General features: G+C 35.0%; 41 protein-coding genes, 16 tRNA genes, 2 rRNA genes and 5 pseudogenes (2 of these 64 running past the window's edge). 7 read left to right on the top strand and 57 right to left on the bottom strand.

Features of this window, described 5'->3' with window-relative positions; all coding sequences use genetic code 11:
- Positions 1-206, top strand: partial view of a HAMP domain-containing sensor histidine kinase gene (locus ACW0JX_RS03090; protein WP_095691434.1) — the final stretch only. It extends 1,240 nt beyond the left edge of the window; 206 of the gene's 1,446 nt are visible here — the last part of the coding sequence; its start codon lies beyond the left edge, outside the window; its stop codon occupies positions 204-206.
- A gap of 145 nt (positions 207-351) precedes the next feature.
- Complete coding sequence (locus ACW0JX_RS03085; RefSeq protein ID WP_000351212.1) at positions 352-864, top strand: GNAT family N-acetyltransferase; 513 nt, start codon at positions 352-354, stop codon at positions 862-864.
- A gap of 32 nt (positions 865-896) precedes the next feature.
- Here the strand turns inward: ACW0JX_RS03085 and pdxR are convergent, their stop codons facing one another.
- Positions 897-2,297, bottom strand: a complete 1,401-nt coding sequence (pdxR, locus tag ACW0JX_RS03080; RefSeq protein ID WP_459245340.1) for a MocR-like pyridoxine biosynthesis transcription factor PdxR — start codon at positions 2,295-2,297, stop codon at positions 897-899.
- A 120-nt stretch (positions 2,298-2,417) separates the two neighbouring features.
- On the opposite strand from pdxR, the gene ACW0JX_RS03075 reads away from it, so the two are divergent.
- Positions 2,418-3,344, top strand: coding sequence for a DMT family transporter (locus ACW0JX_RS03075; protein ID WP_001059057.1), 927 nt, complete (start codon positions 2,418-2,420; stop codon positions 3,342-3,344).
- A gap of 187 nt (positions 3,345-3,531) precedes the next feature.
- Entirely contained in the window at positions 3,532-4,056 is a 525-nt protein-coding gene (locus ACW0JX_RS03070) for a DUF4871 domain-containing protein (protein ID WP_089170390.1), read from the top strand.
- Between the two features lie 285 nt (positions 4,057-4,341).
- Here ACW0JX_RS03070 and ACW0JX_RS03065 read toward each other — a convergent pair whose 3' ends face one another.
- The 20 genes and pseudogenes from ACW0JX_RS03065 to ACW0JX_RS02970 all read right to left on the bottom strand — a co-directional run bounded on the left by ACW0JX_RS03065 (position 4,342) and on the right by ACW0JX_RS02970 (position 24,807).
- Positions 4,342-5,541: an NAD(P)-dependent malic enzyme gene (locus tag ACW0JX_RS03065; RefSeq protein ID WP_459245339.1), complete on the bottom strand. Its 1,200-nt coding sequence runs from the start codon at positions 5,539-5,541 to the stop codon at positions 4,342-4,344.
- Between the two features lie 59 nt (positions 5,542-5,600).
- Complete coding sequence (locus ACW0JX_RS03060; protein ID WP_000512722.1) at positions 5,601-6,947, bottom strand: 2-hydroxycarboxylate transporter family protein; 1,347 nt, start codon at positions 6,945-6,947, stop codon at positions 5,601-5,603.
- A gap of 122 nt (positions 6,948-7,069) precedes the next feature.
- Complete coding sequence (locus tag ACW0JX_RS03055; protein WP_000598666.1) at positions 7,070-7,777, bottom strand: response regulator; 708 nt, start codon at positions 7,775-7,777, stop codon at positions 7,070-7,072.
- Positions 7,774-9,378 carry a sensor histidine kinase gene (locus ACW0JX_RS03050; RefSeq protein ID WP_098127427.1) on the bottom strand — a complete coding sequence of 535 codons (1,605 nt, stop codon included), beginning with the start codon at positions 9,376-9,378 and terminating at the stop codon, positions 7,774-7,776. The genes ACW0JX_RS03055 and ACW0JX_RS03050 overlap by 4 nt, the downstream gene beginning before the upstream one ends.
- Positions 9,379-9,456: 78 nt before the next feature.
- A complete protein-coding gene (locus ACW0JX_RS03045) occupies positions 9,457-10,275 on the bottom strand; it encodes a methyl-accepting chemotaxis protein (RefSeq protein ID WP_438285312.1) in 819 nt (272 codons plus the stop codon).
- Between the two features lie 120 nt (positions 10,276-10,395).
- Positions 10,396-11,298, bottom strand: a pseudogene (locus tag ACW0JX_RS03040) (cache domain-containing protein); the annotation flags it as partial.
- 422 nt (positions 11,299-11,720) lie between these two features.
- Positions 11,721-12,470, bottom strand: coding sequence for a C39 family peptidase (locus ACW0JX_RS03035; protein ID WP_372587753.1), 750 nt, complete (start codon positions 12,468-12,470; stop codon positions 11,721-11,723).
- A 13-nt stretch (positions 12,471-12,483) separates the two neighbouring features.
- A complete protein-coding gene (locus tag ACW0JX_RS03030) occupies positions 12,484-13,305 on the bottom strand; it encodes a transporter (protein ID WP_089170389.1) in 822 nt (273 codons plus the stop codon).
- A gap of 231 nt (positions 13,306-13,536) precedes the next feature.
- The gene (locus tag ACW0JX_RS03025; RefSeq protein ID WP_095691439.1) at positions 13,537-14,787 is read right to left on the bottom strand and encodes a sensor histidine kinase; all 1,251 of its coding nucleotides are present in this window, start codon (positions 14,785-14,787) and stop codon (positions 13,537-13,539) included.
- Complete coding sequence (locus ACW0JX_RS03020) at positions 14,784-15,455, bottom strand: response regulator transcription factor (RefSeq protein ID WP_064532092.1); 672 nt, start codon at positions 15,453-15,455, stop codon at positions 14,784-14,786. Before ACW0JX_RS03020 ends, ACW0JX_RS03025 begins: the two co-directional genes overlap by 4 nt.
- Positions 15,456-15,650: 195 nt before the next feature.
- Positions 15,651-16,355: pseudogene (locus ACW0JX_RS03015) on the bottom strand (metallophosphoesterase family protein).
- Positions 16,356-16,808: 453 nt separating this feature from the next.
- Positions 16,809-18,185 carry an ABC transporter substrate-binding protein gene (locus tag ACW0JX_RS03010; RefSeq protein ID WP_000060602.1) on the bottom strand — a complete coding sequence of 459 codons (1,377 nt, stop codon included), beginning with the start codon at positions 18,183-18,185 and terminating at the stop codon, positions 16,809-16,811.
- A 21-nt stretch (positions 18,186-18,206) separates the two neighbouring features.
- Positions 18,207-19,028 (bottom strand): carbohydrate ABC transporter permease, encoded by an 822-nt coding sequence (locus ACW0JX_RS03005; protein WP_000635948.1) that lies wholly within the window; start codon positions 19,026-19,028, stop codon positions 18,207-18,209.
- A complete protein-coding gene (locus ACW0JX_RS03000; RefSeq protein WP_459245338.1) occupies positions 19,025-19,957 on the bottom strand; it encodes a carbohydrate ABC transporter permease in 933 nt (310 codons plus the stop codon). The genes ACW0JX_RS03005 and ACW0JX_RS03000 overlap by 4 nt, the downstream gene beginning before the upstream one ends.
- A complete protein-coding gene (locus ACW0JX_RS02995; protein WP_459245337.1) occupies positions 19,957-21,054 on the bottom strand; it encodes an ABC transporter ATP-binding protein in 1,098 nt (365 codons plus the stop codon). Before ACW0JX_RS02995 ends, ACW0JX_RS03000 begins: the two co-directional genes overlap by 1 nt.
- Entirely contained in the window at positions 21,051-21,617 is a 567-nt protein-coding gene (locus ACW0JX_RS02990) for a glycerol-3-phosphate responsive antiterminator (RefSeq protein ID WP_064531964.1), read from the bottom strand. Before ACW0JX_RS02990 ends, ACW0JX_RS02995 begins: the two co-directional genes overlap by 4 nt.
- A gap of 308 nt (positions 21,618-21,925) precedes the next feature.
- Positions 21,926-22,606, bottom strand: coding sequence for a GNAT family N-acetyltransferase (locus tag ACW0JX_RS02985; RefSeq protein WP_459245336.1), 681 nt, complete (start codon positions 22,604-22,606; stop codon positions 21,926-21,928).
- A gap of 151 nt (positions 22,607-22,757) precedes the next feature.
- Positions 22,758-23,627 (bottom strand): ankyrin repeat domain-containing protein, encoded by an 870-nt coding sequence (locus ACW0JX_RS02980; protein WP_000287336.1) that lies wholly within the window; start codon positions 23,625-23,627, stop codon positions 22,758-22,760.
- A 286-nt stretch (positions 23,628-23,913) separates the two neighbouring features.
- The gene (locus ACW0JX_RS02975; RefSeq protein ID WP_000865665.1) at positions 23,914-24,417 is read right to left on the bottom strand and encodes a nitrous oxide reductase accessory protein NosL; all 504 of its coding nucleotides are present in this window, start codon (positions 24,415-24,417) and stop codon (positions 23,914-23,916) included.
- Between the two features lie 135 nt (positions 24,418-24,552).
- A complete protein-coding gene (locus ACW0JX_RS02970; protein ID WP_000857376.1) occupies positions 24,553-24,807 on the bottom strand; it encodes a hypothetical protein in 255 nt (84 codons plus the stop codon).
- A gap of 254 nt (positions 24,808-25,061) precedes the next feature.
- On the opposite strand from ACW0JX_RS02970, the gene ACW0JX_RS02965 reads away from it, so the two are divergent.
- On the top strand, positions 25,062-26,366 hold the full coding sequence (locus ACW0JX_RS02965; protein ID WP_459245335.1) for a CitMHS family transporter: 1,305 nt from the start codon (positions 25,062-25,064) through the stop codon (positions 26,364-26,366).
- Positions 26,367-26,412: 46 nt separating this feature from the next.
- Here ACW0JX_RS02965 and ACW0JX_RS02960 read toward each other — a convergent pair whose 3' ends face one another.
- From ACW0JX_RS02960 to colA, 7 genes and pseudogenes are all read right to left on the bottom strand, one after another.
- Positions 26,413-27,105, bottom strand: coding sequence for a response regulator (locus ACW0JX_RS02960; RefSeq protein ID WP_000503468.1), 693 nt, complete (start codon positions 27,103-27,105; stop codon positions 26,413-26,415).
- Between the two features lie 2 nt (positions 27,106-27,107).
- Entirely contained in the window at positions 27,108-28,715 is a 1,608-nt protein-coding gene (locus ACW0JX_RS02955) for an ATP-binding protein (RefSeq protein WP_003269387.1), read from the bottom strand.
- 145 nt (positions 28,716-28,860) lie between these two features.
- Positions 28,861-29,721, bottom strand: coding sequence for a methyl-accepting chemotaxis protein (locus tag ACW0JX_RS02950; RefSeq protein WP_420883562.1), 861 nt, complete (start codon positions 29,719-29,721; stop codon positions 28,861-28,863).
- An 81-nt stretch (positions 29,722-29,802) separates the two neighbouring features.
- A pseudogene (locus tag ACW0JX_RS02945) lies at positions 29,803-30,837 on the bottom strand (HAMP domain-containing protein); the annotation flags it as partial.
- 249 nt (positions 30,838-31,086) lie between these two features.
- A complete protein-coding gene (locus tag ACW0JX_RS02940; RefSeq protein ID WP_000154999.1) occupies positions 31,087-32,661 on the bottom strand; it encodes a flotillin family protein in 1,575 nt (524 codons plus the stop codon).
- Positions 32,662-32,673: 12 nt separating this feature from the next.
- Positions 32,674-33,222 carry an NfeD family protein gene (locus ACW0JX_RS02935; RefSeq protein ID WP_001173146.1) on the bottom strand — a complete coding sequence of 183 codons (549 nt, stop codon included), beginning with the start codon at positions 33,220-33,222 and terminating at the stop codon, positions 32,674-32,676.
- A 248-nt stretch (positions 33,223-33,470) separates the two neighbouring features.
- Complete coding sequence (gene colA, locus ACW0JX_RS02930) at positions 33,471-36,368, bottom strand: collagenase ColA (protein ID WP_459245334.1); 2,898 nt, start codon at positions 36,366-36,368, stop codon at positions 33,471-33,473.
- 246 nt (positions 36,369-36,614) lie between these two features.
- Here colA and opuD point away from each other — a divergent pair, with 246 nt between their 5' ends.
- Positions 36,615-38,165, top strand: coding sequence for a glycine betaine transporter OpuD (gene opuD / locus ACW0JX_RS02925; protein WP_459245333.1), 1,551 nt, complete (start codon positions 36,615-36,617; stop codon positions 38,163-38,165).
- A gap of 223 nt (positions 38,166-38,388) precedes the next feature.
- Here opuD and ACW0JX_RS02920 read toward each other — a convergent pair whose 3' ends face one another.
- From ACW0JX_RS02920 to ACW0JX_RS02865, 12 genes and pseudogenes are all read right to left on the bottom strand, one after another.
- Positions 38,389-41,328 carry a leucine-rich repeat domain-containing protein gene (locus ACW0JX_RS02920; RefSeq protein WP_459245332.1) on the bottom strand — a complete coding sequence of 980 codons (2,940 nt, stop codon included), beginning with the start codon at positions 41,326-41,328 and terminating at the stop codon, positions 38,389-38,391.
- Between the two features lie 128 nt (positions 41,329-41,456).
- On the bottom strand, positions 41,457-42,632 hold the full coding sequence (gene yhbH, locus ACW0JX_RS02915) for a sporulation protein YhbH (protein ID WP_000503516.1): 1,176 nt from the start codon (positions 42,630-42,632) through the stop codon (positions 41,457-41,459).
- Between the two features lie 452 nt (positions 42,633-43,084).
- Positions 43,085-44,980 (bottom strand): PrkA family serine protein kinase, encoded by a 1,896-nt coding sequence (locus tag ACW0JX_RS02910; protein WP_000353273.1) that lies wholly within the window; start codon positions 44,978-44,980, stop codon positions 43,085-43,087.
- Positions 44,981-45,371: 391 nt separating this feature from the next.
- On the bottom strand, positions 45,372-47,441 hold the full coding sequence (locus ACW0JX_RS02905; protein WP_098126484.1) for a sensor domain-containing protein: 2,070 nt from the start codon (positions 47,439-47,441) through the stop codon (positions 45,372-45,374).
- 127 nt (positions 47,442-47,568) lie between these two features.
- A complete protein-coding gene (gene trmL, locus ACW0JX_RS02900) occupies positions 47,569-48,057 on the bottom strand; it encodes a tRNA (uridine(34)/cytosine(34)/5-carboxymethylaminomethyluridine(34)-2'-O)-methyltransferase TrmL (protein ID WP_000538147.1) in 489 nt (162 codons plus the stop codon).
- A gap of 58 nt (positions 48,058-48,115) precedes the next feature.
- Positions 48,116-49,003 (bottom strand): amidase domain-containing protein, encoded by an 888-nt coding sequence (locus ACW0JX_RS02895; RefSeq protein ID WP_000279323.1) that lies wholly within the window; start codon positions 49,001-49,003, stop codon positions 48,116-48,118.
- A gap of 44 nt (positions 49,004-49,047) precedes the next feature.
- Positions 49,048-50,190, bottom strand: coding sequence for a tRNA epoxyqueuosine(34) reductase QueG (gene queG, locus ACW0JX_RS02890; RefSeq protein WP_075716886.1), 1,143 nt, complete (start codon positions 50,188-50,190; stop codon positions 49,048-49,050).
- A gap of 202 nt (positions 50,191-50,392) precedes the next feature.
- A tRNA-Gly gene (locus ACW0JX_RS02885) sits at positions 50,393-50,466 on the bottom strand.
- Positions 50,467-50,581: 115 nt separating this feature from the next.
- Positions 50,582-51,232 carry a DsbA family protein gene (locus ACW0JX_RS02880; RefSeq protein WP_000841308.1) on the bottom strand — a complete coding sequence of 217 codons (651 nt, stop codon included), beginning with the start codon at positions 51,230-51,232 and terminating at the stop codon, positions 50,582-50,584.
- A gap of 187 nt (positions 51,233-51,419) precedes the next feature.
- Positions 51,420-52,196 (bottom strand): transglycosylase domain-containing protein, encoded by a 777-nt coding sequence (locus ACW0JX_RS02875; protein WP_000664716.1) that lies wholly within the window; start codon positions 52,194-52,196, stop codon positions 51,420-51,422.
- Between the two features lie 490 nt (positions 52,197-52,686).
- Positions 52,687-53,147, bottom strand: a pseudogene (locus tag ACW0JX_RS02870) (NUDIX hydrolase).
- A gap of 147 nt (positions 53,148-53,294) precedes the next feature.
- Positions 53,295-54,014: a YebC/PmpR family DNA-binding transcriptional regulator gene (locus ACW0JX_RS02865; RefSeq protein WP_000532949.1), complete on the bottom strand. Its 720-nt coding sequence runs from the start codon at positions 54,012-54,014 to the stop codon at positions 53,295-53,297.
- Between the two features lie 352 nt (positions 54,015-54,366).
- Between ACW0JX_RS02865 and ACW0JX_RS02860 the strand changes: the two are divergent.
- Positions 54,367-54,686: pseudogene (locus tag ACW0JX_RS02860) on the top strand (DUF3884 family protein).
- Positions 54,687-54,847: 161 nt separating this feature from the next.
- Here ACW0JX_RS02860 and ACW0JX_RS02855 read toward each other — a convergent pair.
- From ACW0JX_RS02855 to ACW0JX_RS02775, 17 genes are all read right to left on the bottom strand, one after another.
- A tRNA-Leu gene (locus ACW0JX_RS02855) sits at positions 54,848-54,929 on the bottom strand.
- A gap of 10 nt (positions 54,930-54,939) precedes the next feature.
- Positions 54,940-55,010 (bottom strand) — tRNA-Cys (locus ACW0JX_RS02850).
- A 14-nt stretch (positions 55,011-55,024) separates the two neighbouring features.
- Positions 55,025-55,099, bottom strand: a tRNA-Gly gene (locus ACW0JX_RS02845).
- 5 nt (positions 55,100-55,104) lie between these two features.
- Positions 55,105-55,179: transfer RNA gene (locus ACW0JX_RS02840), tRNA-Gln, on the bottom strand.
- Positions 55,180-55,242: 63 nt separating this feature from the next.
- A tRNA-His gene (locus ACW0JX_RS02835) sits at positions 55,243-55,318 on the bottom strand.
- A 19-nt stretch (positions 55,319-55,337) separates the two neighbouring features.
- Positions 55,338-55,411 (bottom strand) — tRNA-Trp (locus ACW0JX_RS02830).
- Between the two features lie 7 nt (positions 55,412-55,418).
- Positions 55,419-55,502 (bottom strand) — tRNA-Tyr (locus tag ACW0JX_RS02825).
- Between the two features lie 10 nt (positions 55,503-55,512).
- Positions 55,513-55,588 (bottom strand) — tRNA-Thr (locus ACW0JX_RS02820).
- Between the two features lie 18 nt (positions 55,589-55,606).
- Positions 55,607-55,682, bottom strand: a tRNA-Phe gene (locus ACW0JX_RS02815).
- Between the two features lie 9 nt (positions 55,683-55,691).
- Positions 55,692-55,767 (bottom strand) — tRNA-Asp (locus tag ACW0JX_RS02810).
- Between the two features lie 3 nt (positions 55,768-55,770).
- Positions 55,771-55,847 (bottom strand) — tRNA-Met (locus ACW0JX_RS02805).
- Positions 55,848-55,873: 26 nt separating this feature from the next.
- Positions 55,874-55,949 (bottom strand) — tRNA-Val (locus ACW0JX_RS02800).
- Positions 55,950-55,953: 4 nt separating this feature from the next.
- A tRNA-Glu gene (locus ACW0JX_RS02795) sits at positions 55,954-56,028 on the bottom strand.
- Between the two features lie 17 nt (positions 56,029-56,045).
- A tRNA-Ser gene (locus ACW0JX_RS02790) sits at positions 56,046-56,137 on the bottom strand.
- A gap of 2 nt (positions 56,138-56,139) precedes the next feature.
- Positions 56,140-56,214: transfer RNA gene (locus tag ACW0JX_RS02785), tRNA-Asn, on the bottom strand.
- An 8-nt stretch (positions 56,215-56,222) separates the two neighbouring features.
- Positions 56,223-56,338, bottom strand: a 5S ribosomal RNA gene (gene rrf / locus ACW0JX_RS02780).
- 100 nt (positions 56,339-56,438) lie between these two features.
- Positions 56,439-57,671 (bottom strand): 23S ribosomal RNA (locus ACW0JX_RS02775); it runs 1,689 nt beyond the window's last position.

Raw genomic sequence — 57,671 nt, 5'->3', positions numbered from 1 at the left:
AAGGTGAAGGTATCCCTGAAGAAGATATCCCGCATATATTTGACCGTTTTTATCGTGTCGATAAATCTAGAACACGAGCTACAGGCGGAAAAGGTATCGGGCTAGCTGTTGCAAAGGAAATTGTAGAATTGCATAATGGTTCTATTCTAGTAACAAGCCAATTAGGTGCGGGAACAAACTTTATAATCGAGCTACCTTTTGAATAATATGCGTGTGAAAACACCAGTAGTAGTAAACACTACTGGTGTTATTTTGTTCATAAAAACAGCTCATATAAGCTAAGCTTTTGAAATTATTCTTATTTCAATATAAAATAAAGGTACATTTGCAAAGATTTGGAGGGTGATATAATTGGATATCCATGTATTAACAAAAGACGAAGCAGAAATTTACTTAGAACTTCGCGTAGAAGGATTAAAGCAAAACCCTGAAGCATTCAGCTCTTCTTATGAAGATATTATTAATAAAGAGTGTGCGATTGAATATAAAGCACAAAAATTAGCACAAGATGAAAACTATACGCTAGGTGCATTTAAAGATGGAAAATTAATCGGGGTTGCAACACTGGAAACGAAACCATATGTAAAACAAGAACATAAAGCTAAAATCGGTTCTGTATATGTATCTCCAAAAGCGCGCGGACTTGGAGCAGGAAAAGCACTTATTAAAGAATGTCTTGAGCTTGCTAAATCTTTAGAAGTAGAACAAGTTATGCTTGATGTTGTTGTTGGCAACGATGGAGCGAAAAAACTTTATGAATCATTAGGTTTTAAAACATTCGGTGTACAAGAACGTTCATTAAAATATAACGGACAATATTGGGACGAAGAGCATATGGTCTTATTCTTAGATGAAAATAAATAATAAAAAACATCCTCATGTTTGGAGGATGTTTTTTACTTTCTTGTAAACCATGCCGTGTGTAATAATTGAATCGCTTTCGCAATTTCTTCCTCTGATAATATCGCAAACCCAAGTAAAACTACATTCTCAGGCGCCGTACCGTCTTTATAGTACGTAGACACAGGATATATTTTGATACTATGTTTCGCAGCTTCTTGAATTAATTCTTCTTCCCGCATTCCATTATACACTTTTAATAAAATGTGTAATCCCGAATCTTCTCCTATCACTTCAACACGATTAGAGAAATACTTCTCTATTTCAAAAACAAGTCGATCTCTCTTCTTTCGGTAGACAACACGCATTTTATGAATATGTTTTTCCCAATATCCTTCATTTAAAAATCTTCTAATCACTTCTTGATCTATTCTTGAAACACTTTGTGTATAAAATAAATATTGCTGTTGATACTTTTTAATTAATTTCTTCGGCAACACCATATAGCTCATCCGTAGCGATGGCAATAATGCTTTAGATAGCGTCCCCATATAAATAACTTTCCCCTCTGTATCTAACCCTTGCAGCGCCGGTATAGGCTTTCCAGAATAGCGAAATTCACTATCATAATCATCTTCAATAATATACCTGCTCTCTTCTTTCTTCGCCCATTGTAAAAGCTGCGTCCTTCTCGTAATAGGCATAATCATTCCATATGGGAATTGATGAGAGGGAGTTACAAATACAACATTTGCATCGCTATTTTCTAAATCTGCAATACAAATTCCATCTCTATCTAAAGATAACATTTTGACTCTTGCTTCTCCCTGTTCAAAAACAACCATCTTCCTATGATACCCTGGGTTTTCAACTGCATAATTGCTTCCCTTTAACAACTGAAACAATAGTTTCACTAATATTTGTGTTCCCGCTCCTAATACAATTTGACTAGCTGAACAACGTACACCTCTAGATTCATACAAATAATTCGTAATCTCTTCTCTTAAGCTCGCTTCCCCTTGAGGGTGTCCTAGAAAGAGAAGTTCGTTATTATGTGGCTGCCATACTTCATTTACAATTTTCCGATACATATTGAATGGAAAAGCATTCGTATCAATTCCTGTTTGTGTAAAGTCAAATTTATAACTCTTCTCCTGAAACAGTACTTCTTCTATTCTCTCTCCACTAGCCTCTACATGAACCATTTGCTCAATCTTGCATACAAAATAACCTTTTCTCGATATCGACTCAATATAACCTTCTGCAAGTAATTGTTCGTACGCTGCCTCTACTGTATTTTTACTTACTTGTAAATGTATCGCTAACTTTCGCTTAGCCGGTAATTTCGTAAAAGGGACAATCGATCCATCTTTAATCTCTTTTTTTATATACTCATACAATTGCACATACAATGCCTTTTTACTATTCATATTTAAATTAGGCGTTAATTCTAACATAATATCTGACCCCTTAATAAAACTAAAATCTGATACTTTTTGCAGTACCAGATTTTATATATAATTCCTTTTATCATGTCACACATAAAAAATCAAATACCGGAGAGGAGAAACATAATAATGAACAATGGTAGACGTATCGGACTCATTATGATTATTACAGGGGCTACATTATGGGGATTATCTGGTCCAATGATTCAGTGGCTATTTCAACATACTAATGTATCCTCAATTGATTTTTTAACAATTCGATTGTTGCTTGCAGGAATATTTATTTTGTCTTTCTTACTTATAAAGAAACAAAACATATTTCAAATTTGGAAACACCCTAGATATTCTATACAACTTATTATTTTTTCTATTCTCGGCATGCTTGGTGCGCAATACGCCTTTATCGAAACAGTTCATATTAGTAACGCGGTCACAGCAACACTATTTCAATTTCTAGGTCCTGTTCTTATAACCATGTATGTTGCATTTGAACAAAGAAAATTCCCTGCTTCCATGCAACTATTCGCAATTATAGCCGCGCTAATAGGAACATACTTTATTATTACAAATGGCTCAATTGAAAATGTTGTTTTATCTAAAGAAGCTATTATTTTTGGACTATTAACAGCAATTGGATTTGCATTTTATACCCTTCATCCGGCTTCTCTCATTAAAGAATGCGGGACAACTGTAGTAATTGGTTGGGGGATGTTAATCGGAGGAATTGCACTACTTATTTATAATCGTTCATTCGGGTGGAATCACTTTTCACAAACCCTTACACTAAAAACTTTTTCTATGCTTATTCTTATCATTATTAGTGGTACCCTTTCTTTCCTTCTATATATCGGTAGTCTTAAATATTTAGCAGCAACAGAAACAAGCATTTTATCTAGCATTGAACCCCTTGTAGCTGCCATCGTTTCAATTACTTGGCTAAATGAATCTTTTGGAACATATCAATTATTAGGCGGCGTATGTATCGTTCTGTCCGTTATTTTTTTGACGATGCCTCAAAAAGAAACCGAACCAACCTATACAACTGAACAAGTATAAAGTGAAACTTTAATTAGTGGGGCTATCTCCCACTGATTATTAACCTACACCAATCGGGATTTTACGGGATAAAAAATGTCAAAAGAGGTCGTACAAAACTTACGACCTCTTTTTATACTTTAAAGGAATTGTCCCGCCTTCTAGCAAATACAATTACACTAACAATAAAAACTAGGAGTGTGGCACCATGAAAAAAATCGGAACTATGCTACTTCTCTCCTTCCTCATCACTGGATGCACACCAGCACAACCTGATTCAAAAGCATCTAAAACTGAAGCTGTCGCAACGTCATCCAATCAAGTGAACGCACCTTCCTTCTTTCATCTTAGTGTTTTAAAAGATGTAAATTGGGAAGAAACACCTTCTTTCGTAGAAGGAAAAATGCCTTTAAAAGGCATCGAAGGTAAAGTCGCAATGGCTGATAGTCCCATTATCGCAAATGAACAAAATGAAATAATGTGGCACTTTCTAGATTCTAAGATGCCAACTGGAAAATTGTCTATTATTGCGCTAAAACAAGGATCTGTAACTCCAACACCAGTACTCTTTCAAAAAGAAACTTCCAAACAAACTTGGACTACTTCAAATACAATCGATTCTACTACAAACGAACTCCCTCTCGCTATGTCACTACCTTCATCTGGATTATGGTTATTAAATATATATGTGAATGAAAAATATTATGATCAGTTTATAATCACTGCTGAGTAAAGTGACAAAAATAAACCACTTTCTTACAACAATGTAATTTCTACGTCATGTACTTCGATAGTTGAATTATCTCTCTTCTCTTATACTTAAAGTAAGAAATGAAAAGAGGAGAGATGAAAAAAATGATAGAAGTGATCGTAGCAGTAACTGAGGTTTTAGTGAATGGTAAACAAGTTGCAATGGAATTAAATAAATAGTGAAGAAACATAAATAATTCTACACTTCTTCATTATTTTGATTTCTTATCTCAAAAAAGCAGTGCCTTTTAGGCACTGCTTTTAGCTATTAATAACTTGGTATTTTCGTAATTTGCGCCACGCCTGAATCAATAGCTGCTTTCGCTACTGCTTCTGCAACACTTGGAACAACTCTTTTATCTAATGGATTCGGGATTACATAATTCGCATTACGTTCTTCGTCAGTAATGATGTTAGCGATCCCATATGCTGCCGCTAATTTCATCTCTTCTGTAATATCAGTTGCGCGCACATCTAACGCACCGCGGAATATTCCGGGAAACACCAATACATTATTTACTTGATTCGCATAATCCGAGCGCCCAGTTCCTACTACAGCTGCCCCAGCCTCTAATGCATCCTCAGGGAAGATTTCTGGAATTGGATTCGCCATTGCAAACACAATTGCTTTCTCATTCATCGTCTGTACAAGTTCTTTCGTTAATACGTTAGGAGCAGATACGCCAATAAAAATATCAGCTTGGTGAATCGCTTCTTTTAACGTTCCACGCACATGTTCACGATTTGTCTTTTTTGAAACTTCAATTTGTGCTTCGTTCATCCATGTTTCACCTTCACAAACAATACCTTCTAGGCTAACTAGCGTAATGTGCTTTGCACCAGCCTTTAATAATAATTTTCCAATTGCAATTCCTGCCGAACCCGCACCGTTAATAACGATTTTCACATTATCCATTTGTTTGCTAACAACTTTTAATGCATTAATAACAGCTGCTAAAACGACAATAGCTGTTCCATGTTGATCATCATGGAATACAGGAATATTCGTTTCTTCTTTTAATCGTTTTTCAATTTCAAAACAACGCGGTGCTGCAATATCTTCTAAATTAATCCCTGCAAATGTAGGCTCTAAATTTTTTACAAGGGTAACGATTTCATCTACATCCGTTGTGCCTAAACATAATGGGAAAGCATCTACATTCGCAAACTTCTTAAACAAAATACTTTTTCCTTCCATAACAGGCATAGCCGCTTTCGGTCCAATGTTTCCTAAACCGAGTACCGCTGTTCCATCTGAAACAACTGCCACCATATTGCCACGTGCTGTATAGTCATACACTGTTTCTTCATCTGCCGCAATTGCCTTACAAGACTCCGCTACACCTGGTGTATACGTCAGGCTTAAATCATCCGCTGAATTTACCTCCACTTTACTTGTAATTTCAATTTTCCCTACTAATTCTTTATGCAATAACAATGATCTTTCATTAATTTGATTTGCTAACATACTTATAATCTCCCCTTAATTTGACAAGCTAGCTATATGAATATAGCTAGCTTGTTTGATCATGAAAACATTTTTAATAATATTGTCGCCGTTACAACCATTGCCGCCCCGCCTAAACGAGTTGAAATTTGCGCGAACGGCATTAATTCCATACGATTTGAAGCCGATAAAATAGCAACATCTCCAGTTCCGCCTAAACCGCTATGACATCCAGTTACAATCGCCGATTCTACTGGATACATTTTCATCACTTTCCCTACAAGAAAACCTGATGCTACCATTGTAAGAACAACCGATGCGCACACAACAACATATCCTACTGAAAGAACTGCTGCTACGTCTTTTAACGGAATATATAGCAATCCTAATCCAACCATTAAAGGCCAAGTTAAATTCTTCGAAATAAATTTATATAAATGGAATGCTCCTTGCTCCATTTTTGCTGGCATTAATTTAAAGTATTTCACAAGTGCTGCTGAGAAAATCATAATGATTGCCCCAGGAATACCGATGAACTTAGAAGCAAATCCTCCGAAGATGAAGAACGTACACGCAATTAATAAACCTGCTCCCATTAATGAGAAGTCAATTGGCTTCTCTGTATTTTGTTCTTTTAATAATTCTGCTTGATTGTCTGTTTTCACTAATACACCGTTACCACTAAGCTCCGGTTTCTTCTCACCTAAACGCTTCATATACCCTGCACTTACAATTGCGAACATATTTCCAATAATAGCTGCTGGAATAAGCTGTGATACAAACGTTGCTGACGATTCATTTAAAATATCACTATAAGCTAGCGACAATGGTAAAATCCCTTCCCCGATACCACCACTCACAATTGGTACGATGATAAAGAAGAATGTGTGCTTCATTTCAAATCCAAATAATGAACCGACCAATAACCCTACTGCTACAGAAGCTAACGTCCCTACTACTAAAGGAATAAACATGCGAACGAAACCTTGTACTAACACTTTACGGTTCATTCCTAAAATACTTCCGACTACTAAACAAGAAATATATAAATATAAAAAGTTCGATTTTTTCATTAACATAGTCGCAGCTTCCATTGAAGCTGGATTCATCCAGTTAAAAAATACAAGTAATGATGGAATAAATAACGAAAGTATTGCTGGACCGCCGATATTTTTTAAAATTGGAATTCTCATCCCAATATCGCCTAAGAAAATCCCCATGATCATAATAACTGCAAATCCACCAATCATATCTGCTGGCAATTTATTATATACAGATGCCCCATAAATAATAGCAGCCAATACTACATATAACGGTAAAGGTATAACACCGATTTTTACATTCATAATTTTAGAAGCGAAAGATTCTCTTTGTACTTCATTTCCTTCAGAAAATGATACCGCTTCCACATTCTTTTGAATTCCCATATGGCACCCCCTCGTTTTCTTAATAACAATATTAAAACGCTTTCAATAGTAAAAATAGTTTTTGTAAGTTTTGTAATTGATTTTGTAATTAAAAAAAGTATAAGCGACTTATACTAAGTCGCTTATACGTAAAACTCTATTTTCTTTTGATCAACACATCTTAATTTACTTACAGGTCTTCCCACATGTTGGTACATCATTTCGTTTTCTAACACCCCAATGTCAGTCAAAAACATTACATATTTTCGAATAGAAACTCTTGAAATTCCAACTAATTGTGCCATTTCATCTGTTGTAAACACCCTTCCATTCAACGACTCGATCTTCTGCCAAATTAATTGCAATGTTTGCTTCGTTAACCCTTTCGGAAGCTCTTTCGTGACAGTAGGCTCCCTTTTTTCTTTTTGTAAAATTAACGAATCTAATTCCGATTGACTAATTTTTTGTTGTTCTTTCATGAAAGTAAGTTTTTCTCGATATATAGTTAATGCCTCTTTAAATCGTTCAAATGTAAATGGTTTAATTAAATAATCTACTACGCCATATTGTAATGCTTTTTTAATACTTCCCATATCATGTACAGCTGAAATCATTATAATATCGATTTCTTTTTCTTGGTTCCGGATATACATTAAAAGCTCAAAACCAGTCTCTTCAGGCATAAAAATATCAAGTAATACTAAATCTACTCGTGATTTCTCTAATATTTCTATCGCCGACTTTACTGAATTAACTGCTTGAACAAGCTCAAACCCTCCTACTTGCTCTAAATAATGCGTATTTAACATTGCTACCATCGGGTCATCTTCTACAATTAAAACTTTAATCATATTTGCCTCTCATCCCTACCTTTAGGTATTTCAATTGTTATCGTTGTTCCCTTTCCTACTAATGAATGAATATGAATTTCCCCATTTATTCGCTGTATACTTTCTCTTACAAGATACAAACCATAACCGCGGTTATCTCCCTTTGTGGAATAACCTTTCGTAAATAATTCCTCTATTTCTTTTTCTTGTATACCTTTTCCCGTATCTTGTACTGTAATAGTTAATATATCCCCATGTTGTATCTTAACTTCAACTTGCTTCTTTTCACAATTCGTAACTGCCTCTAATGCATTATTAATTAAATTTCCGACAATCGTAATAAGTTCATGAGCAATACTTTCATCATCTATTTCCGGCATATAAGAATCTTCACTTATAATTAATTTTATATTTTTCTCTCTAGCATAACTGAGCTTACCTAGTAAAAAACCAGCAAATACTGGACTTTTTATTCTTTTCATAACTCCACCAATTTCATATTGATGCTCTGATACCATGCCGCTTATATACTTCTGTAATTCTTCATACTGTTTCATATGTGTAAGCCCTAATACGACATGCATCTTATTCATAAACTCATGAGATTGTGCCCGTAATGCTTCTGCATATAGTCTAATACCAGTTAGTTCCTCTGCTAGTTTTCTAATCTCTGTTTTATCACGAAATGTTGCAATTGCACCAACTATTTCTCCTTTTACATATAAAGGAACTCGATTCGTCACAATCGTAATTCCGTAAATATTTTGTTCTTCGTTTAATTGTACTTCTCCCGTTTGCAATACTTCTTTTATACGTGAATTTGGCATATACAACTCAACATCTTTACCGATAAAATCTTCTTCAAGTCCGCTCTTTTTAAATAGACGTTTCGCTTCATTATTAATTAACGTTACTCTAGCCTCTTTATCTACAGCAATAATACCTTCCTTTACAGATTGTAGCATCGTATTTCTTTCTTCAAGAATTTTTGCTATCCTGTGCGGCTCAAGACCGAATAAACTTTTCTTTATATGTCTAGCTAGCAATATTGCTCCTATAATTCCGACTAATACACCAACTCCGACACCAATATAAATGATATGTCTACTTTCCTTAACTCTCTCTTTTACATTATCTGCTGAAATACCAACAGCCACCGCTCCAAGTTGTTCACCCGTTTCAGAAAATATTGGTACAAACACTCGCATGGAAATACCTAAAGTTCCTTCTGCTAACGATACATGTTCCTTTCCTTTCAATACAGGCCCTTCATCCCCGCCAATAAAATGATGACCTATTTTTTGAGGATCTGGATGAGATTTTCTTATTCCATCCATGTCCATAACTACAATAAATTGAACACCTGTGTTTTTTAATATCCTATTTGTATACGTTTGGATTGCAGAGGTATCTGCTTTCCCAACCAAACCATCAATTACAATCGAATCATTCGCCACAATGTGTGCAATTGTTTTTGCCTTCTCTGCTTGGCTATCCTCCGTCGTCCGTTCTACATTATGACTAATTAATATATCTGTCACAAGTAAAGAGAAAATTACAACTGTACAAACTAACAATGTAATCGTTTTCCATAAATTCCATAGTCTTTTTCTTTTTTTCATCCCGTTAATGACTCCCCTAATTGCTGAATAGAAAAATAAGTAAGGTGATATTATTTTCACCTTACTTATCTGCTGTTATTATACTTTAAATTTACTAGTCATCGCTTGTAGTTCTTCGGCCATCTCAGCTAAGTTTTGCGAAGCTGAACTAATTTCCTCCATGGAATTAACCTGTTCTTCTGTTGAAGCTGCAACACTTTGCATACTAGCTGTATTTTCTTCTGCTGCAGCTGCAATTTCATCAATAGCATTTGTCACTTCATTTGCATCTCCAGCAATTCTCTTCGTTGTTTCTACCATTTGATTAACTTGAGAAACAATGTGTGTAGTAGAACTTAAAATTTCCGTAAAACTTACTTTCGTTTTTGTTACAACATCAAGGCCTTGTTGAACTTCTCCATTCACATTATCCATTGCCTTAACAGTATGTTCAATATCCGCCTTAATTTCTGCGATTAAATTTGCAATCTCTCCAGATGACTCTCCTGATTGCTCTGCTAATTTTCTAACCTCATCTGCTACAATAGCAAATCCTCGTCCCTGTTCACCTGCTCTTGCTGCTTCAATAGCCGCATTCAAAGCTAATAAGTTCGTTTGAGTAGCGATGTTTTGAATTGCTTCAGAAATAGCTCCTACCTGCTTTGATTTCTCATCAAGAAGTTTAATAATAGCATCTGACTCGGATACTGATTTAGAAATAGACTGCATTTGTTTTGCGGTTTGTTCAACTAAATCTTCTCCCTCTTCAGCTCTTTCTCGCGCATGTAATGAGGAAATAGAAATTGACTCTGCACTTCCAGTTACATCTTGAATTGCTGTATTTACTTGTTGCAATGTAGCCGCACCTTCTTCAACACCTTGACTTTGTGATTCGGCCCCACCTGATACTTGTTCCATTGCAATTGTAATTTGGTCTGTCGCATCATTTGCTTGCTGTACGCTTGCTGTTAACTCTTCTGCCGATGCTGCAACATGTTCTGCTGAAAAGCTAATTTGGGTAATAACATCTTGTAAAGACGTAGACATTTCATTAAATGAATTCCCTAATTTTCCTATGTCATCCTTGGAATGGATTGTAATTTTCTCTGTTAAATCTCCGTTACTAATTTTATATGCCGATTCAGCTATTTTTCGTAATGGCCTTGTAATAGACTTTGTAATGAAATAAATTAATACACTACCAAATGCAATAGCAATAGCAATGACAATCAAAGTCTTATAAAACACTGGACTGGCAGCTTGGGTAATTTCTTCATCGAACATAACGCCAACTACTTTCCAGCCCGTTTTCTCATTTGTTGCAAAGATTAAATTCTTTTTATCATCTCGTTCTGTATAAGACACATTTCCTTGTTTATCTTCATAAATTGGTTTAATCCAAGGATCAGTAACTTTTGCACCTGGTTTTCTAGATGGATGACTAACAATTTGCTTATTTTGATCTAAAATAACTGCATAACCTTTTTCACCAATGTTAATCATTTTGGAAATTTTTAAGATGTTATCTAAGTTTAAATTAATTCCTATAACACCTTTACCATCTTTTACTTCTTTCGCAATTGTCACTACCATATTTTTTGTAGATGCTGACTGATATGGCGCAGTAACAATTACTTTCCCTTTATTTTCATGTGCTTCTTTATACCAAGATCTATCTGTTGGATTATACCCATCAGCCATTTGGATAAATGGTTCTCTTATAAACTTTCCCGTCTCTGTTCCAATATAAATACCTTCTACTTCTGGATGAAGCTTTATATATTGTGCTAACTTAGTTCTTACTATTTCTTCTTGTCCATTTGGATATGTATCCTCTGTTAAGATGTCTGCAAAGTACGTCGCATCAACAAATTTCTCTTCTATATTTTGAGAAATAACAGTATTTAAAATCGAAATATTCTCCTTTGCTTTATCTGTCATTTGATGTTCAAAATTTGTTTTGGCAGTTTGATATGAAACACCACCGATAATAATTCCTGGTATAGTTAAAATAATAAAAAATGAAATGATTAATTTTTTATTGATACTCATACATTTAACCCAGTTAAATATTTTTTGCATAATAAGCCTCCTTTATGTAATGTGGATACTTGTGTCATTTTATACAATTAACATGTATAAAACAATATATAATGATAAAATGTAATTTTTTCTTCAATTATGCATTTTTGCATATTCATTCCTTATACGTATTTTAATCATAAAAATAAGAGAACTTTAGCATTATATATGCTAAAGTTCTCTTATTTCTTAACAGCGTCTACTCTATAGAACTTCTCTTATAATCCTCAAATGTTTATCCTTCACCTTATAGTCATATTACTAAAAATCTTCGTCCTAATTTATTTAGCGCTCTTTACATAACTAATCGCCTGACTTCCCATTTGTACCCATGCCTGTTCAAAGGTTTCTCTCGGTACTTTTACATCTAAGCTATCCTCAAGTGGATCTCGAATATATACAGATTCCTGATCATACCCAATAAGTACAACACAATGTTCATTATACGTAATAGAAACATCTCCACTATTTGTTTCCCATGTAGTAAATTCATCTTCATCTAATGGTGCAAATGTTGCATTTGTGATCATGACTACAGGTTGCCCTGCTTTTACACTCTTATAAATTTCTTCTATATTCTTCCCTGTTAAGTCTACAGCTTTATTAGGTAAATATTTTTCCGCTAACTGAAAAAGTGGCCCATGATATACACCGTATCCTGATTCAGAGAATGTATAAATATTACCTACAAATCCTTCATTCGGATTCCCGCGCACACCATCTTCTATAAAATTAACTTTTTTTATTTCATTTGCTAACGTCATCTTATCTACTGAAACACCAGCGTATTGTAACATCATCGCTAAGCTTGTCACTTCACAGCCTCTATCTAGCTCTGGTAGTTGCTGAATTAATGGTACACCTGATAAAATGGCCTTTTCATCATTATTACTAAATTCCGGTTCTTTTCCATTTTGTATATTGAAGAATGTCAACTTCTCCACATACTTTGTAATTCCATTTGTATATACACTCCATACAGCTATAGCTAGTAATGCTATACATATATACCACTTAAACCTCCGTATCACTCTCACGCCCTTTTTAGTTCGTTAAATAAGAATAAAATGCGTCAGCATCCGTTCGAATCACTGGTACAAAATTTAGTTCTTTTTCTCTCTCAGGTTGATTTTTTTTTATTTTTTCTGTTAGCTCTTGAATATTCATGTTCGCTTTGTCCATATTAAGCTCATCTGCCAATTGTAGCACCTTTTGTTCATTAATTTCTCTTAACACTTGATATATATCTTTACCATACAAATCAATATGATATTTTTTTGCTTCTTCCTGTACTTTTTGTTCGTACACTTCTTGTGCTAACTCTTCGATTTCCTTCCCTTTTTGCGAAATGTCTAACTTCCCTGCTTCTTCTCTTACTTTCGTTCCGTAGATTTCTTCCGCAATGTCTTCGATTTCTTTTCCATTTGTTGAAATACCTAATTTATCCGCTTCATTTTTAATTTTAATCGTATTAATTTGATTAATTAAATCTACAATTGATGTATTCTCTATCGATATGCCTAGCTTTAAGGCTTCTTGCTTCACTTTTGTTTCATAGATTTCTTCAGACAGAGTTCCAACATCTTTTCCTTCAATCGAGATGCCTAACTGCTCTGCTTCTCTTCCTACTTCTGTTTCATGAATTTCTTTTTCTAGCGTAATTTGTTCTTTTCCTTCCGTTTCAATACCTAGTTTCTCCGCTTTTTCTTCTGTATTCACCGCATGTATCTTTCCATTGTTTAATTGTTCTTTACTGCGCTGTGTGTAATCTGTCTTTCCTTTTGATGTTTCAGAAGGAGAGGCACCCCCTAATATGCTTAAACTCATTACTCCAATAGTGAATACCGTCATCATTTTCTTTTTCAAAATTAATTCCTCCCTCTTACACTTTCTTTTCCATCATTCCCATAATTTTTTTAATACTATACATACATCTCATCGCTGCTTGAGATAACATTATGATTGATAAAACTCACTCACATACACCTAGTCTCTTCTTCATGTAACGAACTTTCTTTATGCCATACATAATATAAATAGTTTCTTAACTTTATCTTAAAAAAAGACGACCTTGTAAAAACAAGATCGTCTTCTTACTTATATTCTTTGATTTTTAGGGAATATCACTTCAAAGCAAGTTCCATCTCCCCATTTGCTCTCTACTGATATTTTTCCATAATGCTTTTCTACAATCCAATTTGCGATTGAAAGACCTAATCCAGCTCCTTCTGACGTACTTCTTGCTTTATCCCCTTGATAAAAACGATCAAATAATTTCGGAATATCTTCTTCTTTCACTCCTATCCCGTTATCCTTCACCTGTATACGAATTGCACTACTCGTTTGCGTGCAATCAATTTGAATATGCCCGCCTTCGTTTGTATACTTCATCGCATTATCTAACAGTATGACCATCATTTGATGAATCCGCTCTCTATCCCCCATAAAAGATACACCACGTTCTACTTTTAGCATCATTTCTTTTTCTTGATAAGAAGCAATCTCCTTATATGGAGCTACTATTTCTTCTAACAATTTATCAAGTTCAAATGTTTTCTTATCCATCTCAATTTGATTAGAATCAGAACGTGCTAGCAATAATAAATTACTAACGAGTTTCGATAACCGCCTACATTCTTTTGAAATTGTAGAAATATCCATCGCTTTTTCTTCTATCGTAGCGGATGGTGACTGGAATAAAACATCCGTTTTTGATTGAATAACTGCAAGTGGTGTCCTGAGTTCATGTGATGCATCAGAAACGAATTGCTGCTGTTTCTCCCATGAATTTTGAATAGGTACGAGTGCTCTACCAGCTAGGAAAAAGCCGATACCTATCGCACAGAGGCTTCCTATGCTACAACCTATAACAAGGATTAAAAATAAAGTATTTAACATTCTTTCTTCCGCTGTTATATCTCGCACGATTTGAACTATTTCTCCATCTTTTTGAAGCGAAAATACTCTAAAATATCGTCCTTGTACTTCAATATCTTGTAACTCCTCTAAATTTTTTGGAGAAAACTTTTCCAAATTCTCTTCAAAAATAGAACGGAATTTACGGTTATCGCCCTCTATTTTCACTATTTTTCCATTCCAAGTTATTCTAGTTACTCGCGGATCTCCAATTTGGATATTCTCCATGCGTTTTCTTGGTGGTATTTTAACATCTAATTTTTCTCTATACTGAGCCATCATTTTTATAGATTGATCCACTTCATTATAAATACGCTTATATGTGTATGAATAAATAATACTACCTAATATACCTATTAATAGGATAAATACTAATGAATTCACTATAGTCAAACGAATGCGTGTCTTTTGAAACATACTTCCCTTTTTCATTGTTCTTTTAATATATATCCAATACCTCGAACGGTTTGAATATCTTTCTGATAACTGAATGGTTCTAATTTTTTACGTAAATGATGCACATACACTTCTACAATCGCTACTGTCGTATCTGAATCAAATCCCCAAACACGATCAAAAATTTGTTCACGCATTAAAATCTTCCCGCTATTTTGAATGAGGTACTCTAGTAGCTCATATTGTTTCAATGTCAACTTAATACTTTTTCCATCTACTTGAACGTCTTTATCTTTTCCGAACAATTCAATCCCTTTATAACGAATCGTTTGCTGCGTTGTTAAACTACCACTTCTGCGTAGTAAAGCGCGAATTCTCGCTTTTAATTCAGGGGCCTGAAATGGCTTAACGATATAGTCATCTCCACCAAAGTCCAATCCCTTCACCCGATCTTCTAAAGAATCTCTCGCTGTCAAAAACAGGACTGGTGTTTCAATCTTTTCATCACGTATTTTTTGAATCACTTCAAATCCGTCCATCCCTGGCATCATCACATCCAGCAAAATTGCATCATATATATTTTGAAGCGCTAAAAACAATCCATCTTCTCCATTTATTGCCGTATCTACTTCAAATTCATCACGCAAAATTTGTACGATAGACTCTAATAACGAAGCATTATCTTCTACTACAAGTAAACGCATGCTCTCACCTTCCATCAAATAGTTCAATTCTATTTATTATTACATTTCTTCTCTTCATAACAAAAGAATGTAGTTGCATTACGTAATTTCATTTTTAACTATTTCCTTATAAAATTTTGAAGTTTTATTATAAAAACTTTGTCTTAAATTTAGCTTAATAAAAAATTGAAAGAAATAAGATTCCTCTTATCTCTTTCAATTTTTTATTACATATACCTTTTTACTCGGCAACTCTAAACAATTTAGCTGACCGCCATACACAGCCCCGCCATCAATTCCAATAATACGATTACTACCAAAATACACTCCGCACTCCTCACTACCATGAAGCGTTTTTGTTTCCGTATGCCCAAATACAACAACCTTTTCACCGCTATATCCATTATGAAATTCATTACGGATCCACATTAACGTATATGGTTCAGATTCAGAAACTCGTTTCATCGGTTCAACCCCAGCATGTACAAATATATACTCTTCTGTTTCAATATAATGATCTAATTCTTGAATAAACTTTATATGTTCCTCTAATACACGAGAGTGTAAAATTGGTTTTTAGAAGTCTTTCTCATTAACCACAATATCTTCTTCTACAAATCCATAGCTATATAATGTCTTATCTCCACCATTTCTTTTTACCCAATGGTTCCATGAACGTTCCTCATTTGTCGTTAACGCCTTAATCATCATATCTTCATGATTTCCCTTTAAAATGAGTGCTCCCTCTTCTTTCAATTCTCTTACCTTTTCAATTACAGCACGCGCATTTGGACCACGATCTACATAATCTCCCAGTAAGATTAATTGATCCTGTTTCGCATCATATTGAGCTTCTTCCAATAACTGTTCAAACTTTTCTATCTCTCCATGAATATCACTAATAACAAGAATTCTTTTCATATTATCCCCCTTCTTTCTAATTATAGTTCAAAACAACGGAAAATTCCGAATCTTAATCTTGAATCAAATTTATCCCGCATTAACGAGCAGTAAGCCCCCCCACTGATTACAGTTTCACTTTATTACAAACTAAACTATTATCCTTACAACAATGTAAGTCTCTTGTCATCCAATTCGATAGTTGTAATTACTGTATTTCCTTATACTGAGAGTAAGAAATGAAACAAAAACAAGGAGAGATGAGAGATGAAAAAAGTAATGGAAGTTATAGTAGCGGTAGTAGAGGTTTTCGTAAATGGTAAACAAGTCGCAATGGAGTTAAATAAATAATGAAAAGGACAACATTCACTCTAGACCCTTTACTCATATAAAAGAGATAAGACTTCATCATTTCTTTGATCCCTTATCTCCCTATAAAGAAAGCCGTATCCCTTTTAAGGATACGGCTTTCTCTTATTTTTGACTCGTACGAGCTGAAATACTAATTGCTCTATCTGTTGCTTTGGCAGCTTCATCTAACGCTTCTTTACTATTCTTCCCGTCATACATTGCTTCTAATGCTTTTACAACTGCATCTCGTGATTCTGGGAATACACTAATTAAAGCCCCTTGTGTTGCTGGAGATTGCTTCGTCGCTTGCAATTGATCTACTGTTACTTTCAACTGTGGATATTTTTCATATTGCTCTTTTACTAATGGCTCATTATATGCATCTGGATTAATTGAGAAATAACCTGTTGCAGTATGCCATTTTGCTTGTACGTCTGGCTTCGTTAAATATTTCATAAAGTCCCAAGCACCTTGTTGCGTTTCTTCTGAAACCATATTCGTCATCCATAATGATGCTCCACCAATAACAACACCATTTTGTTTCGAATCCTCTGGATACGGAATATATGAAACACCTACATTAAACTTAGATGCATCAATTAAATCACGAACACCTGCTGAAGAATCTAAATACATAGCAACTTGTCCAGATTGGAACGCGGCACGAATATCATCCCAACTTGCTCCATACTTTCCAAGGGCGCCAGCTTTATTTAAATCATCTAACATTCCAAATACTTTCTGTCCTTCTTTACCGTTAAATACCGCCTTCTTTGCAGCATCCTTACGACCGTTTTCGTTATCTACATATAAAGCACCTTGTGTCGCTAACAATTCTTCAAAGAACCAACCGTAGTTAAGCATGGAGAATCCATATTGTTTTACATTTCCGCCTTCTTTAATCGTTAACTTTTTCGCTGCTTCTTGTAATTCCGCATATGTTTTTGGAGCTTTCTCTGGATCTAAGCCCGCCTTTGCGAAAGCATCTTTATTATAAATTAATACTGGTGTAGATGAATTAAATGGCATAGAATACATTTTTCCATCAACTGAATAATAATTTGTAATTGCTTTTTCTAATTTTGACGTATCGTACTTATCTTTTTTTATCCAGCTATCAATTGGTGTGATTTTTTTACTATCAATCATATATTTCGTTGTAATTTCACTCGATTGAACAAGCGCTGGCGCTTCTTTCGTTGCAGACATCGTTCTAAATTTTGTTAAAGACTCTTCATATGTTCCTTGGAACTCTGCCTTTATCTCGTATTTATTTTGTGACTTATTATAGTCTGCAACAAGACCATCTAGTACCCCTTGTGTTTTTCCACCCATCGCATGCCAGAAGCGAATTACAGTTTTATCACCATTTTTTTCAACTGGTGCTACTTTTGCCTGCGCTTCAGGTTTTCCCTCTGTTTTACTATTTGAACAAGCGGCACTAGATAATGCCATTGTTGCTACCATTAATAGAGCAGCACCTTTTTTTACTAAACTCATTTTAAGCTCACCTTCTCTTAGTTATTTAATTGCACCTTTTGTTAATCCTTGTTGTAATTGTTTTTGTCCTAAAAATAGTAAAATCAATGTTGGAATAACGATAACCGTAACACCGGCCATTACGCTTCCCCAATCAGTTGCAACTTCTTGTGACTGAAGCTGCTTCACACCAATTTGCACTGTTCTTACTTTTTCATCAGTGGTCACTAAAAGTGGCCATAAATACATATTCCATGTTGTTAAAAAGCTATATACTCCAAGCGTAATAAAACTCGTTTTACAATACGGAATTACAACGCTGAATAAAAACCTTACATTTCCAATTCCTTCAATAAAAGCAGCTTCTTTCAATTCATTCGGAAGTGTCATAAAATGTTGACGTAGTAAGAAAATACCGAAAGCTGTTGCAAAAAACGGCACTGTCATCCCAGCGAAACTATTGATCCAGCCAAAGTTTTGAATCGTTAAAAAGTTAGGTACCATCGTTGCTTCCCACGGAATAAGCATCGTTGAAATAAACAGGAAGAAAATTAAGTTTCTCCCTTTAAATTGAAGAAAAACAAAAGCATACGCCGCTAAGCTTGATACGATAAGTTGTCCAATCATAACGACTGTCGATACAATTAAACTGTTATATAAGTATGTAAAAAGTGGTACTTTTTGAAAAATATTAATGAAATTATCAAAAGTAAATTGAGTTGGAAATAACCTTCTCATTTGAATATCGTCTGGTGTCATAAAGCTTATTAAAAACGCATACAGTACAGGAAAAAATACCATTACTGCACTAATTATGAGCAGCATGTATAATAGGAAATTTTGCTTCCACTGTTTAACAATCATTTATAATGCACCTTTCTCTCAGCAAACTTAAATTGAAGTAATGTAGCAATGAAAATGAAAACAAATAATACCATCGCTTGTGCGCTTGCTGTTCCAAATTGATGATTCACAAACGCCTCTTTGTAAATCGAGTACACAATTAAATTCGTTGCATCATTCGGTCCACCGTGCGTTAAAATATCAATTTGTCCAAAGCTTTGGAACGCACTAATTAACGTTACTGTTACAATAAAGAATAAAGTTGGCGATAGCATCGGTAATGTAACACGGCGAAGCTTATATAAATAACTAGCACCATCTATAGATGCACTCTCATATAAAGACGTATCGATATTTTGTAAACCACCTAATATAACTAAAAATGCAAACCCTGTATTCACCCAAACTGTTGTAACTGATACAGAGAATAGTGCCCAGTCCGGACTCGTTAACCATGCGATTGCAGGAAGATTCATAGCGGCTAATATATTATTAAATAATCCTACACTTGGATGAAATAAAAATAGCCAAATCACTGCACTAGCAGCTACTGATATTCCCATCGTCGAAGAAAGCAGAACTCGGAATAACCCAATACCTCTTACCTTTCCATTTGCAATCAATGCAAGAAACAAAGCAAATATAATACTCGTAGGAACTGTATATAAAACAAATAATAAAGTTGATTTTATACTTTTGTAGAAGGCTGGATCAGAGAATAAATATTGATAATTTTCTAAGCCAACGAAGAGATTAGCTTCTCCATGTATATCGGTTAAATAAAAACTATAGTAAATCGTCCTAAACAATGGATAGAACAGAAAAATCGAAAATAGCAAAATAGATGGCGCCAAAAACAATAATCCTATTCTTAAATCTTTCGTTCTCTCCCATAATTTTTTCTTTTTTGACACCTTTGTTTGAACTGGTAACTTACTTACTTCGATCATTATTTCGCCACCACTTTCAACTCTTCTTCAGCTACCACTTTTAAGTGTTCATTCGTGTTTTCGTTAAAGAAGCATAACTTTTCTTGCGAGAATAATAATTTTACTTTGTCACCTTTGTTCAGGAGTAACTGTCCGATAACTTTCGCACTCCAAGTTGTTCCATTTACCGCAAAGTTCAATATAGATTCATTCCCTAATACTTCTACAGATTGCAACGTCACTTCTTGTCCCTCCTCAGACAGTGCAATATGCTCAGGGCGCATGCCTATGCGAATTGTTCCTTCTGGTAATTGCTCTAACTGTCCAATAGATAATGGAATTTGCAATTGTCCTATTTGTAATACACCTTTTTCTTTATTTACTTCCCCATCATTTATATTCATAGAAGGAGAACCTATAAAGCTTGCAACAAATTCGTTTGCTGGTTCGTTATATATGTCAAGTGGTGTTCCAACTTGCTGTATACTTCCTTTATTTAAAACCATGATACGATCTCCCATAGTCATCGCTTCTATTTGATCGTGGGTAACGTAAATCATCGTAATTCCTAATCGCTGCTGAATTTCTCTAATTTCAATTCTCATTTGCGCACGTAATTTCGCATCCAAATTCGAAAGTGGTTCATCCATTAAACAGATTGGTGCTTGACTCACGATCGCCCTAGCAAGCGCAACACGCTGTCTTTGTCCGCCTGATAATTGACCTGGTTTCATTTTCACATACTCTTTCAGTCCTACCATTTCAATAGCTTCCATTAGTCGCTTTTGTCGCTCTTCTTTTTGTACTTTTCTTACCTTAAGTCCAAATAAAATATTTTCTTCTACAGATAAGTGTGGATATAATGCATAATTTTGAAATACCATTGATAGATTACGGTCTTTCGGCTCTAGATCATTTGCAACACGTTCATTAATAATTAAATCTCCCGAAGAAATCTCTTCTAAGCCAGCGATCATTCGTAATAATGTGCTTTTCCCGCATCCCGAAGGTCCAACTAAAACAAAAAATTCGCCCTTCTTAATATGAACCGATACGCCTTTAACCGCTGTCTCTTCTGCATTTTTATATACCTTTGAAACATTTTTCAATTCAATCACAAAGTTGCACTCCTTTTTTCTTCATGTATCCATACTTCATAATGACTTGTTGAAATCGCACTTGCTCCTGCACGAATTGCAATTTCCGCATCTTCTCGCGTTTGAATCAACCCGCCTGCAATAATAGGAAACTCTATTTCCTCTACTAGCTGTTTAATTATAGAAGGCATAATCCCCGGCATAATCTCTACTGCATTTGGTCTAGTCGTTTTACAATTTTCAATTGATTTAGTAAGAGATAAAGTATCTACAATAAAAATACGTTGAATTGTTTTCAATCCAATTTTATTAGCATTTCGAATTGTCGAACCCTTTGTTGAAATAATACCTTGTGCCCCGATAACATCTTGAATATACAAAAGCGCTTCCTCTGTATTCGTATTTAAACCTTGTATAAAATCACAATGAAGAAATACATCATGTCCATGTTTCTGCAATTCATATACACGCTCTGGTAATTCCAACATTGAACCAGTCATAAGAAAAACTGTTTTCGGCAATTTTTTGTATGCTTTGTATCCTTTCCAATCCTTTATCATCGCAATATAAGGTTCTTTAAACATTTATTCCACCTAACTGTTCTATTTTTATCCAAACTAAAAACACCTACTTACATAGAACGCCTTTCTCCTTATTTGAACTCTAGGGAATAGAGCACACCTAAGAAAGTGGCACATTATATGTAAGTGGGTGTTCTCAAATGTTCTCTACCCTAGTTATTTTGTTACCTTTACTATATTACGCATTTATTAAGTCAGTTTTGATAGATTGTTAATTAGGTGTTAACCGAATGTTAATATTCACCATATCACTATTTACATTAATCTATATATTTAAATGCAAACAAATAGAACGAAACAATACTTAAAATTCAATCAATATGTAAATTCATTCCATAGTTAATAAGTTTTAGTTTGCTTGCCACTGCTTGCGAAGCAAAGTTATCCCAAGCAGTACTATAAAGTGGAATGCGCTTTTCCTCTTGTATTGATAAGGCCCAGGCTGTAACAACATCAGTACCATATCCATTCCCTTGAAATTCCGCTAAAGTTTCCACACTTGCCTCAGCAGCTACGGGCGTACTTCTAGCACTGCAACAAACAGAAACTACCTTTTCATTTTTTACAATTGCAAAATAAGGTTTCCTCCATTCCATCTGTTCTATTAGATTAGGAAAATTTTCTCGCAAAAGCTCTCTATTCTTCTCAGTTATTTGTATTGCTCTAGTCGGCTTATGTAAATTACTATGAAACATGAAAGCAGGACCCATCCAAATATTTTCCACTGTTCTTTCTTCATTTAATATATTAATAATCTTTGCTATCTCTATATGCTTTGAAGGTTCTCGAATTAACTTCTCAATCTTACTTACCGTTTCATCATCCACATTACAATGATATCTCGTTATACTCCCTTCACGAGTTCTGCCAAGAAAAAAACGTGGTGCTTTCGGATTTCCTTGTTCATTTACATATTTCATTTTTCCTACTCCATTATGAACAAATAAAACCTCTGCCTGAATTACTATTAAATCAAGTTTTGAGAGCCTCATTTTTATCCTCCTTATTTACTCCATATACCATCCATTCATAATCTATTTTTCATGTTCAAAATAAAAATCCCATTCAAATACACATTACTGAATCCATCATACTAACTGATTTCTTCATTCTGTCTATCTAAATGGGATTATTTTTCGTTTTTTACTCTACTGGTTGTTGTGGCTGTACTACTTCATTCGCTCCAGCTACCCTCAACATATTTACAATATCTTTAAAACCTCTTTTTTCAGCGTATTGCAGTGGCGTCAGATGTTCCTTGTTAGCCATGTTTACATCTGCACCGTGATCAATAAGCAATTGAATTACTTTCTTATGGTTTTCACTACCATTTCCTAATACAATTGCTTCTAATAGCGCTGTTCCACCACGTTCATTTTTATAATTCACATCAATATCTGTATGCTCTAATAATTCTTTAACAACCTCTACATGGCCACGTTCAGATGCAGAAATAAGTGCTGTCCCACCTGACCTAGTCGTTTCTTTCGTATTAACTCCTGCATTAATTAATACTTTTACAATATCCGTATATCCTTCTCTACTTGCATAAAGAAGTGGATTACTTTTTTTCTCATCTTTAATTTCAATATTAGCACCTGCACCAATTAATGCTTTAACTGTCTCTACATGATTTTGGTACGTCGCTGCAAGGACAGGCGTTTCTCCATTGTCACCTTCTACGTTTATATTCGCTCCATCCTGAATCAACTTCATAGCTGTCTCTGTGTCTCCAAGAGTAGCTGAAAGTAACAACTGTTTGTCCATTAAATTTATACTTTTCTCTTCTTTAGATTCTTCCTGTTCTTTATGCTTCTCTTTTTTCTTTTCATTTTTCACATGAACCGGTTTCGATTCTGGTTCTTCTTGCTTATCGCAAGCCACTACCGTCATTAAAAGTCCTAATAAAATACATAATAAAATTTTTTGTTTTCTCACAACTACAGCTCCTATGAAAGATAATGTTTTCTTAACCATTCCTCCATCACATACAATAACTCTTCTTGAGTACATTTATCCATAAGCCCTTTAGATTCCTTCTTTAATCGGATTATCTTAAGCTTATACTATGTTTCTCAACCTATTGAAATGATACGCCTGATGGCCCCATCATTAACATTATGAAGCAATTAGTTTAGCACGTTTTTACCGCATTTGTATACATTTCTAAAAAGTACATAAATGATTGCTTTAGGTTACTATATTCCATTGTAACCGTTCTGCTAAAAATTTTACACCTTTTCTATATTTGCACCTGAGTAATAATAGAAAAAGACAACTACATAGTTGTCTTTTTCTATTAATGATGTCCACCATGATTTCCTGCTTTCGGTTTCCCCATCATCTCTTTATTCATTTCCCATTTATGCTCTGCTAGCTCTTTATACGAAAGAACTTTCCCCTTATAGTTAGATACAAAGCTCTCTGCATCTTTTTTATTTTTAAATGAAATGACATTATAAGCCATCGGTGTCGTTATTGTTTTATCATATACGTAAGTAGCGTCTTCTAAAGAAATCCAATCTTTCGAATCATAATCTCGGACAAATTTCTCTTTCGTCTTTTCATCTGAGTTGATCTCCATCCATTTATACATACAACCGATATCATCAAACTTTAACGCTTTTCCATTTTCTAAAATAATTTCTGTTGCAAATTGATTATCTGTTACCCCAATTTGGCAAATATCACATTTATCATGTTTCTCATCAATGGCAACAGCTGCTGTTTCCTTTTTCCCACACCCGACTACTGTAAATACGAAACATAAACATATAGCAAGTACGACATATTTTACTTTCATCAATATTCCTCCCTAGAAACCGTATACTCCACGAAAAGAATACCAAAAGGTTGTGTGAGATTTGTGAAAAAACAATGTGCTTTTTGTAATATAGGAAACAAAAAAAGATGTGTAGTTATTTCTACACATCTCTCATCACTCACAACCTGTAATTAATAAATCATCTTCTAATTTAACTAATAATGTATCCGCACTAATTTCCTGTCCAACTTCTACATTTACCAATCTTATATTTCCACTAATCCCGACTGCAATTTTTTTTAGCTCACCGTCATTTTTTCGGATCATCAGTAATTTTTCCCATTCATATACGTAAGAAGATTCATTAATAAAAATCTCCTCTACTTTTCCTTCATAAGAGCTATAAATCTCTTCTATTCTCGTTTTCATATAACATCTACTCCCTATTTCACACTTCACTATTTTCATCTTATTCTACCATTCTTACGAGGAGTGGCTTACTTTTTAAAAATTCAAATTAACTACCGTGAACAAAATGAACAAAATAAAAATTATGCTTCTAATGATGTTATTTTTCAAATTATTTACCATTTGAATAGATGCTTTTATTATAAATAAAAAACCTTTTTCTGAATTTTTATTCTATTTTGAAAGCGCAATCATTCTTTTGAGGGGGAAATTACATGTTAGCACTACTTGGATTTGCGATGGTATTTGTCTTTATGTTTTTAATTATGACGAAACGTATGTCAGCACTAGTAGCCTTAATATTAATTCCGAGTGTTTTTGCAGTAATTGGCGGATTCTATGCCAATATGGGGCCTATGATGTTAGGGGGGATTCAAAAATTAGCACCTACTGGTATTATGCTTATGTTCGCTATTTTATATTTTGGGATTATGATTGATAGCGGTTTATTTGATCCTGTCATTAGTAAGATTTTAAAATTTGTAAAAGGAGATCCTTTAAAAATCGTTGTCGGAACGGCTATATTGACTATTATCGTTTCTCTAGATGGTGATGGTACAACAACATACATGATTACAGTTTCCGCAATGTATCCACTATATAAGCGCCTTGGAATGAACCCCCTCATATTAGCTGGAGTTGTTATGTTAGGGGCGGGGGTAACAAATCTTACACCTTGGGGTGGACCCACAGCTCGTGTTATGAGCGCACTTGGACTTGAGGCTTCCGAATTATTTACACCTCTTATTCCAGGAATGATTGCTGGTGCAATTTGGGTTGTTTTCGTTGCCTACTATCTTGGAAAAAAAGAAAGAAAACGTTTAGGAATTATGGATGTACAGTATTTAAAACAAATGCAAACAATGGATGAGCAAGCTGCAACTGTTGAAGCTGCAGCGCATAAACGCCCTAAACTTCTATGGATTAACTTTTTATTAACCGCTGCATTACTTGTTTGTCTCATACTGGAAGTTATGCCGTTACCTGTTTTATTTACAGTCGCTTTTGCTATTGCTGTTATGATTAACTATCCAAACTTAGAGCAACAGAAAGAACGTATTGCTTCTCATGCAGGGAATGTATTAGCAGTTGTTTCTCTCGTATTTGCTGCCGGTATTTTCACTGGTATTTTATCTGGAACAAAAATGGTAGATGCAATGGCTAACAGTGTAGTAACTCTTATACCAGATGCACTTGGACCACAACTACCAATTATTACAGCACTTCTCAGTATGCCATTCACATTTTTCATGTCTAATGATGCATTTTACTTCGGGGTATTACCTATTTTGACGAAAGCTGCTGCTACTTACGGAATTAGTGCAGCTGAAATGGGACGCGCTTCCTTACTTGGACAACCCGTTCACTTATTAAGTCCTCTTGTCGCTTCCACTTATTTATTGGTCGGAATGGCCAAAGTTGATTTCGGTGAACATCAACGCTTCACTTTATTGTGGGCCGTTGGAACGACAATGGTTATGTTAATTACCGGAATTGTAATTGGGATTATTCCAATATAAGATGCAAAAAAACAGTAGAAGAAATAAAATCCTCTACTGTTTTTTATTATGAAGAAGCAAGAAAATAACGTCTCTCCGGTCTCCCAACACTTCCATATATTAGCTCTGCGTGGACTTTCTTCCCAGATATCAAATACTCTAAATAGCGCCTTGCCGTTGATCGGCTTACTCCAATCATTGAGCTTAACATTTCTGCTGTAATCCCTTCTTCATTAACTGTTAACATATGCTTTTTTACTTTCGCTAAAGTATAAGGATCTATCCCTTTCGGGGCATATTCTATTTGATCTCCCTTCACGCCTCTTTGAGACCATAAATATTCAATTTGTTCCGTAGATAATTGATTGTTCTTCTTTAACTGTATAATCTTTTTTTGATAGCCTTCTAGACTTGCTTTAAATCGATCAAACATTAGTGGCTTTACGATATAATCTGTTACTCCGCCCCGTAGGGCGTGCCTCACTACATCTGTTTCCGATGCCGCTGTAATCATAATGATATCTGTATCGTGCAAATGATTCCTAATATATGTGACAAGTTCCGTTCCTTGCATATCAGGTAAGTACACATCTAATAACACGAGCTGTGGCTTCACAAGCTCTAGCCATTCTTTCGCTTGTTCTCCAGTCGTTGCCGTTCCAATTACTTTAAATCCCTCAATTTTTTCAGTAAAACGACGATGAATGTCAGCAATCCGAATATCATCTTCTACAATTAATACTTCAATCTCCTCACCCATTACTATTCGCCTCTCTCTTTCGGTAGTGCAATAATAAATAACGCACCCCCTAAATCCCCTTTTTCAATTGCAATACTTCCATTTAAATCTTCTACTAACTCTTTCACTTTTGCTAATCCATACCCTCGCTCTCCTCCTTCTTTCGTCGAAAAGCCTTTATAGAATATGCTAGTAATTATTTCATCATGAATCCCTTGCCCTGAATCTTCCACTTCAATTAATATTTCTTCTCCAATATCAGTTACAAACATCCTTACTTTCTTATCATTCTCTTCATTTTTTTCAATTGCTTCAAATGCATTCGTAATTAAATTCCCTAAAATAGAAACGACATAATTACTCTCAATATGTGGACTTAATTTGTCTAAACCACTTTCTCTATCTAGCATAAAATCAATCTTCAACTCTCGTGCTCTATTATAAAATCCAATTAAAATTCCACCTAGCCATGGATTTTGAATCCGCTTCATAATAAATTGAACAAAATCTTGATATACCGCTGTTTCCTTATGAATAAGCTCTAAAGCATCTTCGTATGATTCTAATTGGATAAGACCTGAAAGCGTATACAATAAATTGTTATATTCGTGCGTTTGCGCTCGTAATGCCTCTGTATATTGCTTCGTCTGAGATAATTCTGCTGTTAACTGATCCATTTCAGATTTCAAACGTAAGCTCGATACAACGCCAGTTACTTTATTCTTTACTTTAATAGGTAGACGGTTCGCAATAACAGCCTGTCCTTTTATATTTAATTGACGATCAAACTGTTCTTCACCAGTTTGAAGTACATCTAGTATCGTTGAATTAGGAATTACATTTAAAATAAATTCCCCAATAATATTTTGTTGCTTATCTAGCGAAAGAATATCATAAGCTGCTTGATTGACTAAACTAATCATGCCATTTTTATCGATTACAATAATCCCTTCACGTACAGATTGAATCACTGTACTATGCTCTTCATATAAAGATGAAATTTCTTCTGGTTCCATCCCGAACATCATTCTTTTTATACTTGCCGCTAAATATATAGAGCCGATTATCCCAATTAAAAGACCTATTATTGTAATCCAAAATACACGCTTTCCATACACTTCTACCGCTCCATGAATATCAGCCATTGAAAACCCAACAGACACCACACCAATAATTTCATTTTCCTGGTTACGGACTGGGACTTTCCCACGCAACGAAGGGCCTAATGATCCATTAGCTTTAGAAACATAAGATTTCCCTTCTAATAAAACGCCTTTATTATCTCCGCCAACCATTTTTTCTCCTATTTTATCTCGCTCAGGATGTGCATAACGAATCCCCTCTTTGTTTCCAACTACAATAAAGTCAGCCTCTGTATCAATTCGAATTTTTTCTGCGATTGGCTGAATAATAGAAGCTGGATTTTCTTTTTGAAAAGCTTCCTGAATTTCTGGTATCGCGGCAACTGTTTTCGCAACATGCAAAGCCCGTTTACCAATTTGCTCTTCTACCGTTTCAGATAATATGTAATAAAATAAATAACTCGTTAGCATAAGTACAACTAAAATAAGTGTACTAATAGTTAATGTAATTCTCGGTTGGAGTTTTAATTTTTTAAATTTCAAAACCATTCCCCTAACATGATTAAAGATAGAATTTAAAGAAAATACAGTTTTTTATTATCATAACACGGTTACTATATATTTCTTTCTTTTTTTATCTTCATAAAAAAAGAAACGAAGCATAAGTACTACTTCGTTTCTTAACAGTTTATTATTATATTTTAAACTTACCAATCATCTCTTGTAATTCTTCTGCCATTTGTGATAAATGGACTGCTGCTGCATTTATTTCATCTACTGAAGCTAATTGTTCCTCAGAGGAACCAGCAATATTTTGAACACTTGCGGCATTTTCTTCAATCGTAGCTGCAATTTCATTAATAGATGCACTTACTTGTTTTGCATCTACCGTCATTTGTTTTGCTACATCTACCATGCTATCAATTTGTACAACTGTATCATTTGTAGACTTCAATATTTCGACAAAGCTTTGCTTCGTTTCATTTGCAACTACAAGTCCTGATTGTACTTCTGCTCCAACTTGATTCATAGAGCTTACTGTTTCTTTTATATCAAATTGAATCTCTTTCACTAGTTTCCCAATTTCCGTAGAAGACTGTCCTGATTGTTCTGCTAGCTTTCGCACTTCATCTGCTACAATTGCAAATCCTCTTCCTTGCTCTCCAGCTCTCGCAGCCTCAATTGCCGCATTTAACGCTAATAAATTTGTCTGTTCTGCAATATGTTGAATCACTTCAAGGATTGCTCCAATTTGTTTCGACTTATCGTCTAACAAACCAATGATTTTGTCTGACTGTAAAACAGACTCATGAATTAATTGCATTTGATTCACAGTTTGTTCAACTAACTTCCCACCATTTTCAGCTTTTTTCTTCGTATACATAGAGGCTGTAGATACTAATGAAGAACTATCTGCAACACGCTGAATTCCTTCTGTAACTTCTTCTAACAATGTTGCTCCTTCTTCAACTTCTTTCGTTTGTATTTCTGCACCACTTGATACTTGCTCTATCGCCTGTGTAATTTGTTCCGTTGCTTCGCTTGTCTGCTTCATACTAGCTGTTAATTCTTCTGAAGATGCCGCTACATGACTTGCTGAAGTGTTTATATTGGAAATGACACTTTGTAACGATGCAGCCATCTCGTTAAAACTTTCTCCTAGCTGTCCAATTTCATCTTTAGAATGAACTGTAATTGATTCTGTTAAATCACCTTCACTAATCTTCTTCGATGATATGACAAGTTGTTTTAACGGTTTAATAATAGACGCAATTATGAAGTAAATTACAATCCCACCGATTATTAGTGAAATTCCAAGAACAGTTATTGTTTTATAGAAAATAGGTTCAGCCGCTTGGATAATTTCTTTGGAAGGCATAATTCCTGCTATTTTCCATCCAGTTTTCTTATTCGTTTTAAAAGTGATATTGCGATCTTCACCATCTAATGAATAATGAAAATCCCCAGCTTCCTGTTTATACAATTCTTTACTAAGTTTCTCTTCTAATTTCTCTCCTGGCTTCATTTTCGGGTGCGCTACTACATTTTTATCTTGATCAAATATCGCTACATATCCTTCCTTACCGATATTAACCATCTTGGAAGTAGTAACAATATTATTAATGATTAAGTCAATCCCAAGAACTCCACTTTTATCCTCGTTTTGTTTTGCTAGTGTAATAACAATATTCCCTGTCGTTTTTGACTTATATGGAGCAGTTACAATTACTTCTCCGCTTTTCTTCACGGCCTCTTTATACCAATCTCTTTCTGTAGGATTATATCCATCTGGCATCTGAATAGCTGGTGATTGAATGAACTGTCCATTACTAGATCCTGTATAGATTGCTTCCATTTCTGGATGCAGTTTATTGTATTCTTCTAGTTTATTTTGTATGTTTTGAATTTGATCTGCTTGGTAACTTGATTGTGTGAATAATTTCGTAAAATAAGTTGCATCTACTTTTTTACTATCCAATTCTTTATTAATTACATTATCCAAAATTTTTATATTATCTTTCGCCGAGTTTAAAATCGTTTCATTAAAATTCGTCTTCGCCTGTTGATAAGACGTCCAACCAATTACAATACTTGGAAGAATTAAAATAATAATAAATGATACAAGTAACTTTGTTTTTAAACTACTACTCCTTACTTTCCCTTGAAACATACTTCTACCCCTCCATACCGTTTTAAATGTAATTAATTAACATTTAATCTTTCTATAAAAATAATACGATTTAAATGTATCGATGAGACTCTCTATCTTTTTCTACATCATAAAGAATTGATACATATCTTTTTCATTCTATATAAATTAAATAATTAAAACAATGTATAAAAATGTATATTATTCGAAATATTATAATTCACAGAAGAACCTCTAGTATTTCACTTACTAGAGGTTCTTTCCACCTTACTATTCTTTATCTTTTTCTACTTCTTTTTTCTCATCTTCTACTACAGATACAACAGGTTTATCACTTGATAATTGTTGTACCGCTCCTTTTCCTGCAAATCCTTCTAATAGCTCTTTTAAGTCAATTCCAGAAGAAGCTTTTAACGTTTCTTGCATCGTTGCCATTAAATCAGTCGCATAACCCGCAACTTTTCCGGCCCCGCTATTTTTACCACCGCCGCCTGTATCGACAACTGTAATTTTATCAATGTTACTAAGCGGACTTGCAAGTTCCTTCGCATAACTTGGAAGCATTTTAAGAACCATATCCATAATTGCCGCTTGACCATATAATTCAAATGCTTCTGCGATTTTTTGTTTCGCTTCTGCTTCTGCTAAACCTTTTAATCTAATAACATCTGCTTCCGCCGTACCTTGTGCTTTTTGTACTTCCGCTTTCGCTTGACCTTGCGCTTTTTCGATTTCCGCCTTCGCTAAACCTTCCACACGTACTTCTTCCGCACGAGCTCTCGCTTCAGCTTCAATCTTATATTGATCCGCATCTGCCTTTTTAATTTGTTTTACTTTTTCTGCTTCTGCTGATTGCTCAACAGCATAGCGATCTGCATCTGCTTTTTTCTTAACTTCTGCATCGTATTGCTTTTCACGACGCGCAATCTCTTTTTCTTCTAACTCGATTTGCTTTTCACGCTCAATGATTTTAACGCGCATTTGCTCTTCTGTAACACCTTGTTGTGCTTTCGCTTGTTGTAATTCGTAAGAAAGATCAGCGTCTGCACGTGCTTGTTCTTGTTCCCTCTTATAGGACTGTACTTTTAATTCTTTATGTTTTTCAGCTTCAGCGATTTGTGCATCACGTTGATATTCTGCTTCTTTTGCCTCTTTTTCAGCACGTGCTTTTTCAATACGTGCTTCTTTTTCACGCTCTGCGTTCGCAATTGTTGCATCACGCTTAACGGTCGCAATTTGCGGCTGACCAAGCGCATCTAAATATCCGTTTTTATCCATTATTTCTTTAATTGTGAAAGAAACAATGCGAAGTCCCATCTTCTTTAAATCTGTAGAAGCTACTTCATGTACCTTTTGAGCAAATTGCTCTCTATTACTATACGCATCTTCTACTGTCATAGAAGATAAGATAGCACGGAGATGCCCTTCTAAAACTTCTTTTGCTTCTATTTTTAACTCTTCTGTTTCTTTTCCTAAATATTGTTCAGCTGCTGTGGAAACTTCTTCAATTGTTGATCCCACTTTAATAATAGAAACACCGTTTACTGTGATCGGTACACCTTGTTTCGTATACGTATCACGTGTACCAACTTCTAATTTATAGTTTAATAAGCTTAAAGGCTCTGCTCTTTGCATAATTGGAACTACGAAAGTACCGCCCCCGCGAATAATCTTAATCTTCTTTCCATCATCAGTGGTAACTACATTCTTTCCTCCACCAAGCCAGTTCCCTGTAACAATTAACGCTTCATCCGGACCAACCGTACGATACTTCGTAATAAATACTAAAATGAGTAGAATTAAAATTGCGAGTAAAACTCCACCGATAATTAATGGAATCGTCATGTAAATTCCCCCTTATAATTTTGGTTTCTTTAAAGAATAAGCGATGTTTTGTACAAGTAAAACACCATCTTGGACTCCCTCGATAATAACCTCTGTTCCTTGCGAAATATCTTTTTTTCCAACAGTTTTAGCTGGGATTGCATTACTTCCAAATTGGGATGAAATTAATACTTCACCAAATCCTTCTGTAGGAATTGTCGTAATGACTTCTCCTTTGCAACCGATAAATTCATCCATACGTTGCATCGTATTTTGTTCTGCTTCTGCAATCGGTTTTAAAATTAGTATTTTCATGATGAAAACACCGATAAAAGATATAGCAAATGCAGCCCCGAAAATAGTAATACTATTAAAGGAGAATAAGTACTCTCCTATATAACTAAGCCCACATAACATGGCGAAAAAACTAAGTAATAAAGTAACAACGGATACAGATCCGCCCCCAAAACTAAATATCGATTCAAATATATCTCCAAAAAAGATATAAATAACAGTGAGTATAGTAGCAATAATAAATCCATATAAATAAATTGTTTCAAGTGGATAACCAAACAAAGCCATTTCTTATCCCCCTCTCTTAAACAATCCCTTTTTTGTTATGTGTATGCCCCACCTCTTTCAAAGATTATTGTTCTTAATTTTCAGTTATTTACCTTTTAAATAAAAGCCTGTAAGACAGGCCTCTAAAAAAGAACAGGAGAAACCTATTGTGACAGGCTCCTCCTAGAAAATAACCGATATATTATATATATCTATATAATATACTATTTTCCACAAAAAGTAAAGTTAAACATACATTGGAAAAGCACTTATTTTACTGACAATTCGTATGTTCCATCGCCATTATCATATTTATATACATACAAGTAATACTTACCTGGTTTTGCATTAAATTTTGCTTCTATATGCTTCCCATTAGCTTGACCGTAAGCCGCATAATTTTGCATATCTGATTCATGGTGAAGTACCCATGTCATCCCAATTCCATACTCATTTAAAACAGAAATGTCGATATCTTTCGCTGATGCTACATTAAATGTATAAACATCAGTGTGGTCCCCGCCAATAAGACTACCTTTTATAGTACTATTTAGCCCGATACGATTTGCTTCCTCTGGACGATTATTTGGTTCTGATTCTGTTAAACTTCCATCTTTAATCGTAACAGTTGTTTCGCTTCTGCTCTCTTTTCCCTTATCATCTTTTACTCTTAACGATACTTTATAAGAACCTTCTCTTTCATATACATGTACTGGATTCACTTCTGCACTTGTGCTTCCATCTCCAAATTCCCATAAATAAGAAGCAATTTTTCCATCTTCATCGTTTGAGCCATCACTTTTAAATTGAATTCCCTCTTTTACAAGACCACTATAAGGGCCATTTATATTAACCGTTGGAGCTTTATTTTCTCCATCATCTTTTGCGATTCCATGGAAGACTACATCATATTCAAATTCATTTGAGCTATTCACACGATAATTGACAAAGTATGCTGTAACAGTTTTGTAGCCACTCCATTCTTTTTGCGCCAATTGTTCTAAAGATTCATTTACTCTTTTACTCATTTCTTTCCAATCTTCTGATTCACCTTTTGTGACACTACCTGTATACGTACCTTCTAATGTAAATGTATTAAAGAATTGAGAATTATGTTTTGTCATTTTTGTATCTTTCATAGGCAACGTATCACTAATTTCTTTCTTCACCGCTGCTAATGACTTCGTTGTATGTTCAGCTAAATAATCATCAGCTACTTCTGGTACAGTGTATGTATCTTGATTATCAATTAACTGCTGCATATACTCTTGATACTCTTTATTTAACTTAGGATCTTTACTTAGATTTTCACGATATGCATCATAATTTTTCACGTCATTCGCACGAATCAAATCTTGAATTTTATCAAATGTTTCAAACTGATGCGTATATAAATAAGACTGCAATGCGAACGAGTAATTATAGAAATCCCAAGAACCGTATTTAGCAAATAGTGTACGCTCTGCTGTATAACGGCTTGCAGGATCAGATGATAATCCGCTAATTATACTCTTTCTTGGTACAACGTTATTCGTACGAGTAGATCCTGCGAAAAACTCTGCATTTCCTTCTTGGAACCAAGTTAGCCTTTCATTTTGATACATATCTCCTCTTCCAAATAAACCAGGAACTTCATATCTCCCTTGCAGATAATGAGTAAATTCATGACGGAATAACTCTTCTAAACTATAAATACTTTGCTCTGGCGTACGCTCATATGTAAAGAATGTTCCTGTCTCTTCAATATAAATTCCACCGTTGTTTGTTTCATATCCATACAATTGTCTATTTAACTGATATTCATCTGGACTATTATAAATTACGATCGTTAATACATCATCCGCATTTCCTGGCTCTAACGCTTTGTCATTTCCAATTACACGGTGATACTGTGCCTTTACTTCCTTCGCAGCCCAATATAGTCTCTTAATTTTTTCTTCTGATACTTTATCTCCTGTTTTGAACACAATTGATCCATCGTCGAATGTATACGTTTTTGGTAAGTATTGCTCTTTTCCTTCTTTACGTATTTTCTCTAAATCTACTGTATTCCCGCTATAATCTTTACCATTATAATTTGTTGTAATTTGTTCTACCGCAACAAAATAAGGTTCACTTAAGCGCGGGTACATATGCATGGCTTGTGTAACAACCTCTAATCCTTTATTTGGATTGCTATGAAACTTCCCTAAACGGCTAGCAAAATAAATGCCATTATTAACGAGCCATTTATTTTCTGGCGTTACTTCATTTAGAAGAGCAATACGATTTATTTCATTAATAAACCCATCTACTTTTCCATACCACATCGTTTCATTCGCTTCTTTACGAGCCTCAGTTAAGTACGACTGTATATCATAGTCAATACCTTGCATAATATCGTATATTGCTTGTCCCTTCATTCGATCATTTACATAAGTAGTATAATTATCATTGTATTGCTTTAAAATATTCGATGCGTATTGAACCGTTTCAACATCGCTTGAAGCATTACTAATTAATTTACCGTATGCAGATACGACTGTATCTTGTTCAACTGTACCAAGCTTAAAGTTTGGATTTTTTGCGATTGCTTTTAAAGCAGGTAAACATTTATCCTGGAAGCTTCTTTCATTTAAGTCGCTTAATTCACTATTATAAAATGCAAGATAAAAAGCTGAACGCAACACTTCAGTAAACGTTTGAATTCCTTTTGAATCATCTTTCGTAAATGTACTACCTCTATGAGCTAATTCATCTATAATGACTTGCATTTTTCCTTTATCTTTATAAAAAGCCTTTGCATCTTCATTAAACTGGAATAAGTCTGTAATTTGGTGCCACTTAATACTGCCTAACGTTTCAACTAATTCTTGATCATTCATTTTGTTTAAATCAGCCATTGAATAGCTTTCTTTAACTTGCTTTACTGCAGTTTTCTTCGTAATAGATGCTGGTCGCTGTGAAAAATCTCCTACTTTTAAACGTTCTTGAAATGATAAATTCCCATCAACTTTTGAAATATGTCCAACTTCATCTACCGGCTTTTCAATTCCAACCGGTTTCGTTTTCAACACGTTATACGGTACTTTTTCGTCCGCTGCTGCATGAGTTTGAAGTGCCCCTAACGATAAAGCCATTGTACTAATGCTAAGCATCACTTTATTAATCTTTGATTTCTTGTTCATATCCTTGCCCCCTATTTTAATATTCCATTCAAGAATTTAACATAAAATCTGGATGTAACAATATAAAATGCAATATTTCATATTATTTCTTCCTATAATTTGTACATATCGTGAACGCATTGCTCTTTACCTCCCTAAAACAAATTACATCCTTTCACGTTATAAAAAGGGGATTTTTTGACAATTAAAAACTTAATTGTTATGATTATTATAATTGTTAACTTTATTAAATAAGGGTGGGATTCTATGATAAAAAAAGAAAACAGTGTATTTTATATCTCCTTCTTGCTAACAACATTATTCATTATATGGGGAATTACCCCAGCAAGTTGGATACAAGGCTACGATTTACAAAGTATTACATCTTCTTTAAACTCATTTATCCTCAATAAATTTGGGTGGTTTTACTCTCTACTTATGACTACAATGATTATTTTGGCTGCTTATTTAGCATTTTCTAAGTACGGTTCTATTCGTCTTGGTAAAGATGGAGAAAAGCCAAAATATAATTATCCATCTTGGCTATCCATGTTGTTTGGGGCAGGAATGGGAATTGGACTCCTCTTTTATGGAATCGCTGAACCGATTTCACATTTTACAGATCCATTAACAGGAAAAGCAGGTACAGAAGAAAGCGCCAAACTCGCTATGCAATATTCATTTTTCCACTGGGGACTCTTTCCGTGGTCACTATACGCAATGGTCGCTTTAACAATTGCATATTTCACATTCCGCAAACAAAAAGGTAGCACTATCGGGGCTACAGTTACTCCATTATTTAATCGATCGAAAAATTCTCGTATCGGAAAAACAGTTGATATTTTAGCTGTTTTAGCCACAGTGTTTGGCATTGTACCATCTGTTGGGATTGGTGCTCAACAAATTGCTGGAGGATTAAGCTATTTATTCCCTTCCATTCATAACACTTTACTTACCCAGCTCGTACTTATAGCTATCTTCGCTGTTTTATATTTAACAAGTGCACAAACTGGCTTAGATCGTGGGATTAAATATTTGAGTAACTTGAATTTCTCTCTTGCAGGTATTTTACTCATCTCTTTCTTACTTTTAGGACCAACTGTATTTATTATGAAATATTTCACATCTACACTCGGTTCTTATATTGGAGCTTTGCCTAGTATGGGATTAAATTTAGGAGCATTTAATGAAAAATCTTCTTCTTGGATTGAAAACTGGACTATTTTCTATTGGGGATGGTGGATCTCTTGGTCTCCATTCGTCGGCACATTTATCGCACGTATTTCTAAAGGGCGTACAATAAAAGAATTTATTTTTGGAGTTGTATTAGTCCCAACTCTTATCTGTACATTTTGGTTTGCAGTATTTGGTGGTACCGCAATTCATATGGAAATGTTCCAATCGCTTCGAATAGCTGATGAAATTGCAAAAAATGGTACAGAGATTGGATTATTTGCTGTTATTTCACATCTACCATTCTCTACATTTTTAACGATTATCGGGTTAGTTTTAGTAGCCACATTTTTCGTTACTTCTGCTGATTCAGCAACATTTGTTGTTTCCATGCAAACGAGTAACGGAAGCTTATCACCGAAAAATAGTTTAAAACTTATATGGGGATTAACAATCGCAATCATTGCAGCTCTTTTATTACAAGCTGGAGGATTAAATGCACTACAAATTGCAGCTATAATCGCAGCACTACCATTTTCTATCGTAGTCGTTCTTATGGTTACTTCGCTCTTTAAAGAGCTGCGAAAAGAAGATGTTAATTCGCAAACGAAAGAAGTATCTCAAAAAATAAAAAAAGTTATGTAACAATTGGCACCTCAAATTACTTCTGAATCCGTGATGACTGAGGAAAAAAGTAAATTAATAAAACCCATTCATATGAAATATTATTTTCATACGAATGGGTTTTTCACTCTATTTCTCATACAAAAAGACATCATCATATGCATGTTTCTAATGAAACTGCCATGATAATGTCTTCTCAAAAAAATAAAAATTAATTATATATAATAATAAGATTAAACGTTATTTATTTCTTAAATAATCTCTTTCTAAATACGAACATACTTAGTGCGGAAAGAACAAGTGTTATTCCAGAAAGTAAAGTCGATGTGCTAGATTCACCGCCTGTTGATGGTAAAGATTTCTTACCTTCCTCTGGCTTATTAGCATGTTGTTTATTTAAAGTATCTGCTTTTCTTCCCTCTTTTTCAACAACTTGATTATTCCCTTTTGGCTCTTGATCCAATCCTGTTGCTGATTCTTTTACCTCTTCAACTTCTTTCGTTGGCTCTTTTACTTCTTCTTTCGCTTCTTCAATTTCTTTCGTTGGTTCTTTTACTTCTTCTTTTGCTTCTTCAACCTCTTTTATTGGCTCTTTTATTTCTTCTTTCGCTTCTTCAATTTCTTTTGTCGGCTCTTTTACTTCTTCTTTTGCTTCTTCAACTTCTTTCGTTGGTTCTTTTACTTCTTCTTTTGTTTCTTCAACTTCTTTCGTTGGTTCTTTTACTTCTTCTTTTGTTTCTTCAACTTCTTTCGTTGGTTCTTTTACTTCTTCTTTTACCTCTTCAACTTCTTTTGTTGGCTCTTTTACTTCTTCTTTTACCTCTTCAACTTCTTTTGTTGGCTCTTTTACTTCTTCTTTTACCTCTTCAACTTCTTTTGTTGGCTCTTGCTCATCTTCTTTTCCCACTATATTCTGTATAACTGTTCCGTTAAACCTTATGCTAATTTCATCAGAATCTAAATCAAATTTATACACCTTTTTACCTGGGGTACTCCATTTTATTACTCCGTTATTAAACGTCCCTCCCTCACTTGCCAATTGAATATTTTCAATACTTTCTCCTTCTAAATCATATACAGGAACTTGAATTTCTTCGTTTATTTTTGCATCATTTAAAATGATATTTTGTCTTCCCACGTCAATTGTAAACCACTGACCTAATTGTATTAACGGCCTTACATCACGAATCTCATTTCCAGCTAAATTTAAGCTAAATAAGTTTAGCATGGAACCAATAACCGTTACATCTTTAATATGATTGTCCGCAAGATTTAACCACTGTAAATTTTCCAATGAAGATAGTGGTGTTATATCTTCAATTTGATTATGAGATACATTCACATTATTCAATTGTTTCAAGTTTGAGATGAACTCAATATTTTTCAGACCTACTCCTTCTAAAGTGAGTTTTTCTAAGTTCGTCATGTATTCTAAACCTGTTATATCTTTTATCTCATTTCCTTTTTCTTTAAGTATCTCTAATTTTTTAATCTGTAATAAATCTTCTTTTGTGATAGGAGCGTTTACATTCTCTCTACCTAAATTCTCTTTATTAATATGTTGTTGTAAAGTTTTATCGAGAATTACATTTTGACTTTCTTTTTGTTTTTCAACTATATTCTGTATAACCGTGCCATTAAATCTTATTTTACTTTCAGTAGAATTAGTATCTAGTTTAAATTCATATATTTTTTCTCCAGGACTATTCCATTTTATAAATCCGTTATTCAGAGTAGCCCCCTCACTTTGTAGATTAATATTTTGAAGTGGCTCTCCTTTAAGGTTGTATACTGGGATTTTTATTTCTTCATCTACACTTGCTTCATTTAAAAAGATTTTTTGTCTTTGAATGTCAATTGAAATTCGCTTACCTAATTCCTCAACAGGCCTTACGTCAAAAATTTCATTTGCTCCAAGATTTATCTCATGTAAATTTGTTAAAGTGCTCAACGGCGATATATCAGAGATATAATTCTCTTCTAAATTCAGCACTTGTAAATTTCCTAATTGAGATAGTGATGATATATCTTTTATTTCACTATCAGAAATTTCTAGTTCAATAAGATTACTCATTTTACTAATAGATTCAACATTATTAATTTTATTATTCCCTATCCATAATAGTTCCACATTATTTAATCGATCAATTCCCGTAAGATCACTGATTTGATTATTTGCTAAGTATAATTGTTTCATAGTTGATAATGTAAATAATGGCTGGATATCTTTAATGTTATTACCGATTAAATCTAATGTTTTAATTTTTTTCATTTTACTTAATGGTGTAAGATCAGAAATTTTATTATCTCTAAAAAAAAACATATTAATATTCTCTAACTGCTCAATTGGGTGAATACTTTCAATTGAATTAGACGTTAAATCAACGTACTTCAAACCTCTCAATTTCGAGATGGCTGATATGTCTTTTACATTAGACTCTCGTAACGTCAACTTCTCTAAGTTTGTCATATACTCTAAACCAGTTATTTCAGTTATTCCTTTGCCTGAATAAATGGATAATGTTTTAATTTGTAATAAATCTTTCTTTGTGATTGGCGCATCTACATTATCTCTATTTAAGTTATATTTATTAATATATTTTTGTAATTGCTTATCTAATATTACATTTCCGTTTTCATCTTGTTGCTCCTCTTTATTTTCCTTTTGTTTTTCTGGAACATTGTTCTCTAAATTCAATGTATTTACTTCAAACTGTACTTGGTACTTATTATCATAGGCCATTGTTGGAATATAAATATGCATTCGCATATTATACCTTTTTCCTAATTCCCCTACTTCAAACTGAATCACTTTCGTTCCATTTTTCTTTTTATCTTCTGATATTACTTTCACATCATGAAACACACCTGGAGTATGAATATCCTCTGTTTTCAAGTATTGAAAGAAATCACTATCACTTAATGTTGCTGTTACAATTTTCTTTCCATTCTCAATTGTTAATTTCGGATCCTTTATATAAACAGCTGCCATAGACTCTTCATTGGTTTTATCTTTATACGCTTTAATAACAGCGTCATATGTACCATCTTCTAAACCTTGTCCCGTTTTATTCGTCTCAATTGCTACTGCCGCTAACGCAGGTGTTGAATAAACAGCAAACGGAAGTGATAACGTCGCCACTATAATCATTGCATTTATACGTTTTCTTTTATTTTGTTTCAACTTTACATCTCCTCTGAAATATATAATTCGAAATGTAATCATTTCTCGAATAAATGATAATGATTTTCATTATCATTGTCAACTAAAAAAATAAAAAGTTTACAAAAAAAGAACCTCTTTAAAAGAGGTTATGCCATTTTCTCACCCGATTCTTCTCTAAAAAAGCTTTTCATCGCATGAAATACGTCTGCTTTTTGCTTTAAAATATAGTATCTAAAGTTTTCATCTTTAATATTTTTATAGGCTGACATAAGTGTACTATGGCGATTATACTGGTTCACTTCCCCATACCCAAACATATTACACTTCTTCATTAATTCTTCCACAAGCTTTACACATCTAGCATTATCTGATGTTAAATTATCACCATCTGAAAAATGGAATGGATAAATATTATAGCGATCTGGTGAATATTTATTATCGATTAGCTCGAGTGCTTTTTTGTATACGGAGGAGCAGATTGTTCCACCACTTTCTCCTTTTGAAAAGAATTCTTCTTCTGTAACGACTTTCGCTTCTGTATGATGAGCAATAAATTCAATATCAACTGTTTCATACTTTGTGCGTAAAAATCTTGTCATCCAGAAAAAGAAGCTACGTGCCATATACTTCTCCCACATTCCCATCGATCCACTCGTATCCATCATCGCTAAGACAACAGCCTTTGAATCTGGCTTTAATACTTCATTCCAAGTGCGGAACTTTAAATCTTCTTGATGAATTGGATGGAAAGATGCTTTACCACGCATCGCATTTCGTTTATATGCGGATATCATTGTTCGTTTCTTATCGATATTTCCCCATAATCCTGTTTTTCTAATGTCATTAAATTCAACATGTTCAATCCGGTTTTCATCTATTTCTTTTCTCTTTAAATTAGGCAGCTCTAACTCTCTGAAAAACGCTTGCTCTAATTCTAAAATAGAGACTTCAGCTTCATAGTAATCTTCCCCAGCTGCATCTCCTGCTCCTTGCCCTTTTCCTGGCCCTTTTTGTTTTTGACCACCTGATCCATCTCTCGCAACGACATCACCAACTTTGCTGTCACCGTTTCCTTGCCCAACATGTTTATTTTTATCATAATTGTATCTAATCTTATATTCATCTAGAGAACGAATTGGTATTTTTACAACATCCTTGCCATTAGACATAACTATACTTTCTTCTGTTACAAGGTCGGGTAAATTATTCTTAATTGCCTCTTGTACTTTTTCTTGATGGCGCTGTTGGTCGTCATATCCTTTGCGATGGAGGGACCAGTTTTCCTGTGAAATCGTATAATTTGGTTGATTTTCTTCGCCCATTCCTTTCCCTCCTTACTGTAATTGTCTTCCTGTATGAACAGCAAGCTACAAATTTTGTTCTGTAATGTGCAAGCTAGAATATTTGAAAGGTAACTGCCCATAGAAAATCATCCCATAAACATTTATAACGTTTTTCATACAATACCCCGAGCATCCTAAACAAAATTTTGCCACTCACATAATAGAAAGAAATATTCAGCCACTGATAAGAAAGAAACACAATGCATTGTTGCACACATTTTTACTTTGCAACATATTGTATTGTGTTGGCTTTTTTCGTATGAATGGTTGGTTACTCTATCATATGCATATTGTAAAAATAATTGACAATAAATTCAGCAAATTACATCTTAATTTATTACATTTGGACAAGGTATGACACTTTACACACATATGAACGGATAATAAAACGCTGTCCCGCAAAATACAAGAGACAGCGTTTTGTTATCAAACTATCGGTTTAACAAGCTACCTACATAGCGTAGTAATTCATTTGCTGAAGAAGAATTATAGCCATGCTCATCAATTAAACGTGCAACAACATCATTGATTTTCTTAAGCTGATTTTCGTCCGGTGTTTTCGTTGATGTTGTAATTTTCACTATATCTTTTAAATCAGCAAATAGTTTTTTCTGAATCGCCTCACGAAGACGTTCATGTGAATTATAATCAAAGCGTTTTCCTTTACGGGCATAAGCAGAAATGCGAATTAAAATCTCTTCACGGAATGCTTTCTTAGCATTTTCTGAAATTCCAATTTGCTCTTCAATTGAGCGCATTAGTTTTTCATCTGGACTCATTTCTTCCCCTGTTAACGGATCACGTAATTTCGATTTATTGCAGTACGCCTCGACGTTATCTAAGTAATTATCCATAAGCGTCTTAGCTGATTCTTCATATGAATAAACAAACGCTTTTTGTACTTCTTTCTTCGCGATTTCATCGTATTCTTTTCTCGCTAATGAGATGAAATTCATATAACGTTCACGGTCTTCATTACTAATCGATGGATGTTGATCCAGCCCATCTTTTAAAGATCTAAGTACATCTAACGCGTTAATAGATGGTACCTCTTTTCGAATGATTGTAGACGAAATTCGGTTAATGACATAACGAGGATCAATACCCTTCATACCTTCATCTTGATATTCGCGTTGTAATTCTTCTACATCAATCGCATTATAACCTTCTACCGTTTCTCCATCATACAAACGCATCTTTTTAATTAAATCAATATCCGGACGCTTCGGATCTTTTAAACGAGTTAAAATAGTGAACATTGCTGCAACGCGAAGTGTATGTGGTGCAATGTGAACATTCGACACATCACTTTCACGAATCATTTTTTCATAAATATGTTCTTCTTCACTTACTCGTAAATTATAAGGAACTGGCATTACAATAATTCTTGAGTGTAATGCTTCATTTTTCTTATTTGCTATAAATGAGCGATACTCTGTTTCATTCGTATGCGCTACAATTAATTCATCTGCTGAAATAAGCGCAAATCTTCCCGCTTTGAAATTCCCTTCTTGCGTAAGCGATAATAAGTGCCATAAAAACTTCTCATCGCATTTTAACATCTCTTGGAACTCCATCATTCCTCGGTTTGCCTTATTTAATTCTCCATCAAATCGATACGCACGCGGATCTGATTCTGAACCATATTCTGCAATCGTAGAAAAGTCCAGACTACCTGTTAAATCTGCAATATCCTGTGATTTTGGATCAGACGGGCTAAATGTACCAATCCCTGTACGGCGATCTTCAGAGAAGAAAATACGCTCTACAACTACATCCTCAATTCTTGATCCGTATTCTTGCTCTAAACGCATGACATTTAGTGGTGATAAATTCCCTTCAATTCTAACTCCATACTCATCAAAGAAATCATCTCGTAAATGATGTGGAATTAAATGCAGTGGATCCTCATGCATTGGGCATCCTTTAATTGCAAAAATTGCTCCGCGATCTGTTCTTGAATATGTTTCTAATCCTCGTTTCAACATCGTAACTAACGTTGATTTCCCTCCACTAACAGGACCCATTAATAATAAAATTCTTTTTCTAACATCTAATCGTTTTGCAGATGGATGAAAATATTCCTCTACAAGACGTTCTAGAGCATCCTCTAATCCAAAGAGCTGATTACTAAAGAAGTTATACTTTCTTCTACCATCAACTTCTTCAATTCCGGCATCTTTTATCATATTGTAAATGCGAGAGTGTGCTGTTTGAGCCACCCATGGTCTTTCTTTCACAAGCTCCAAATACTCCGCAAACGTACCTTCCCATTGTAAACGTTCTTCTGCTGCTCGATGCTGTTCAATCTTTTTTAGAATATCCATTATAGCTCCTCCCCCATCTCCTTGTTCAATCGGATTATTATAAAAGGTATGCTAGGATGTCCTTAAACATTCTTTAAATCAAAACGAAATATATAATAGCACGCTAAAATTCTCTCCAAAATTCAAAGAAAATTCTGTATAATATAGGTATTAACGTTTTTACACTGCTATTCATTATAAATAAATTCTTTTCTTCTAAGAACCTTACATACATTTTGGGTAATAAATAAAACTCGTGAACCGAAAAAAGTAAGGAGGATATTAGTATGAAATTATTATTAATTTTAGGTGTATCACTCACATTTCTTACAGCTATTTTTACATCCGGTTACAATGACAAACCAGGTACACATAAAAAATGATGTGCTTTTAGCACATCATTTTTTATGCATTATTTATAATACATATTTTCCATATCATATTTGGATAGTGGTCGGCTATAATAATAACCTTGTACAAGCTTCACATTCTTTTCTTTCAAAAACTGTATTTGCTCCTTTTTTTCTACTCCCTCTGCAATTACATTCAATTCTAAGGTATGAGCTAAATGGATAATTGCAGCTGTAATATTCGTATCACGTTCATCTATATGTATACCTTCCATAAAAGAACGATCAATCTTTAAAGTATCAATTGGATATGTTTTTAAGTAACTTAAAGATGAATAGCCTGTTCCAAAATCATCTAAATGAATCTTTAAATTTTGTTCTTTTAATTGTAGTAACACTCTCTTCGATATATCTTTATGTATAAGAGCTCCTTCTGTAACCTCTATCGCTAATAAATGAGCTGGTACATTGTACTTATTTAAAGCCCGTGTAATCATCTCTATTAATGTAATAGAGCGAAAGTGTCTAGCTGAAATATTAACTGCAATTGGGACCACTTCATATCCTTTATTTAACCATTCGCGCAGTTGCTGACACACTTGATTTACTACCCATTCATCGAGCTTAATAATAAATCCTGTTCTTTCTGCCAACGGAATAAATTGGTTTGGAGAAACAAATCCTAATTCCTTATTCTCCCACCTTATTAAAGCTTCCATACTAGCTATTTTTTTCGTTTCAATATTAATTTGTGGCTGATAATATAAGAAAAACTCGTTTTTTTCTATAGCACGATGTAACTGGTTTTCTATTATAAACCTTTGTTCACGCTCACAGTCTAATCCACTACAATAAAAATGATAATGTCCTTTTCCTTTTTCTTTTGCTTTTTCTAAAGCAGCATCGACCCTCTGAAATAGTATTTTTTCATCTTCTCCATCTGCTGGAGCCATTACAATTCCAATTGACGCACTTAAATATACATCTTCTTCTTCGATTACAAAATATTCACTAATATTTTTCAGTATGCTTTTTGCAACTTCCTCTACACATTCTTTCGTTATATTTTCTATTAACATAACAAATTGATCATCGTGTTCTCTAAATAAGTGCATATCTTCTATTTTTAGATTGCTTAAACATTCTGTAACTTTTTGTAATACTTTATCTCCCTCTTTATGACCAAATGTATCATTAATACGATGAAACTCATCTAAATCTATAAATACAAGCGCAAAATTTATACTCTCATTTAAAAAAGTATTTAACTTATTTGCACATGAAATTCTATTCATTAATCCCGTTAACTGGTCATAGTAAGCTAAATATTCTGTTCGCATTTCGTTTAATACTTGCCTTGTAACATCTCTCGTAACAATATAAACTCCAACAATTTCACCGTTCACAATAATCGGGATAGTTCTCAAAGAAATATATAGCTCGTACCCTTCTTTATGAATATATTTCTTTGAAACAATTTGTTTTGCTTTTCCTTGCATTGATCCCTTAAATATAATTTGAAAATCTTTTTCATATTCTTTATTAATGAATTCAAAAATAAATTTATTATTTAATTCCTCATACCGGTATCCAAATATTTCATACGTTGCCGGGTTTGCATATGTAACTCTCCCTATAGAATCTATAGATATAATTGAGTCATTATTATATTCCAGTAACGACTTAAATAACATTTGTTTTTCCTCTATCTCTGTCTTCTCCTCAATTTGAGCTGTAATATCTCTTGTAATACAAATAACAAATTGACATATTCCTTCTTCATCGCAGACAGGATTAAGTGAAGATTCATAATGTATCTCACCTTTTGGTAATTTGACTACATCACAAAAAGTGTGTGCTTTCGCTTCTCTCACTACTTTTTCATATTGCCTTTGCAATATCCCCGCTATATCTTTTGGTAATACTTCTGCAAAAGTTTTTCCATAGCACTCTTCGCTTAACCTAGCATAATCCATTCCTATTTTATTCACATACATATATTTAAACGTTTCATCATCAATAACTTTCAATATAAATACTAAATCTTGAATAGCATGTAATAACCCTTGTCTAATTAAATCCATATCTATCATACTTAAAAAGGTATTTTGATTACTATATTCTTCCTTCATATTTATCTCAACCCGTCTTATCTATTTTTAATCATATATCCCATTCTATATGATTATGTCCTCCCTTTTAAACGTATGATCACATATTATTTTTATTTTTTAAAAAAAAGTCGCCATATGGCGACTTTTAATAAACGATTTCTAAATCTAATCCAGGGTAATTTTGTTGACGGAATGCTTCATAAATTAAAATTGCTGCTGTATTAGATAAATTTAATGAACGTACTTTATCTGTCATTGGAATACGTAAACAATGATCAAAGTTTTCTTCGATTACATTAGCTGGTAAGCCGTTTGTTTCTCTTCCAAATACAAAATAGTAATCCTTCTCGCGCTTGCTATAGTCAAACGCTGTATGAGCTTTCTCGCCATACTTCGTTAAATAGAAGAATTCACCATCTTTATTTTTTTCATAAAATTCTTCAATTGAATCATAATACGTAATTTTCACGTGCTGCCAATAATCTAATCCGGCACGCTTTAACATTTTATCATCCGTTGAAAATCCAAGCGGTCTAATCAAATGTAATTCTGTTCCAGTTGCTGCACAAGTACGAGCAATATTTCCTGTATTTGCTGGAATTTCTGGCTGATATAAAACAACATGTACTCCCACGCGATATTCACCTCTGTTTTTTGTCTACTACGTATTATACCACTTGAGCGAAAAATCTCTACCCATTAATAATATGAAAGAATTTATATTTCATTTGTGGTGTATATTTACTAGAGTCTTCATAGTTCCAATAACGTCGACGGCTATTCGCTGAATGTGCATTTACAAGCGGCATACCATCTGCATCTTTTGCTACTACAATCGTCGTATGATTCCATCTTCCGTCATCCTCGAAATCATAAGCAATAACATCTCCAAGAATAAGTTCTTCTGGCCTCTCTACCGCCTCTGCTCGAAGTCCTGTTGTAGCACCTGACAAATACCAATAAAAAGAATGTGCAACAGCCCAGCTCCAACTCCACTGATTCTCCCTTTGCCACCATCCTTTACGAATATTAGGATATCCGTTCATAGGTACTTCTCCAGTATGAAGACATTGAGAAATGAAATTCGTACAATTATCAGGGAAATTACGATACATAGGATTTCGGTCATCCCACCAACGCTCTGCATACTTCACTGCCTCTAAACGATTATACTGATAAGAACCGTACTTCTCTTTCGTAATTTCCCTTTCTAATGTCTCACCCATTCTAATTTCTTCTGACACTTCAATATCATAATCGCCTATAATCCGACTATTATTTAAACAAACTCTTCGTTTTAATTGTTCCTCTTCAATATAAAATAATTCTTTATGCTTAATTAAATATTTAAAATGTATTTGATAATCAATTTCTTGATGGTCATTACTATTTAATTGTCTAATGAAAGAAACATCCGCAGTTGCTTTCACTATATGTGCACTACGCCTTTGAAACAATTGTTTCTTTCTCTGTGCCATTTGTAGTAAATCCTCAGCAATACCATCCACGTCTGTTCGTTTCTCTGTGATATATGCTAAAAACTGTTGTACTTGCTTTTCAATATTCATTTTTACAGCCATTTCGTTTCCCTCCCATATTACAATATGAAAAAGGGAAATATTATCTACTCTTTTTTCTGTGCTAACAATTCAAGCCCGCGCTTCATTTCATGAAGTACTTCTTCATCTTTCTCACGTTCCATCGCTTTCTCAATCGCTTCGCCTACTCCATCTCCCCCAATTTTCCCAAGTGCCCATGCTGCCGTTCCGCGCAATACCGGTCTTGGGTCATCTTTCATAACACCAATTAAATCAGGAATTGCCGATGCTTCTTTAAAATGTGCTAATGCTAAAATCGCATTTCTTTGCAGTGGCTTTTTCCCTCTCCATGACCCTGACATAATCCCATATTTCTCTTTAAAATCACGATTACTAATTGTTAAAAGTGGCGTTAATAATGGTTTAACTAGCTCAGGATCCGGCTCCATCTCAGGATGATTATGAAAATCCATTCCTTTGTTTTTCGGGCAAACAGTCTGACACGTATCACATCCATATATACGATTTCCTATTTTATCGCGATATTCTTCAGGTAGGAATCCTTTCGTCTGTGTTAAAAACGCAATACACTTCTTCGAATCTAACTGTCCCCCCTGTATTAAAGCACCTGTAGGACAAATATCGATACATTTCGTACAGCCCCCGCATTGATCTTCTATCGGCTTATCTGGCGGGAATGGAACATTTGTAATCATTTCCCCTAAGTATACGTACGAACCGAATTCAGGTGTAATAATAGCACAGTTTTTCCCACTCCAGCCAATGCCTGCACGCTCTGATACAGCTCGATCACTTAATTCACCTGTATCAACCATGGATTTCACTTCTATATCTGGAAGTTTTTCAATTAAATATGCTTCTAATTTTTGCAAACGATCTCGTAAAACAAGATGATAATCTTGTCCCCAAGAAGCACGGCAAAAAATTCCACGGCGTTCTCCACGCTTACTTAATGGTGCATTTTTTAATTTTGAAGGATATGCTAAAGCAATCGCAATAATTGATTTAGCACCCGGTAATAAAAGTTGCGGATTCGTTCTCTTCTCTATATCAGGCTCTTCAAATCCAGATTGATAATTTAATTGTTGTTGCTGGATTAAGCGCTGCTTTAATTCCTCAAAAGGAGAAGCACTCGCAAAGCCTATTTTATCTATGCCAATTGTTTTACTATACGCAATTACATCTTGCTTTAATTTTTCAAAATCCACTCTTAATCGCCTCCTCAGATGAATCCATCATCCCTTATGTAACGACTTTATTGGTTAGTAATTCACTTTTGGAATACTATTATTTACTTCTATTTTCGCATGTAATTATATTTTTCAAACATTAAAAAACGCAATGCCTCGTTTATCTCGGAAACGAAACACTGCGTTGATCACAATTTATAGAAAAACATTTAATAAAATTTGGAGCGGGTGAAGAGAATCGAACTCTCGACCAGAGCTTGGAAGGCTCTTGTTTTACCACTAAACTACACCCGCAAATATGAATTACATATAAGATATTAGAATAACTTATGTAAAGTAGTATAGCATGTTAAAAAAATAGAGGCAAGAATTTTATCGAAAAAAGTCGAAAAAGTGATGAGAGACCTCATCACTTTTTCAATTCTTTATCAATGGCCTTCTTCATACTATCGAAATCAGGGTTTGCAAGATTTCCGTTTACATATACTGAAGGAGCACCTTGAACTTTTAATTTTTGAGCACGATCTGAATCTTTACGTACTTTTTCTGTAATTTCTTTACTGTGTAAATCTTTCTTAAATTGCTCTACATCAACTTTTGGAAGTTTCTCTTTCACAATGCTAAGAAGCAAATCTTCTGTAATCCATTCTTCCGTATCTTTCTTTTGATTTTGATAAATCTCATCATAGAAAATCCAGAATGAATCTTTATCTTGTTTATAAATTGCTTCACCAGCTGCTGCACCTAAATCCGAGTCTTTTCCGATAAATGGGAAGTTAATAAAATATAACTGCACTTTGCCTTTATCAATATACTCTTCTTTTAATCGAGGTAATACTGTTACATCCCAAGTACGACAAGCAGGACATTTAAAGTCTCCAAATTCAACTACCTTAACTGGAGCATCATCTTTCCCTAAAGATTGTTGCGTAGAATAAGCAAACATCTCATTCCCTTTATCTTTTTTGTCATTTATGATGCTATACGCAATTGTTCCAATTACAATCAATACTGCGATAGAAAAAACTATACCAAGAGCCATGAGTTTATTTGATTTCATATACATTCCTCTTTAATTTCATATTCTGTATACAGCATTGTACACAATACACATAATATCAACACTTATATACGTCACGCAATGAACACGCTCACATAAATTACAAAAACACAATAATTGTGACGATATTGTGTCACGATTTGTCACAATTTATTCAAAAAAAGAAGCTCCTCTTTAGGAACTTCTCTTAACTTACTGCTTTTTTACGCGCACTATTTAACATCGACTGCTCTATTTTTATATCATGACGAATTACTAATTTCTCACTAACTGCTTGAACATACTCATCATGGCTTATATAGCCTTCTTTCTCCATTAGTCTCAAAACGACATTTCGTCTCTCTACTGCTTTATCATAATTTTGGGCAGGTGAGTAATAAGCAGGTGCTTTTACTACAGCAGCCATCATTGCACTTTCAGCCAACGTTAATTGGTTCACCTTTTTACCGAAGTAAAGGTTTGCTGCTTTTTCAATTCCCCATGCTCCTTCACCATAATAAATGTTACTTACATATAATTTTAAAATTTCATCCTTCGTAAATGTGCGTTCAATTTTTTTCGTATAAAAAATCTCTTTCCACTTACGAGAAAATGTACGCTCATTAGTTAAAAAAGCATTTTTAGATAGCTGCTGTGTAATCGTGCTTCCTCCTTGCACGACACCACCAGCCTTTATATTCTCAACAGAGGCCCTAATAATTGCTATATAATCTAAACCGTTATGATGATAAAATCTTTTATCTTCTGTCGCAATAAATGCATGTGTTAATGATTCTGGCACCTCTAAATTAGCCGGTACATGTAATTTACTAATGTCACTTTTCTCAATCATTACATTTCCAATGAATAATAACGTACAACTTAACAATAATAATAATATAATGGCTTTATAAAAAAGTTTAGTCATTGGATTTAATGCAACTTTTTGATGATAGTTCACCCTAGATAATACTCGTTCTTTCATCTTGAACACCTCTTTCCCACACAGCATATAACTCTTACTTTAAGAATACATTGTTGTAAAAAAATATCCCATCGATTTCTCTTACACGTACCTTACATCATTGTAAGGTATAAAGTGAAACTTTAATCAGCCCTCACCAATCACGTTCCCGGCAAATAGCGGGGTAAAAAAGTATTGTATCACAGACCTTTTTTATCTACTATTCATCTGAAATATTGAATATAGATTATAGATTATATTCAATCACGAATAACCAATAACAGAGTAAGCCTTAAGGCTATTATATTTTCACTTTATACTTTAATTATATCATCTACAAATATATGTACTTTTGAGTATCTAGTAATCTTAATGTATATAACATATACATTACACAGAACAAATGTTCTACAAATCAATACTAACACTATTATTATTTTGACCTTTTTCTTAAACAGTATACAAAAAAGAGTAGTGATTTGAATGTATCTCAAATCAGCTACTCTTTTCTTTACAATCTTCCTATTAAATTATATGGCTGTACTTCCCACGTTTCATACGGAATACAATGTGTTGCACTCTTGCATCAAGCGTTCTGGATTTCATATGAGGACGAGTTATATACTCATCTATGTTCTCTTCATTTAAATCAACAAATTTAGCCTCTTGTATTTCTTCAGGTTGAATTTTTATTTCGCCACTCACATATGCTACTTTAAAAACAACAGCTAGAATGTGCATAGAGGCATTATAATAAACCCCGGTAATTCCGATAGGCTTCACCGTTAACCCTGTTTCCTCTTTTATTTCCCTACAGACAGCTTGATCGAGTGCTTCTCCTTCTTCTACCTGTCCTCCTGGCATTTCCCACGTATCAGCTCGCCAGTGTACCTTTGTTAATAACACTTCATTTTTCTCATTTGTTAAATAACCTGCTACGGCAACTATATGCTTTGGTGTCTTATGTTCCATACTAAGCCTCCTAGAAATAATGGTTATTTCATATATCCCTATAAGCATATTCCCTATCTACACCAAAATACCTTTAATAATTCATCACCTTAATTAACTTCATAAAAAAAGCCCCTATTCGTTAAACGAAAAGGGGCTTTCATCGTATTACTCTCCTAAGTCTACGTTGTGGTAAACTTGTTGTACATCTTCTAAATCTTCTAATGCATCAACCATTTTCTCAAATTGTACTTGAGCATCTTCAGGAAGTGTAACATCACTTTGTGCAAGCATTGTTAATTCTGCAACTGTAAATTCTTCAACACCAGCACCTTTAAGTGCAGATTGTACTGAATGGAATTGATCTGGTTCAGCATACACGATAACAGCATCTTCTTCTTCTAGAATGTCACGTGCATCTACATCTGCTTCCATTAAAATTTCAAGAACTTCATCTGATGTTTTACCTTCAAGGCCGATAACAGCTGTCGCATCAAACATGTAAGCTACAGAACCGTTTACACCCATGTTACCACTGTTTTTGCTAAATGCAGCTCGTACATCTGCTGCAGTACGGTTTACGTTATTTGTAAGTGTATCTACAATAACCATAGCTCCATTTGGTCCAAATCCTTCATAACGAAGCTCGTCATAATTTTCCTCTGAGCCGCCTTTTGCTTTTTCAACTGCACGATCAATAATTGTTCTTGGTACATTGTATGTTTTCGCACGTTCTAATACGACTCTAAGCGCTTGGTTTGATTCTGGATCTGGCTCGCCTTGTTTTGCCGCCACATAAATTTCACGTCCAAATTTCGCGTATATACGGCTTGTATTTGCATCTTTTGATGCTTTTTTGTCTTTAATATTGTTCCATTTACGGCCCATACTTTCCACTCTCTTTCTCGTTTTAAATCTACATAAAAATATTAATATGAAATATAATGTGTGTTCAACACATTTTTAAAAGAAATATAAAAAGTTCATTTTTGATTCATATTACAGACATAATATAAATCACTATCATTTTGTTCTTTCGACAAGTTATATTATACATGAATTCCTAAGTTTATTACGAATTTTAGCATCACATAATATAATTTAACAAAAAAGACTCTAACATTTCTATTAGAGTCTTTTTATATTGCTGATACCGATTTCCATAATATTCCTATAGTTACTTTCTACTGTTGTATAATAAAAATAGGAAAAAATTTAAAGAAAAGATGAAGGGAGAATTATGACACATTCAAATGAAAAAAAATCACATGCTTTTAAAGGAATAGGAGAAAAGTTAAACCCAACTATCTATCAAGTAAGATTCATGAAATTAGATGAACCAATCCAATTTGAGGCGTTTCCTGAATTGAAGGAATTAGGGGACTGGTTAAGCACTTCAACGCAAATGTGGGCGTGCCACTCAACAATGTATAAGTACAACAGAGAAGAGTTTAAAAAGAAGTTTTTAGAAATTACAAACTTAACCGTTGATAATGTACTAATATCTACTGGTGGTGTCGGATTTAACTTCATGTCACCGGGTGGAGAAATTCTCTCTAAATACCGCAATTAAAAGGATAAAATTGAATGTTTGTTTTTATCCTTTTAATGTTTCGCAGTTTACTCACCGTACACTTTTTGTGCTTATTTTGTCATGTAATGAAAAGAAAACAAAAAAAACTCTATACTAATTGTATAGAGTTTTTTTACGACGTTCATGATACCGATGGTCGGGGTCGAACCGACACTCCCGAAGGAACACGATTTTGAGTCGTGCGCGTCTGCCAATTCCGCCACATCGGCACAAAAGAAAAGGCGGCAACCGGATTTGAACCGGTGATAAAGGTTTTGCAGACCTCTGCCTTACCACTTGGCTATGCCGCCATATTAAATTTTATTGGAGCGGAAGACGGGATTCGAACCCGCGACCCCAACCTTGGCAAGGTTGTATTCTACCACTGAACTACTTCCGCAAAAATGGCTGGGCTAGCTGGATTCGAACCAGCGCATGACGGAGTCAAAGTCCGTTGCCTTACCGCTTGGCTATAGCCCATCGAATTCTTACTTAATTATATGTAAGTATCAATTAAATTATTTGTAATTTTTAAAATAAAAATGGGGCGACTGATGGGAATCGAACCCACGAATGCCGGAGCCACAATCCGGTGCGTTAACCACTTCGCCACAACCGCCATGTTGTGTAAATATATTTGGCAGGGGCAGTAGGAATCGAACCCACACTGGAGGTTTTGGAGACCTCAGTTCTACCTTTAAACTATGCCCCTATGTAAATGGTGGAGGGGGGCAGATTCGAACTGCCGAACCCGAAGGAGCGGATTTACAGTCCGCCGCGTTTAGCCACTTCGCTACCCCTCCGAAACTTACATGGTGCCGGCTAGAGGACTTGAACCCCCAACCTACTGATTACAAGTCAGTTGCTCTACCAATTGAGCTAAGCCGGCGTATTTTATTGAAATAAATGGTGGCTCGGGACGGAATCGAACCGCCGACACGAGGATTTTCAGTCCTCTGCTCTACCGACTGAGCTACCGAGCCTTATTAAAATGGCGGTCCCGACCGGGGTCGAACCGGCGATCTCCTGCGTGACAGGCAGGCATGTTAACCACTACACCACGGGACCATTTGGTTGCGGGGACAGGATTTGAACCTGCGACCTTCGGGTTATGAGCCCGACGAGCTACCGTGCTGCTCCACCCCGCGATAATACTATTCATATAAAATTTATATGGTGGAGGATGACGGGATCGAACCGCCGACCCCCTGCTTGTAAGGCAGGTGCTCTCCCAGCTGAGCTAATCCTCCAAAGTGGTGACCCGTACGGGATTCGAACCCGTGTTACCGCCGTGAAAGGGCGGTGTCTTAACCACTTGACCAACGGGCCAAATATTATAAATCCTATGGCGGAGAGCAAGGGATTCGAACCCTTGATACGCTTGTGACGTATACACGATTTCCAATCGTGCTCCTTCGGCCAACTCGGACAGCTCTCCAATGGCTCCGCAGGTAGGAATCGAACCTACGACCGATCGGTTAACAGCCGATAGCTCTACCGCTGAGCTACTGCGGAATAATATTGCCTGGCAACGTCCTACTCTCACAGGGACAAGGTCCCAACTACCATCGGCGCTAGAGAGCTTAACTTCCGTGTTCGGTATGGGAACGGGTGTGACCTCTCTGCCATCATTACCAGACATTATTCTTTTGAGACAATCATTATTATAACTTATTTACTTTAAAAGTCAACAAGTTTTTTATGTTCTCTCAAAACTAGATAACATTGCTACATATTATATGGTTAAGTCCTCGATCTATTAGTATTCGTCAGCTCCACATGTCACCATGCTTCCACCTCGAACCTATCAACCTGATCATCTTTCAGGGATCTTACTAGCTTACGCTATGGGAAATCTCATCTTGAGGGGGGCTTCATGCTTAGATGCTTTCAGCACTTATCCCTTCCGCACATAGCTACCCAGCTATGCCCTTGGCAGAACAACTGGTACACCAGCGGTGCGTCCATCCCGGTCCTCTCGTACTAAGGACAGCTCCTCTCAAATTTCCTACGCCCACGACGGATAGGGACCGAACTGTCTCACGACGTTCTGAACCCAGCTCGCGTACCGCTTTAATGGGCGAACAGCCCAACCCTTGGGACCGACTACAGCCCCAGGATGCGATGAGCCGACATCGAGGTGCCAAACCTCCCCGTCGATGTGGACTCTTGGGGGAGATAAGCCTGTTATCCCCGGGGTAGCTTTTATCCGTTGAGCGATGGCCCTTCCATGCGGAACCACCGGATCACTAAGCCCGACTTTCGTCCCTGCTCGACTTGTAGGTCTCGCAGTCAAGCTCCCTTATGCCTTTGCACTCTACGAATGATTTCCAACCATTCTGAGGGAACCTTTGGGCGCCTCCGTTACACTTTAGGAGGCGACCGCCCCAGTCAAACTGCCCACCTGACACTGTCTCCCGGGTCGATAAGACCCGTAGGTTAGAATTTCAATACAGTCAGGGCGGTATCCCACCAGCGCCTCCACCGAAGCTAGCGCTCCGGTTTCAATGGCTCCCGCCTATCCTGTACAAACTGTACCAAAATTCAATATCAGGCTACAGTAAAGCTCCACGGGGTCTTTCCGTCCTGTCGCGGGTAACCTGCATCTTCACAGGTACTATAATTTCACCGAGTCTCTGGTTGAGACAGTGCCCAAATCGTTACACCTTTCGTGCGGGTCGGAACTTACCCGACAAGGAATTTCGCTACCTTAGGACCGTTATAGTTACGGCCGCCGTTTACTGGGGCTTCAGTTCAGAGCTTCGCTTACGCTAACCCCTCTCCTTAACCTTCCAGCACCGGGCAGGTGTCACCCCCTATACTTCGCCTTACGGCTTCGCAGAGAGCTGTGTTTTTGCTAAACAGTCGCTTGGGCCTATTCACTGCGGCTTTCCGTTAAGAAAGCACCCCTTCTCCCGAAGTTACGGGGTCATTTTGCCGAGTTCCTTAACCAGAGTTCTCTCGCACACCTT

The sequence above is a fragment of the Bacillus sp. C-3-6 genome, assembly GCF_054509685.1.
Note: the sequence above shows the minus strand (reverse complement) of the source record. Positions and strands in the feature narration are given on the sequence as shown.

Excerpts from the sequence above, each read along its gene's own strand:
- ACW0JX_RS02895 (WP_000279323.1), bottom strand. The coding sequence starts at position 49,003 with ATGGCTGTAAAAATGAATATTGAAAAGCAAGTACAACAGTTTTTAGCA.
- ACW0JX_RS03065 (WP_459245339.1), bottom strand. The coding sequence starts at position 5,541 with ATGTTAGCAAATCAAATTAATGAAAGATCATTGTTATTGCATAAAGAA.
- ACW0JX_RS02940 (WP_000154999.1), bottom strand. The coding sequence starts at position 32,661 with ATGACGATTCCATTAATTATCGGTGGAGTTTTACTCGCAATTTTAATT.
- ACW0JX_RS02990 (WP_064531964.1), bottom strand. The coding sequence starts at position 21,617 with ATGTTTAAAGAACCTTATATTGCGATGATAAAGGATTGGAAAGGATAC.
- ACW0JX_RS03010 (WP_000060602.1), bottom strand. The coding sequence starts at position 18,185 with ATGAGTTTAGTAAAAAAAGGTGCTGCTCTATTAATGGTAGCAACAATG.
- yhbH (WP_000503516.1), bottom strand. The coding sequence starts at position 42,632 with ATGGGCGAAGAAAATCAACCAAATTATACGATTTCACAGGAAAACTGG.
- ACW0JX_RS02965 (WP_459245335.1), top strand. The coding sequence starts at position 25,062 with ATGTTAGCACTACTTGGATTTGCGATGGTATTTGTCTTTATGTTTTTA.
- ACW0JX_RS02970 (WP_000857376.1), bottom strand. The coding sequence starts at position 24,807 with ATGAAAACGAGAATAGAAGAGATTTATAGCTCTTATGAAGGAAAAGTA.
- ACW0JX_RS02980 (WP_000287336.1), bottom strand. The coding sequence starts at position 23,627 with ATGTACTCAAGAAGAGTTATTGTATGTGATGGAGGAATGGTTAAGAAA.
- ACW0JX_RS02910 (WP_000353273.1), bottom strand. The coding sequence starts at position 44,980 with ATGGATATTCTAAAAAAGATTGAACAGCATCGAGCAGCAGAAGAACGT.
- ACW0JX_RS03050 (WP_098127427.1), bottom strand. The coding sequence starts at position 9,378 with ATGAAAAAAAGAAAAAGACTATGGAATTTATGGAAAACGATTACATTG.
- colA (WP_459245334.1), bottom strand. The coding sequence starts at position 36,368 with ATGAACAAGAAATCAAAGATTAATAAAGTGATGCTTAGCATTAGTACA.
- ACW0JX_RS03005 (WP_000635948.1), bottom strand. The coding sequence starts at position 19,028 with ATGATTGTTAAACAGTGGAAGCAAAATTTCCTATTATACATGCTGCTC.
- ACW0JX_RS02905 (WP_098126484.1), bottom strand. The coding sequence starts at position 47,441 with ATGAAGGAAGAATATAGTAATCAAAATACCTTTTTAAGTATGATAGAT.
- ACW0JX_RS02935 (WP_001173146.1), bottom strand. The coding sequence starts at position 33,222 with ATGGCTTTGTTTGGTTATCCACTTGAAACAATTTATTTATATGGATTT.
- ACW0JX_RS03075 (WP_001059057.1), top strand. The coding sequence starts at position 2,418 with ATGAACAATGGTAGACGTATCGGACTCATTATGATTATTACAGGGGCT.
- pdxR (WP_459245340.1), bottom strand. The coding sequence starts at position 2,297 with ATGTTAGAATTAACGCCTAATTTAAATATGAATAGTAAAAAGGCATTG.
- opuD (WP_459245333.1), top strand. The coding sequence starts at position 36,615 with ATGATAAAAAAAGAAAACAGTGTATTTTATATCTCCTTCTTGCTAACA.
- ACW0JX_RS02975 (WP_000865665.1), bottom strand. The coding sequence starts at position 24,417 with ATGAAAGTAAAATATGTCGTACTTGCTATATGTTTATGTTTCGTATTT.
- ACW0JX_RS02985 (WP_459245336.1), bottom strand. The coding sequence starts at position 22,606 with ATGAGGCTCTCAAAACTTGATTTAATAGTAATTCAGGCAGAGGTTTTA.
- ACW0JX_RS03070 (WP_089170390.1), top strand. The coding sequence starts at position 3,532 with ATGAAAAAAATCGGAACTATGCTACTTCTCTCCTTCCTCATCACTGGA.
- ACW0JX_RS02960 (WP_000503468.1), bottom strand. The coding sequence starts at position 27,105 with ATGGGTGAGGAGATTGAAGTATTAATTGTAGAAGATGATATTCGGATT.
- ACW0JX_RS03060 (WP_000512722.1), bottom strand. The coding sequence starts at position 6,947 with ATGGGAATTCAAAAGAATGTGGAAGCGGTATCATTTTCTGAAGGAAAT.
- ACW0JX_RS03045 (WP_438285312.1), bottom strand. The coding sequence starts at position 10,275 with ATGGAACAAGTATCAGGTGGGGCCGAATCACAAAGTCAAGGTGTTGAA.
- ACW0JX_RS02875 (WP_000664716.1), bottom strand. The coding sequence starts at position 52,196 with ATGAAAGAACGAGTATTATCTAGGGTGAACTATCATCAAAAAGTTGCA.
- ACW0JX_RS03000 (WP_459245338.1), bottom strand. The coding sequence starts at position 19,957 with ATGATCGAAGTAAGTAAGTTACCAGTTCAAACAAAGGTGTCAAAAAAG.
- ACW0JX_RS03020 (WP_064532092.1), bottom strand. The coding sequence starts at position 15,455 with ATGCGTTTACTTGTAGTAGAAGATAATGCTTCGTTATTAGAGTCTATC.
- ACW0JX_RS03025 (WP_095691439.1), bottom strand. The coding sequence starts at position 14,787 with ATGAAAAAGGGAAGTATGTTTCAAAAGACACGCATTCGTTTGACTATA.
- ACW0JX_RS02955 (WP_003269387.1), bottom strand. The coding sequence starts at position 28,715 with ATGGTTTTGAAATTTAAAAAATTAAAACTCCAACCGAGAATTACATTA.
- ACW0JX_RS02880 (WP_000841308.1), bottom strand. The coding sequence starts at position 51,232 with ATGAAATCAAATAAACTCATGGCTCTTGGTATAGTTTTTTCTATCGCA.
- ACW0JX_RS02865 (WP_000532949.1), bottom strand. The coding sequence starts at position 54,014 with ATGGGCCGTAAATGGAACAATATTAAAGACAAAAAAGCATCAAAAGAT.
- ACW0JX_RS03055 (WP_000598666.1), bottom strand. The coding sequence starts at position 7,777 with ATGATTAAAGTTTTAATTGTAGAAGATGACCCGATGGTAGCAATGTTA.
- ACW0JX_RS02950 (WP_420883562.1), bottom strand. The coding sequence starts at position 29,721 with ATGAAGCAGACAAGCGAAGCAACGGAACAAATTACACAGGCGATAGAG.